At 34.3% G+C, this 57,671-nt stretch carries 55 protein-coding genes, 8 tRNA genes, 1 pseudogene, 1 riboswitch and 2 other annotated features (1 of these 67 running past the window's edge); of the genes and pseudogenes, 7 read left to right on the top strand and 57 right to left on the bottom strand.

Annotated features, from left to right (window positions below):
- The 8 genes from DER71_RS04865 to DER71_RS04830 form a co-directional block, all read right to left on the bottom strand.
- Nucleotides 1-164, bottom strand: the start of a protein-coding gene (locus DER71_RS04865; protein WP_114457259.1) for a BglG family transcription antiterminator. The gene continues 2,059 nt to the left of window position 1, outside the view; only the first 164 of its 2,223 coding nucleotides appear in the window; the start codon lies at nt 162-164; its stop codon lies beyond the left edge, outside the window.
- Nucleotides 165-166: 2 nt separating this feature from the next.
- Nucleotides 167-1,444 carry a PTS ascorbate transporter subunit IIC gene (locus DER71_RS04860; protein WP_233486947.1) on the bottom strand — a complete coding sequence of 426 codons (1,278 nt, stop codon included), beginning with the start codon at nt 1,442-1,444 and terminating at the stop codon, nt 167-169.
- Nucleotides 1,445-1,458: 14 nt separating this feature from the next.
- Complete coding sequence (locus DER71_RS04855; protein WP_114474366.1) at nt 1,459-1,728, bottom strand: PTS sugar transporter subunit IIB; 270 nt, start codon at nt 1,726-1,728, stop codon at nt 1,459-1,461.
- A 94-nt stretch (nt 1,729-1,822) separates the two neighbouring features.
- The gene (locus DER71_RS04850) at nt 1,823-2,278 is read right to left on the bottom strand and encodes a PTS sugar transporter subunit IIA (RefSeq protein ID WP_114474365.1); all 456 of its coding nucleotides are present in this window, start codon (nt 2,276-2,278) and stop codon (nt 1,823-1,825) included.
- A gap of 439 nt (nt 2,279-2,717) precedes the next feature.
- On the bottom strand, nt 2,718-3,482 hold the full coding sequence (locus DER71_RS04845; protein ID WP_114474364.1) for an A24 family peptidase: 765 nt from the start codon (nt 3,480-3,482) through the stop codon (nt 2,718-2,720).
- A gap of 207 nt (nt 3,483-3,689) precedes the next feature.
- The gene (locus tag DER71_RS04840) at nt 3,690-4,583 is read right to left on the bottom strand and encodes a shikimate dehydrogenase (protein ID WP_114474363.1); all 894 of its coding nucleotides are present in this window, start codon (nt 4,581-4,583) and stop codon (nt 3,690-3,692) included.
- Between the two features lie 79 nt (nt 4,584-4,662).
- The gene (locus DER71_RS04835) at nt 4,663-5,358 is read right to left on the bottom strand and encodes a Crp/Fnr family transcriptional regulator (protein WP_114457255.1); all 696 of its coding nucleotides are present in this window, start codon (nt 5,356-5,358) and stop codon (nt 4,663-4,665) included.
- A gap of 455 nt (nt 5,359-5,813) precedes the next feature.
- Nucleotides 5,814-6,254 carry a Fur family transcriptional regulator gene (locus DER71_RS04830; RefSeq protein ID WP_114457254.1) on the bottom strand — a complete coding sequence of 147 codons (441 nt, stop codon included), beginning with the start codon at nt 6,252-6,254 and terminating at the stop codon, nt 5,814-5,816.
- Between the two features lie 201 nt (nt 6,255-6,455).
- Between DER71_RS04830 and DER71_RS04825 the strand changes: the two genes are divergently transcribed.
- A complete protein-coding gene (locus DER71_RS04825; protein ID WP_114457253.1) occupies nt 6,456-6,719 on the top strand; it encodes an AbrB/MazE/SpoVT family DNA-binding domain-containing protein in 264 nt (87 codons plus the stop codon).
- A gap of 71 nt (nt 6,720-6,790) precedes the next feature.
- Here DER71_RS04825 and DER71_RS04820 read toward each other — a convergent pair whose 3' ends face one another.
- From DER71_RS04820 to tyrS, 10 genes are all read right to left on the bottom strand, one after another.
- The gene (locus DER71_RS04820; protein WP_233487373.1) at nt 6,791-7,483 is read right to left on the bottom strand and encodes a cell wall hydrolase; all 693 of its coding nucleotides are present in this window, start codon (nt 7,481-7,483) and stop codon (nt 6,791-6,793) included.
- 171 nt (nt 7,484-7,654) lie between these two features.
- Nucleotides 7,655-7,873, bottom strand: a complete 219-nt coding sequence (locus tag DER71_RS04815; RefSeq protein WP_114457252.1) for a DUF4911 domain-containing protein — start codon at nt 7,871-7,873, stop codon at nt 7,655-7,657.
- A complete protein-coding gene (locus DER71_RS04810; RefSeq protein ID WP_114457251.1) occupies nt 7,874-9,106 on the bottom strand; it encodes a U32 family peptidase in 1,233 nt (410 codons plus the stop codon). It lies immediately after the preceding gene.
- A complete protein-coding gene (locus tag DER71_RS04805) occupies nt 9,093-9,743 on the bottom strand; it encodes an O-methyltransferase (RefSeq protein ID WP_114457250.1) in 651 nt (216 codons plus the stop codon). Before DER71_RS04805 ends, DER71_RS04810 begins: the two co-directional genes overlap by 14 nt.
- A gap of 90 nt (nt 9,744-9,833) precedes the next feature.
- The gene (gene mltG, locus DER71_RS04800; protein ID WP_114457249.1) at nt 9,834-10,856 is read right to left on the bottom strand and encodes an endolytic transglycosylase MltG; all 1,023 of its coding nucleotides are present in this window, start codon (nt 10,854-10,856) and stop codon (nt 9,834-9,836) included.
- A 107-nt stretch (nt 10,857-10,963) separates the two neighbouring features.
- A complete protein-coding gene (locus tag DER71_RS04795) occupies nt 10,964-11,230 on the bottom strand; it encodes a DUF1292 domain-containing protein (protein WP_114457248.1) in 267 nt (88 codons plus the stop codon).
- Nucleotides 11,231-11,284: 54 nt separating this feature from the next.
- On the bottom strand, nt 11,285-11,722 hold the full coding sequence (gene ruvX / locus DER71_RS04790) for a Holliday junction resolvase RuvX (protein WP_114457247.1): 438 nt from the start codon (nt 11,720-11,722) through the stop codon (nt 11,285-11,287).
- Between the two features lie 329 nt (nt 11,723-12,051).
- The gene (locus DER71_RS04785) at nt 12,052-12,315 is read right to left on the bottom strand and encodes an IreB family regulatory phosphoprotein (RefSeq protein ID WP_369834879.1); all 264 of its coding nucleotides are present in this window, start codon (nt 12,313-12,315) and stop codon (nt 12,052-12,054) included.
- A 69-nt stretch (nt 12,316-12,384) separates the two neighbouring features.
- Entirely contained in the window at nt 12,385-15,018 is a 2,634-nt protein-coding gene (gene alaS, locus DER71_RS04780; RefSeq protein WP_114457246.1) for an alanine--tRNA ligase, read from the bottom strand.
- A 316-nt stretch (nt 15,019-15,334) separates the two neighbouring features.
- The gene (gene tyrS / locus DER71_RS04775; RefSeq protein WP_114457331.1) at nt 15,335-16,555 is read right to left on the bottom strand and encodes a tyrosine--tRNA ligase; all 1,221 of its coding nucleotides are present in this window, start codon (nt 16,553-16,555) and stop codon (nt 15,335-15,337) included.
- Nucleotides 16,556-16,704: 149 nt separating this feature from the next.
- On the opposite strand from tyrS, the gene DER71_RS04770 reads away from it, so the two are divergent.
- Entirely contained in the window at nt 16,705-19,113 is a 2,409-nt protein-coding gene (locus DER71_RS04770; protein WP_114457245.1) for a penicillin-binding protein 1A, read from the top strand.
- 150 nt (nt 19,114-19,263) lie between these two features.
- Here the strand turns inward: DER71_RS04770 and DER71_RS04765 are convergent, their stop codons facing one another.
- From DER71_RS04765 to DER71_RS04655, 23 genes are all read right to left on the bottom strand, one after another.
- Nucleotides 19,264-21,645: an endonuclease MutS2 gene (locus DER71_RS04765; protein ID WP_114457244.1), complete on the bottom strand. Its 2,382-nt coding sequence runs from the start codon at nt 21,643-21,645 to the stop codon at nt 19,264-19,266.
- Between the two features lie 2 nt (nt 21,646-21,647).
- Nucleotides 21,648-23,387, bottom strand: coding sequence for a DNA polymerase/3'-5' exonuclease PolX (gene polX, locus DER71_RS04760; protein ID WP_114457243.1), 1,740 nt, complete (start codon nt 23,385-23,387; stop codon nt 21,648-21,650).
- Between the two features lie 120 nt (nt 23,388-23,507).
- Nucleotides 23,508-23,999 (bottom strand): CvpA family protein, encoded by a 492-nt coding sequence (locus tag DER71_RS04755; protein ID WP_114457242.1) that lies wholly within the window; start codon nt 23,997-23,999, stop codon nt 23,508-23,510.
- Nucleotides 24,000-24,356 (bottom strand): cell division protein ZapA, encoded by a 357-nt coding sequence (locus DER71_RS04750; protein WP_114457241.1) that lies wholly within the window; start codon nt 24,354-24,356, stop codon nt 24,000-24,002.
- Between the two features lie 77 nt (nt 24,357-24,433).
- A complete protein-coding gene (gene pheT / locus DER71_RS04745) occupies nt 24,434-26,851 on the bottom strand; it encodes a phenylalanine--tRNA ligase subunit beta (RefSeq protein ID WP_114457240.1) in 2,418 nt (805 codons plus the stop codon).
- Nucleotides 26,852-26,885: 34 nt separating this feature from the next.
- The gene (gene pheS, locus DER71_RS04740) at nt 26,886-27,911 is read right to left on the bottom strand and encodes a phenylalanine--tRNA ligase subunit alpha (protein ID WP_114457239.1); all 1,026 of its coding nucleotides are present in this window, start codon (nt 27,909-27,911) and stop codon (nt 26,886-26,888) included.
- A 173-nt stretch (nt 27,912-28,084) separates the two neighbouring features.
- Nucleotides 28,085-28,325, bottom strand: a binding site (T-box leader).
- Between the two features lie 72 nt (nt 28,326-28,397).
- The gene (locus DER71_RS04735) at nt 28,398-28,499 is read right to left on the bottom strand and encodes a YqzL family protein (RefSeq protein ID WP_114457238.1); all 102 of its coding nucleotides are present in this window, start codon (nt 28,497-28,499) and stop codon (nt 28,398-28,400) included.
- 89 nt (nt 28,500-28,588) lie between these two features.
- The gene (locus DER71_RS04730) at nt 28,589-29,389 is read right to left on the bottom strand and encodes an RNA methyltransferase (RefSeq protein ID WP_114457237.1); all 801 of its coding nucleotides are present in this window, start codon (nt 29,387-29,389) and stop codon (nt 28,589-28,591) included.
- Nucleotides 29,390-29,394: 5 nt separating this feature from the next.
- Nucleotides 29,395-29,754, bottom strand: coding sequence for a 50S ribosomal protein L20 (rplT, locus tag DER71_RS04725; protein WP_114457236.1), 360 nt, complete (start codon nt 29,752-29,754; stop codon nt 29,395-29,397).
- Between the two features lie 38 nt (nt 29,755-29,792).
- A complete protein-coding gene (rpmI, locus tag DER71_RS04720) occupies nt 29,793-29,990 on the bottom strand; it encodes a 50S ribosomal protein L35 (RefSeq protein WP_114457235.1) in 198 nt (65 codons plus the stop codon).
- Nucleotides 29,991-30,039: 49 nt separating this feature from the next.
- Nucleotides 30,040-30,606 (bottom strand): translation initiation factor IF-3, encoded by a 567-nt coding sequence (gene infC, locus DER71_RS04715; RefSeq protein ID WP_114457234.1) that lies wholly within the window; start codon nt 30,604-30,606, stop codon nt 30,040-30,042.
- Nucleotides 30,607-30,846: 240 nt separating this feature from the next.
- On the bottom strand, nt 30,847-32,757 hold the full coding sequence (gene thrS, locus DER71_RS04710; protein WP_114474362.1) for a threonine--tRNA ligase: 1,911 nt from the start codon (nt 32,755-32,757) through the stop codon (nt 30,847-30,849).
- Nucleotides 32,758-32,998: 241 nt separating this feature from the next.
- Nucleotides 32,999-33,208 (bottom strand) — a binding site (T-box leader).
- 392 nt (nt 33,209-33,600) lie between these two features.
- On the bottom strand, nt 33,601-33,834 hold the full coding sequence (locus DER71_RS04705; RefSeq protein WP_114457232.1) for a type II toxin-antitoxin system MqsA family antitoxin: 234 nt from the start codon (nt 33,832-33,834) through the stop codon (nt 33,601-33,603).
- A gap of 6 nt (nt 33,835-33,840) precedes the next feature.
- Entirely contained in the window at nt 33,841-34,158 is a 318-nt protein-coding gene (locus DER71_RS04700; RefSeq protein ID WP_114457231.1) for a DUF4258 domain-containing protein, read from the bottom strand.
- Nucleotides 34,159-34,420: 262 nt separating this feature from the next.
- Complete coding sequence (locus tag DER71_RS04695) at nt 34,421-34,876, bottom strand: hypothetical protein (RefSeq protein WP_114457230.1); 456 nt, start codon at nt 34,874-34,876, stop codon at nt 34,421-34,423.
- A gap of 682 nt (nt 34,877-35,558) precedes the next feature.
- Nucleotides 35,559-35,635 (bottom strand) — tRNA-Val (locus DER71_RS04690).
- Between the two features lie 36 nt (nt 35,636-35,671).
- Nucleotides 35,672-35,760: transfer RNA gene (locus DER71_RS04685), tRNA-Leu, on the bottom strand.
- Between the two features lie 30 nt (nt 35,761-35,790).
- Nucleotides 35,791-35,865: transfer RNA gene (locus DER71_RS04680), tRNA-Cys, on the bottom strand.
- Between the two features lie 12 nt (nt 35,866-35,877).
- Nucleotides 35,878-35,952: transfer RNA gene (locus DER71_RS04675), tRNA-Gly, on the bottom strand.
- Between the two features lie 8 nt (nt 35,953-35,960).
- Nucleotides 35,961-36,036: transfer RNA gene (locus DER71_RS04670), tRNA-Phe, on the bottom strand.
- A gap of 4 nt (nt 36,037-36,040) precedes the next feature.
- A tRNA-Asp gene (locus tag DER71_RS04665) sits at nt 36,041-36,117 on the bottom strand.
- A 3-nt stretch (nt 36,118-36,120) separates the two neighbouring features.
- Nucleotides 36,121-36,196, bottom strand: a tRNA-Val gene (locus DER71_RS04660).
- A 170-nt stretch (nt 36,197-36,366) separates the two neighbouring features.
- Complete coding sequence (locus DER71_RS04655; RefSeq protein WP_114457229.1) at nt 36,367-37,197, bottom strand: LCP family protein; 831 nt, start codon at nt 37,195-37,197, stop codon at nt 36,367-36,369.
- 140 nt (nt 37,198-37,337) lie between these two features.
- On the opposite strand from DER71_RS04655, the gene DER71_RS04650 reads away from it, so the two are divergent.
- Nucleotides 37,338-37,424 (top strand) — tRNA-Leu (locus DER71_RS04650).
- Nucleotides 37,425-37,936: 512 nt separating this feature from the next.
- Here DER71_RS04650 and DER71_RS04645 read toward each other — a convergent pair.
- The 5 genes from DER71_RS04645 to DER71_RS04625 form a co-directional block, all read right to left on the bottom strand.
- A complete protein-coding gene (locus DER71_RS04645) occupies nt 37,937-38,119 on the bottom strand; it encodes a hypothetical protein (RefSeq protein WP_114457228.1) in 183 nt (60 codons plus the stop codon).
- Nucleotides 38,120-38,214: 95 nt separating this feature from the next.
- Nucleotides 38,215-39,045 carry an energy-coupling factor ABC transporter ATP-binding protein gene (locus tag DER71_RS04640; protein WP_158531695.1) on the bottom strand — a complete coding sequence of 277 codons (831 nt, stop codon included), beginning with the start codon at nt 39,043-39,045 and terminating at the stop codon, nt 38,215-38,217.
- A 2-nt stretch (nt 39,046-39,047) separates the two neighbouring features.
- A complete protein-coding gene (locus tag DER71_RS04635; RefSeq protein ID WP_158531694.1) occupies nt 39,048-39,710 on the bottom strand; it encodes an energy-coupling factor transporter transmembrane protein EcfT in 663 nt (220 codons plus the stop codon).
- Nucleotides 39,711-39,755: 45 nt separating this feature from the next.
- A complete protein-coding gene (locus DER71_RS04630) occupies nt 39,756-40,034 on the bottom strand; it encodes a PDGLE domain-containing protein (protein WP_114457225.1) in 279 nt (92 codons plus the stop codon).
- Entirely contained in the window at nt 40,027-40,674 is a 648-nt protein-coding gene (locus DER71_RS04625; protein ID WP_114457224.1) for an energy-coupling factor ABC transporter permease, read from the bottom strand. Before DER71_RS04625 ends, DER71_RS04630 begins: the two co-directional genes overlap by 8 nt.
- Before the next feature lie 468 nt (nt 40,675-41,142).
- Between DER71_RS04625 and DER71_RS04620 the strand changes: the two genes are divergently transcribed.
- The gene (locus DER71_RS04620) at nt 41,143-41,697 is read left to right on the top strand and encodes a hypothetical protein (RefSeq protein ID WP_114457223.1); all 555 of its coding nucleotides are present in this window, start codon (nt 41,143-41,145) and stop codon (nt 41,695-41,697) included.
- A gap of 498 nt (nt 41,698-42,195) precedes the next feature.
- Here DER71_RS04620 and DER71_RS04615 read toward each other — a convergent pair whose 3' ends face one another.
- Both DER71_RS04615 and DER71_RS04610 read right to left on the bottom strand, forming a co-directional pair.
- A complete protein-coding gene (locus DER71_RS04615) occupies nt 42,196-43,611 on the bottom strand; it encodes an MATE family efflux transporter (RefSeq protein ID WP_114457222.1) in 1,416 nt (471 codons plus the stop codon).
- Nucleotides 43,598-44,086, bottom strand: a complete 489-nt coding sequence (locus DER71_RS04610; RefSeq protein ID WP_233486945.1) for a MarR family winged helix-turn-helix transcriptional regulator — start codon at nt 44,084-44,086, stop codon at nt 43,598-43,600. The genes DER71_RS04615 and DER71_RS04610 overlap by 14 nt, the downstream gene beginning before the upstream one ends.
- A 399-nt stretch (nt 44,087-44,485) precedes the next feature.
- Between DER71_RS04610 and DER71_RS04605 the strand changes: the two genes are divergently transcribed.
- On the top strand, nt 44,486-44,686 hold the full coding sequence (locus DER71_RS04605; protein ID WP_199505536.1) for a cold-shock protein: 201 nt from the start codon (nt 44,486-44,488) through the stop codon (nt 44,684-44,686).
- Nucleotides 44,687-44,783: 97 nt separating this feature from the next.
- The gene (locus DER71_RS04600) at nt 44,784-46,364 is read left to right on the top strand and encodes a DEAD/DEAH box helicase (RefSeq protein WP_114457220.1); all 1,581 of its coding nucleotides are present in this window, start codon (nt 44,784-44,786) and stop codon (nt 46,362-46,364) included.
- A gap of 283 nt (nt 46,365-46,647) precedes the next feature.
- On the opposite strand, the gene DER71_RS04595 is transcribed toward DER71_RS04600, so the two are convergent.
- From DER71_RS04595 to DER71_RS04565, 7 genes are all read right to left on the bottom strand, one after another.
- On the bottom strand, nt 46,648-48,846 hold the full coding sequence (locus DER71_RS04595) for a glycosyltransferase (RefSeq protein WP_114457219.1): 2,199 nt from the start codon (nt 48,844-48,846) through the stop codon (nt 46,648-46,650).
- Nucleotides 48,839-49,891, bottom strand: a complete 1,053-nt coding sequence (locus DER71_RS04590; protein WP_114457218.1) for a lysylphosphatidylglycerol synthase transmembrane domain-containing protein — start codon at nt 49,889-49,891, stop codon at nt 48,839-48,841. The genes DER71_RS04595 and DER71_RS04590 overlap by 8 nt, the downstream gene beginning before the upstream one ends.
- A 78-nt stretch (nt 49,892-49,969) precedes the next feature.
- Entirely contained in the window at nt 49,970-50,434 is a 465-nt protein-coding gene (gene ribE / locus DER71_RS04585) for a 6,7-dimethyl-8-ribityllumazine synthase (protein WP_114457217.1), read from the bottom strand.
- Entirely contained in the window at nt 50,434-51,642 is a 1,209-nt protein-coding gene (locus DER71_RS04580) for a bifunctional 3,4-dihydroxy-2-butanone-4-phosphate synthase/GTP cyclohydrolase II (protein WP_114457216.1), read from the bottom strand. Before DER71_RS04580 ends, ribE (DER71_RS04585) begins: the two co-directional genes overlap by 1 nt.
- A 186-nt stretch (nt 51,643-51,828) precedes the next feature.
- Nucleotides 51,829-52,497, bottom strand: a complete 669-nt coding sequence (gene ribE / locus DER71_RS04575) for a riboflavin synthase (protein ID WP_233486944.1) — start codon at nt 52,495-52,497, stop codon at nt 51,829-51,831.
- 139 nt (nt 52,498-52,636) lie between these two features.
- Complete coding sequence (gene ribD / locus DER71_RS04570; RefSeq protein WP_114457214.1) at nt 52,637-53,743, bottom strand: bifunctional diaminohydroxyphosphoribosylaminopyrimidine deaminase/5-amino-6-(5-phosphoribosylamino)uracil reductase RibD; 1,107 nt, start codon at nt 53,741-53,743, stop codon at nt 52,637-52,639.
- 140 nt (nt 53,744-53,883) lie between these two features.
- Nucleotides 53,884-53,998, bottom strand: a riboswitch (FMN riboswitch).
- A gap of 251 nt (nt 53,999-54,249) precedes the next feature.
- Nucleotides 54,250-55,128, bottom strand: coding sequence for a selenium metabolism-associated LysR family transcriptional regulator (locus DER71_RS04565; RefSeq protein WP_114457213.1), 879 nt, complete (start codon nt 55,126-55,128; stop codon nt 54,250-54,252).
- Nucleotides 55,129-55,313: 185 nt separating this feature from the next.
- Here DER71_RS04565 and DER71_RS04560 point away from each other — a divergent pair, with 185 nt between their 5' ends.
- Nucleotides 55,314-55,814, top strand: a complete 501-nt coding sequence (locus DER71_RS04560) for a YkgJ family cysteine cluster protein (protein ID WP_114457212.1) — start codon at nt 55,314-55,316, stop codon at nt 55,812-55,814.
- Here DER71_RS04560 and DER71_RS04555 read toward each other — a convergent pair.
- Both DER71_RS04555 and DER71_RS04550 read right to left on the bottom strand, forming a co-directional pair.
- The gene (locus DER71_RS04555) at nt 55,775-56,572 is read right to left on the bottom strand and encodes an alpha/beta hydrolase family protein (protein WP_114457211.1); all 798 of its coding nucleotides are present in this window, start codon (nt 56,570-56,572) and stop codon (nt 55,775-55,777) included. The genes DER71_RS04560 and DER71_RS04555 overlap by 40 nt on opposite strands.
- 6 nt (nt 56,573-56,578) lie before the next feature.
- A pseudogene (locus DER71_RS04550) lies at nt 56,579-57,550 on the bottom strand (ribose-phosphate pyrophosphokinase); the annotation flags it as partial.
- Between the last annotated feature and the right edge of the window lie 121 nt (nt 57,551-57,671).

Raw genomic sequence — 57,671 nt, 5'->3', positions numbered from 1 at the left:
AGCTTTAATTCATATTTTTGAATCAAATCTTCAATCTCATTCAGGTCATAGCGAATTGTTCTGCTGCTTACTTTTAAAATTTCAGAAAGAGCCTGTATCGATACAGGCTCTTTCTGATCAACTAGGTATTTGTATAACTCAAATAATCTGGTACTTTTTTTCATGTTTAAGCGAACAGCTTCGCTAGATAACCAATTATTATACCAACAACTCCGAAGTCGGCATCACCAAAGGTTGTATTTGCAAAACCAAGTGATCCTAAGACCGGTAATAAGAGCGCTGGTAAAAATGAGATTAAGACACCATTAACAAAGGCACCGAGCATTGCTCCCTTTTTACCACCTGTGGAATTACCAAATACTCCCGCAGTTGCTCCGGTAAAGAAGTGGGGAACCATGCCGGGAATAATTAAGGCCAGACCTAGAGGTCCAAGGAAGAACATGCTGACAAGCCCACCTAAAAAGCTGAATAAGAAACCAATGATTACCGCATTTGGTGCATAGGTAAAGGTTATCGGGCAGTCCAGTGCAGGCTTTGCATCGGGAACTAACTTTTCACCAATACCCTGGAAGGCAGGAACAATCTCACCAATGATCATTCTTACACCAGTTAAGATAATATGAACACCTGCTGCAAAAGTAATACCCTGCATCAGTGCAAACATAAAGATACTCTGTCCACCCGAATACTGAGAATAAATGTCACGACCAGCAATTAAAGAAACTATAAAGAAAATAATGATCATAGTCAGCATAGTAGAAAGAACTGATTCTTTTAAGAAGTTCAAATATTTAGGAACTTTAATATCTTCAGTGCTGTCTTCTGGATCTCCAACTAGCCTACCAACAAGACCTGCTGCAACATAGCCAGTTGTTCCAAAATGTCCAAGTGCAACATCAGTACCACCGGTAATTTTTTTCATAAATGGTTCTGCTAGAGCCGGGAAAAGCACCATTACAAAACCTAAAATTACAGCTCCAGAGGCTATTAAAGGTACTCCAGTTAATCCTGCTGTACTTAAAACTGCTGATAATAAGGCTGCCATAAAGAAAATATGGTGGCCGGTAAGAAATACATATTTTAATGGAGTAAACCTTGCAAAAAGCAAATTAGCTATAAAACCAAAAGCCATAATCAAAGCAGTTTCAGTACCAAGTGTCTGCTGTGCCAGAGCCACTATTGCCTCATTTGTAGGGATAACCCCTTGAATATTGAAAGCATCTTGAATCATTGGTCCTAAATTATTAAGACTGCCTATCAATACATTGGCACCGGCTCCTAAGATTACAAAACCTAAGATACTCTTTAAAGTTCCTGACATGATCTTAGAAAATGGTTTTTTCAATAAGGTCAGTCCTAAAAATGCCATTAAACCAACTAAAGTTGCCGGTTGATTTAAAACTTCATAAACTAAAAAATTAATAAAAGACATTAAAAAACCCATAAACTACTCCCTCCTTAAAGTTTTTTGTATGCTGCCAGAACTTTTTCCTTAATCTCTTTTTTATCTGTCATATTTTTAACACTAATTACTTCTGCTGGATGCTCAATTTTTTCTCCAATTTCTTCACTGGCAAAAATATAATCTGCCTGTTCCCCCATTATAGAAGATAAATCCTTAACTTCAACTGAACCTTCAATACCTTCCTGCTCCATAATTTTTTCTATATTCATTTTTAAAACCAGGCTGCTTCCCAGGCCCATTCCACATACTGCTAATATTTTCATACATTTTTCCTCCTATTTTAGTTTAGTACTGTAAAATCTTTTTGAACATTTTTCTGTCTAAACGTTGTTTTATAACAGCAATCTATCTTTAAAATTACTGCCTTGCCAGAATACCTTCAATATAGTTTAAGATTTCTTCTGCACTTTCCTTTTCTGCAATATTGTCCACTGCAGATTCTTCCATTAAAACCACTGATAATTCCGAAATTGTTTTGACATGTTTTTCATTATCCACTGTGCCAAAAGCAAAGGCAATTTTTACAGGATCATTATTTTTATTTCCAAATTCTACCGGCTCAGCCAGAGTAATTAAGCTGAGACAGTTTTCTTTAACTCCATCTTCCGGTCTGGCATGTAAAAGAGCAATTCCCTTTCCAATAACTACATAGGGTCCATTATCAATTATTGACTGCTTCATTGCTTTTATATATCTCTCTTCAATTTGATCAGCTTCTAACAAAAGTTTCCCAGTTTCATCAACCACTTCTTCCCAATCATCTGCTTTTATATTTACTGCAATATTTTTCTTTTTCAAAAGGTCTAAAATCAAATCTTTTCACCTCCGAAATTGATTGCTTTTCTTAACTTCTATCTCTATTATACGCACATGATTCCTTAAATAGCAATTGTTAATAAACTACTTTTTTTCTGCCTATTGTGGCAAAAGACTTTATTTATTCAAAAAAGCACTTAAAAACTGATTAATTTCAAGTTCTAAGTGCTTTTTTAATCTTCGAGTATTAATTTGATTTAAGTTTTTTAAAAATATAGACTTTAAGTGCTTTTATTCTCGAATTTTCAATATTTTTTTTAAAAAATAAATTCCCAGTTTTAGCCGTTTCTTAAGAAAAGCATATATTTAAGCATCAGGTGGTATCAACATGTTTTTAATTTTTAAAATGCTAATAGTTATCATAATTGTCATGTTTATAGGTAATCCACTACTATTTACTTGTGTTTTATGATAACAATCATATTTTTTTTTGACATTATCCAGTAATCAGCCAGAAAAATAAGGACAAATACCAGTCGAATAATACATCACCAAAAAATATAATAATTACAGTTCCAATACAGATAAATGGACCAAAAGGAATTCTGCTCTTCCTGTCCAGCACTCCAAATCCCATTAGAGTTAAACCAATAACAGATCCTAAAAGAGAACCAACAAAAATTCCAGCTAACGTCATTTCAAATCCTAAAAAAGAACCAAGCATTGCAGCTAACTTAACATCCCCCATTCCCATGCCACCTTTAAAGATAAAAGCAATCAGTAAAAGCAATAAAGAAGGAATAAAGATGCCAAGTAAAGAATCAAAAATACTAATATAATTAAATATAATTGCGGATAAAAAACCAATTACAATACCAGGATAAGTAATATAATTTGGAATAATCATATATTTATAATCTATATAAGAAATAACAATAAGTGCAGAAATCAGTAAAAGCATAATAAATAATTCAACAGAAATACCAAATTTTAGATAAGTAAATGAAAAGAAAAAACCAGTCAGCAATTCAACAAAAGGATACTGAAAAGATATTTTGCTGCCACAGTAGCGGCATTTACCTCCTGCTGCCAAATAACTTAGTACTGGTATTAGATCAAATGTTTTTAATTTAGTTTTACATTGGGGGCAGTGAGATGGTGGTTTTATAATTGATTGACCTTCAGGTAATCTATAAATAACAACATTTAAGAAGCTGCCAACTATTAGTCCAAATATGAAAATGTATATTGCTGTAGACATCAACTCACCTACTCATCCGAAAATCATGTTTCAGAAATTACTGGAATTAAAACTAAATTCCTGGTGGATGAGTCTCCATTTAAAATAAATGGAGATTGTCACACCAAATAAAGAAAAGCGAAAAAAATTTGCATATTATGGTTTTATTACTATATTTTTAAAATTTTTATGGTAAAATAATATCACAAAAATAGATAAAAATCAATATCAATCATCATCTTTCGCCATTTTTTTTATTTCCTCTTCCGCAATTTTGTGCCAGTCTTTTTTGTCCGGCATTTTCTGTATCCAGAGTTTAAAGGCTGCTTCTGCCTGATATATAAGTGTCGGCAGGCCATTTGCAGTTTGAGCACCTATTTCTTCCGCTTTTTTGAGAAGTGGTGTTTTAAGCGGATTATAAACCATATCAAAAATAAACTGATTTTCATTTAAGTAATCAGTATTGATTACTATTTTCTTTTCGCTTACATTATCATACATTCCCACCGGTGTAGTATCAATTATCAAATCAGCGTTTTTTATCAGTTCAGCATACTTTTCCTCATCAAGGCTCGCTGATTCGTATATTATATCAGTTTTTCTGTTTTCAAAAATATTTACAAGTTCTTCCGCTCTGCTGGCAGTTCTGTTTATAACTGCTACTTCAGCTAAATTTAACTGTTCTAAGGCAACAAGTACAGCCCTTGCCGCTCCACCGGCTCCTATAACAGCTGCTTTTCTTCCTTTAACAGGGAAGCCAGCTTCCTCTATCTGTCTCTGTATGCCAATAACATCTGTATTATAACCTGTTAGTCTGCCTCTTCTGTTTAAAACAGTATTAACTGCTCCAGCATCACGGGCCAGAGAAGAAAGTCCATCTAAATGATCCATAATATCCTCTTTATAAGGAATGGTAACATTCCAGCCGCTGAAATTTAAGGTCCTCAGTGCAGACACATATTTTCCCAGGCTACCTTTTTCCACCTCAAGCATAAGATAAACAGCATTATAATCAAGCTTTCTAAAACCATTATTATGGAAAACTGCTGAAATTGAATGACTCAGTTTTTCGCCAATCAGTCCATATAATTCGGTTTCCGTGTCAGGTATAAAAGTATTCATTTTTTGCCTCCTTTAAACAGTAAAACACGTTGGTGATCTTCCAACGTGTCTTCTGTAATTTCTATGTACTATCATCAAACTAAAACAATGTCTGTAGCTTATCCCCCAATTTTTCGTGATCTGTTATAATTATTTTTCTCTTTACTATCTTAATTATTCCATCATCTATAAATCTATTTATCAGTTTTGTAACAGTTACTCTGGAAGAACCTATCAAATTGGCCAGTTCCTGGTGAGTAAGCACCAGATCAATTACTGTTCCCTGATCTACTTCCCGGCCAAAATCATCGGAAAGCCTTGCCAGCAGACTAGCTAATCGCCCGGCTGCATCCTGAAATACAAGCTCTCTCACCTGACTTGTAAGAAGTCTTGTTTTTTTAGAAAGAGCCTCAATAATTTTAATTGCTAAACTCGGCCTTTCCAGAATAATATTTTCCATATCTTTCCATGGAATAATCAGCAGTCTGGCATCATCTAACGTCTCTGCTGTCAGAGGATGAGGATCTTCATCAAACAATGATATTTCACCAAAAATATCTCCTTCCTGCAAAATGGTAAGAACTTTTTCTTTCCCTTCTTCAGAAAGCATAGTAAGCTTAACTTTACCATTTATCAGCATATAGAGTTTCTTGACACTGTCATTTTCAAAAAAAATAACTTCACCTTTTTTATATATTTTGGCATAAGATTTTTCGCATATCAATCGCAGCTCTTCAGGATCAAGTCTTGCAAAAACAGTAAGTTCTTTTAAACATTTTTCTGTGTTTTCTTCCATATTCAACCTACCTCTCTGAACTTCTTAAAACTATAATATAAAATATTTTCTTTACTATTTATTATTATATTCTCCAAATACCAATAAAAACCTTTTAAAATTTTTAAAGTTAAACTTTTTAAATATCAAGACTAAATAAATATCAGGCTTTCCTCATTTTTATATTACTCTGCAGAAAAGGAAGATTCAGGAATATTAAATTTTTTAGATATATCTAAAATTTAGTTCATGGCAATATATGATTGAACTGCGAAAAGTCAATTTTGGTCATTTTAACAATTTGACACTCTTGTCATAATAGGGATTGTGAAATTCAAAAATTGCTGATTAAGACTTTTCGCAGTGTAGCCATATATTCTTTTTGCAATTCTAAAGATAACTTGACAGAATTTCAGAAAATAAGTAGTTTATTTGTATCATCAGTATAAAAGTACCAGTTCTTATATGTTTAACAGCTATTTTTTAGATATGCACTCTTTACATAAACCATAAAATCTCAATTTATGTTCTGTTATCCTAAAATTATATTTTATTTCCAGTTTTTTTTCAAAATATTCAAGATCCTGATCATTGAATTCTATCAGTTTACCGCATTTTTTGCATATTAAATGATGGTGATGTTGGGTTTCTAAAAAACTCAGCTCATATTGTCTGGAACCTTCACCAAAATCGAGCATATGTACAATCCCCAGATTTTGGAAAAGCTCTAAAGTTCTATAGATAGTAGCCATACCAATATCCGGATAATTTTCTTTTACAGCTGAAAAGAGTTCTTCTGCAGTAAAATGCCAGTTTTTTCTTGAAATTATAGTTCCCAGTATAATTTCTCTCTGCTTGGTCAATTTATAATTGTTTTCCATCAAAATATTTTTAAACTTTGATTTTAATTTTTCCATATTATACCCCTTTTTGCTGTCATACAACTATTTTATCATATCTTTTTACAATTTTTAATTTTTTTTTATAGTTTAACCATTATAATTATCCAAAAATTACTTGAAAAAATAACTTTTTACTATTGACTACTTTTCTAATAAATAGTATAATGTAATAAATAAGAATAATTTGTCGAAAATTGTTAAGAAAGGAGAATTAACATGAAATCCACTGGTATTGTCCGCAAAATTGACGATCTGGGTAGAATGGTAATTCCAATTGAACTCAGGAAAACTATGAATATCAATAAAAAAGATCCTATGGAGATATTTGTTGATGAAGAGAAGATTATTCTTAAGAAGTATGAACCGGCCTGTATTTTTTGTGGAAGTGCAGATGACACAATAGAATTTAAAGGAAGAACAATCTGCGGTGAATGCATGGAAAAAATGCAGGATCTTAAGAAAAAATCGGAAAAAGAATAATGCTTAACAAAAAATGTAAATAATGTTCGCAAAAAAATAGCACCTGCAATGGTGCTATTTTCTTTATTTAATTAGCGGAGAAAAACATGTTCTCCTATTCTTTTTACATAATTTCTTCTGGAAATCCAGCCTACATTTGTTGCAACTTTCGGATTATAAAAATACAGTGACCCCAAAGATGGATCATAACCTATTAGAGCTGCTCTTGCTGCAGCAACCTCTTCTTTCCCTGGATAATAGTTTGCCTGACCATCCATTAAACTGCTAAATTGACCTTTCTGCAGTATAACTTCTCTTATTGTATCTGGAAACAGGCTGCTTTTTACCCTGTTCATTATAACTGCACCAACTGCAACCTTACCCAAAAAATCTTCCCCTCTGGCCTCTCCATGAATAACACGGGCCAGCAGTATAACATCATCTCTAGAAATAGAATTGCGGTCAAATAGTTCCTGCCTTGGGAGACTGTTAAAACAGCTTTCCCTAAATATTCCATCTGCTTTTATATTATTGGCCTCCTGAAATTTCCGTACTGCAGCCACAGTCTTTCCTCCATAAACTCCATCAATATGACCCTGATAAAAATTAAGCTTTTTTAATTTTTTCTGTAAAATAGCTACATCTGTTCCTTCATCACCTGGACGAAGAATCCTGCTGCCAAACTCATCAATATAGGCAGCTTCTACCTTATCCGGATTTATCAGTGTAATCATAAAAAGGAGCATGATAACCGAGATATAAACTTTCCATTTACTCAGCACCATAATATCCCTCCTTAGCTAAAACCTAAAAACTTATCAATAATTATTATCAAAAATCTAACTATATTAATAATAAACAAAAAAAGCTCAAAAGTCAAATTTTATTTAATTATACAATTTTACTTAAAGGAATTTCTCCATTTTAAAATTACGCTGTTAAATATAAGATACAGATCAGTAAATTTTCTCTATTTTAAACTTTTTTCCCAAATCTTCCATTATATCTCTTACTTCTTTTTCTGTACTTTCTGTTACCATTATCCATATTTCCCCCGGGTTATCTTGATCAACCTTTACAGTTCCCAGACCTTCATATGATTTTATTACCATATCTATAAATACTATTTCCTCTTTTGGAACCCGGTATTTTATCTTTTTTGTATCAATTTCCATCTAAGTCCTGCTCCTTTCTCTTCTCAGCAGAGAACCTGCTTTAATTTCCTTTTCATATGGAATTTTTATCAATTCTTTCGGATGGGGAGCTGTTTCTACCTCTTTACCATCTGAATTGATTATATAGTCAACTTCAAGCTCCAGTCCATATTCTCCTGGAGCAATAATTTCCAGCTTATCACCAGTGAATATCTTATTTCTAACCTCAACCAGTACTTCACCATCTTTCGGAAAATAATCTTTTACAACTCCCATAAAATCATATGTTCTCATGTAGGAAGAGCTTTCATATCTCTGGCCTTCTTCTCCTGGCTTTCCATAATAAAATCCAGTTGTATAATCTCTGTGGCTTATCTTCCTCAGCTCTGAAAAAAGTTCAGGCTCATATTCATAACCATCCGGATCTTCACAATAGCTATCTATTGCTTTTCTGTAAGTATTGACCACTCCAGCAAGATAATGTATACTCTTCATTCTGCCTTCGATTTTTAAACTCATAATACCTGACTCTATAATTTCGGGAATTTCTTTTATCAAACACAAATCCCGCGAATTCATTATAAAGGTACCTTTTTCTTTTTCTACTACAGGATAATATTCTCCAGGCCGCTTTTCTTCCACTAGATGATATTTCCATCGGCAGGAATGGGCACAATCACCGCGGTTGGCATCTCTACCCACAAAATAATTACTCAAAAGACAGCGTCCGGAATAAGATATACACATCGCTCCATGTATAAAAACTTCCAGATCCAGCTCCCCCCCTACTTTGGCTGCAATTTCTCTCATTTCTTTTCCAGAAAGTTCCCGGGCCAGAATTATCCTGTCAGCTCCAAGCTCTTTCCAGAACAGTGCAGAGCGCCAGTTAACATTATTTGCCTGTGTGCTGATATGAATCGACATCTCTGGCATTTTTTCCCGTACAAGTTTAAACACACCTGGATCAGAAATAATAAGGGCATCCAGATTCAGCTTTTTAAGGTCTTCAATATATTTAGGCAGCTTTTCCATATCATCATTGTGAGGAATCATATTAAGTGTTAAATATACCTTTTTGCCTCTGGAATGAGCAAATTCACTCCCTTCTTTCAGTTCTTCTATCGTAAAATTATCTGCTCCAGCTCTGAGACCAAAGTTAGCACCACCACAGTAGACAGCATCTGCACCAAAAAATAAAGCAGTTTTAAGTTTTTCCAGGTTACCTGCAGGGGCCAGCAGTTCAACTTTTTTCATTTTCTAATTTCCTCCTACTTAGAGCTATTCCATCACCTGCTTCAATTATAGTGGAATCCAGCTCCGGATGATTCATAATTATTTTTAAATATTTTCTTAAATTATTGACAATTGTTCTAATCTTATGTCTTACTTCATCATCTGTCAGGACTTCTGCTTTATAGAGCACATTATCTGATACAAGCAGACCACCAGGTTTTAGCAGCTCAAATATATAATCAAAAAGATAAAGATACTGCCCTTTAGCAGCATCCAGAAAAATAAAATTAAACTTTCGCCGCAGATACTGAAGAATATCCAGTGCATCACCAATTTTGACATCAACTTTATCTGTAAAACCATATTTCTTCAAAAATTTCCTGGCGGTTACTGCCCTCTGCTCATCAATCTCTATTGTGGTTATCCTGCTAGATGCAGGAGTATATTTTGCCATAAGAAGAGCAGAAAATCCATATGCTGTACCAATTTCAAGTATATGTTTGGGGTTTAAAATCTGCAGCTGAATTTTTAAAAAATCGGCTGCATCTCGATTAATGATAGGAATATAATCTTTTCTGCAGAGCTGTTCCAGCTCCGCAAACTCCGGCTCTATTGTCTGTTTTTTGGAAAATAAGCTGTTGAGCTCAGTTTTTATCATTTTAACTCCTCAACTTTGGTACCAGGTACTTATACCGCTTTTTGTACCGGGTACATGTGATTTTATTCATTTGTTCATTTGTACCAGGTACTAAAGCAGCTTTTTGTACCCGGTACCCTTTTTTTGCTTCTGCAGGTGTTCTTCATAACTATTTGTAAATACATGGCTTCCATCTTCTCTGGCAAAATAAAACAAAAAATCGCTTTCAGCAGGATATGCTGCAGCTTCTATGGCTGCAGCACCAGGACTGCTGATCGGTCCTGGTGGTAGTCCACTGTATTTATAGGTATTATAGGGTGAGTCAATCTCTAAATCACTGTACAGTATTCTTGCTTTCCTCTCTGTAAAGACATACTGTACAGAAGCATCTATCTGCAGCAGCATATCTCTTTCCATACGGTTATATATTACAGATGCTATAATTGGTTTTTCTTCATCCAGTTTTGCCTCTTCTTCGATTAAAGAAGCAATAATAAGCAGCTCATAATAATTATACGGACTTTTTTCAGCATATTTTTTCAGCTTCGGCAGTCTATATTTAAAGAATACATCCAGCAGTTCATCTATGATCTGTTTTTCTGTATAGCTTTTAGGGAAATAATAAGTTTCAGGTACTATCAGACCTTCAATAGGGTTAACAGTAATTTCCAGCTCTGATAAATATTCTATCTTATCACTTAAATCAAGATTAAGTATCACACTAACAAATTTACCATATTCATAAAGACCGCCGGAAGCAGAATTTATTCTGTCCAAAATTTCTACAGAAGTCAACCCTTCAGGAATAGTAACTTTAAACCTTTCCTCACTGCCGGAAATTATCTTAGAAAGTATATCCTGCATTGTATCAGCTGTGGAAAAGGAATAATAGCCTGCCTTTAAGTTTTGATCTTCCTGCATTAGCCTGAGCAGCACATAAAAAGCAAGAGAAGATTTAATAATTCCCTTTTCTTTCAGCTTTTCTCCAATAGCCATTCCACTCATTCCTGGTTTGATCTTAACCATATGCTTTTCTGGATTAGCACTATCAACCGGCTGAATAAGAGAATAAGATTTAACTGCAGCTGCTGTTATTAAGATAAATATAAGAAAAATGACGGCTGTTTTTTTCAAAATAAACTCCTTTTAAAATTAATTAAATTTATTTATAGGTTTGTCACCCCGCAGAGGAGGTGTTTGCAGGTAAGATCTTTTTGAATATAAAATCCTCTAAAATTAGATTAATCATTTTCTTCTTCGAATTTTTTTCTTACCTTAGCAAATTCATCTTCATCAGTAACCGGTTCTATATATTCTTTTCCATTTTCATTGACTATTTTGATCGGCAGAGCTTCGGTATTTTCATCTGCATCAGATTCTATAACTATTAAATATTTAACACCATCTATAACAAAATCACTTTCAATATAAAATCTGGATTCCCCCTTATCATCCTTAAGAACCAGCTCCTTACTATCCTTATCAACCCAGAACGTTGCATCACTCATAATTAACAGCTCCTCATATAAATATTTAGAGATATTTTAAATCTCAATTAAATTTTAATCCTTATTAAAGTTCAATAATTTATTAGAAAGTGAGTCAAGATAGGACTGAAGTATCAGTGCTGCAGCCAATTTATCGATCACTTTTTTTCTCTTCTGACGGCTCATATCAGCTTTAAGAAGTACATTTTCTGCCTGACTTGTGGTAAGTCTTTCATCCCAGCGTATAATGGGCAGATCCAGATTGTTTTCTAAAAATCGGATAAAAGCCTCAGTAATCTCAGCTCTTTTCCCACTTGATCCATCCATATTATATGGCATTCCAACCACTATTTTTTCTATTCCGTATTCATTTATATATTTATTTATTTCTTTAAGCACCTCCTGATGACCGTGCATATCTATCACAGTCAGCGGCTGAGCAGTCCAGCCCAGCTCATCACTCAAAGCAGCACCTATTCTCCTGTTGCCGTAATCCAGCCCTAATATTCTCAATATTTCTCCTCCATTAAAATAATTAATTGACTCAATATTATCTTCAATTACTTATTATATAATTATATCATTTTATAAGCAAGTAGTCTGCTTTTTAAAAAAAGTTTCCCTATTGTTAAATTCAGCTGCAAAAAAGGGAGAAACGGGAATATAATTGAGTTTCAGATAAATTTAAAATTTCAGTTATAACGAAATCCCCTTTTTTATAACTCTAAAATAATTTTAACAAAACTCCTTGTATACCTTAAGCTGACCCTTTTAATATTTCCCATTTTACACAAAAATACGCCTACTTCAGCTGTAGAAATAGGCGCATCAAAATATATTTTTTAATCTCTATCGAGATATTTTCTCAAAAGTTCCTCAATTATCTTATCTCTGTCTATAGTTCTTATCATCATCCTTGCATCTTTATAACTGGTTATATAAGCAGGATCACCGGAAAGAAGATAACCTACAACCTGATTAATAGAATTATAACCCTTTTCCTCAAGTGCCTTACAGACTTTTTTTAGTACAAATCCAGCTTCACTAAGTTCTTCTTTTTCAATTTTAAAACGCATCGTTTTATCATTAATGTCTTCTCGGGCCACCTTGATCACATCCTGTCTATTTTTTAGTCTTAAATATATAATTCTCCAGGAAGAGGTTAAATCCTGTTTTTATTTCATATTTTTCACTAATTCCTCGGCAGCAGCAAGTGCTTCAGTCAGTTTTTCCGGGTTTTTCCCACCTGCCTGGGCCATATCTGGACGGCCACCTCCTCCACCACCTACTATTTTGGCAATTTCCCCAATTAGTTTGCCGGCATGATAACCTTCTTTAACCAGATCATCTGTCACAGAAGCAACAAAAATAACTTTGTTTTTATCTCTGCTTCCCAGCACAATTATTCCCGAATCCATTTTTTCTTTCAGCTGATCAGAAATATTTCTCAATCCCTGGTTATCCATGGCTTCTATTTCCTCTGCCAGCAGTTTTACACCATCAGCATCTTTAACTCTGGAAATAAGGTCATCTTTTTTAAAACTGGCAAGCCTTTTTTTGAGAGAATCTATTTCTTTTTCCATCTCTTTTTCCTTAATCTGAAGCTGTTTAATCCTGTTTAAAAGATTAGATCTGTCTGTTTTTAGCTCAGCAGCAGCACTGTCGAGCAGATTAAGCTGATAATTGAAGTAATCAAGGGCATAATCTCCTGTGACAGCTTCAATTCTCCTTACCCCTGCAGCAATACCACTTTCACTGGTGATCTTAAATGGACCGATATCACCGGTTCTATCAACATGGGTTCCTCCACATAATTCCATACTAAAATCACCCATAGAAACAACTCTCACTTCTTCTCCATATTTTTCTCCAAATAAAGCTGTAGCTCCCATTTCTTTTGCTTCATCAAGCTCTTTAATATCGGTTTCCACTGCATAATTTTCCATAACAGCCTGATTTACCTCTGCTTCTATTTTTCTCAGCTCTTCAGCTGAAACTGCAGAAAAATGGGTAAAATCAAAACGCAGTCTTTCTGGTGCTACAAGAGAACCTGATTGATTTACATGGTCTCCAAGTACATCTTTTAAAGCTTTATGAAGCAGATGGGTTGCTGAGTGGTTACGTGCTGCTGCCATTCTTTTATCTTTATAAACAACTGCTTCAACTTTATCTCCAGTACTTACCTCACCTGCATTTACAAAGATTCTGTGTACAGTAAGCCCTGCCCGCTGATAGGTATCAAGAACTTCAGCTTCAAAATTATCATTTTTAACCGCACCTTTATCACCGATCTGTCCACCACTTTCAGCATAAAATGGTGTTTTATTAAGTATCAGTTCACCTTCCTGACCCTCACTTAACTTTTCTTTTATATCATTATCTTTAACAAGTCCAAGTATTTCTGTTTTTTCGGAAAGAGATTTATAGCCGGTAAATTCAACCTCTGTTATTTTATCCTTAAATTCAGCATAAATTTTTTCCATTTCTCCACTGCTGAAAGAAGTTTCTTCCCGGGCTTCTCTGGCTCTTCTTCGCTGTTCTTCCATTTTTTCGTTGAATTTCTCTTCATCCAGGGCCAGCCCCTGTTCATTAAGCAGATCCCTGGTTATATCAAGCGGAAATCCATAAGTATCATAAAGACGGAATGCATCTTCACCGGAAAGTATATCTTCACCTTCCTCTTTAAGTTCTGCCACCATAGTTTCCAGAATTTCAAGTCCCTGTTCCAGTGTCTGCAGGAAACTATTTTCTTCTGATTTAATAACATTTTTTATATGCTCTATTCTATCAGCTACATTAGGAGAAATCCCCTTTACAACTTCTGCAGCTGTATCAGCAAGTTTATATAAAAACGGCTCTTCAAAGCCGAGCTTTCTTCCATAGCGGGATGCTCTCCTAATAAGTCTTCTAATAACATACCCGCGGCCTTCATTAGAAGGTAGTGCTCCATCTGCCACTGCAACAGACACCGAGCGGCTGTGGTCGGCAATAACTCTGTAGGCGGTCATAACTTCTTCATTTTCTTTATATGGTATGCCTGTTTTTTCAACAGCAGCATCGATAATCGGTTTTATGAGATCTGTTTCAAAATTAGAATCAGTATCCTGTAGAATAGAAGCTACTCTTTCCAGCCCCATTCCTGTATCAATGTTTTTGCTGGGCAGGTTTAAATATTCTCCATCTTCTGTAAAATTATACTGTGTAAATACAAGATTCCAGATTTCTAGAAATCTATCACCTTCACCACCAATTACATCTTCTTCGGAATTACCGTATTCTTCTCCTCTATCATAATGTATCTCAGAGCAGGGACCACATGGACCGGTGCCAATCTGCCAGAAATTATCTTTTTTACCCATTCTGACTATCTTTTCTTTTGGAATACCTATTTTATCATGCCAGATATTAAATGCTTCGTCATCATCTTTATAAATGGTAATCCAGAGTTTCTCTTCTTCCAGATTTAAGACTTCTGTCACAAATTCCCAGGCCCACTCTACAGCCTCTTCTTTAAAATAATCGCCAAAAGAAAAGTTTCCAAGCATCTCAAAAAATGTATGGTGTCTGGCCGTCTTACCTACATGTTCTATATCATTTGTACGGATACACTTCTGACTTGTAGCAATACGGGTATGTGGTGGTTCAAGACTGCCGTCAAAATATGGTTTAAATGGAGCCATCCCGGCATTGATCCAGAGCAGACTCGGATCATTTTTGGGAACTAAAGGAGCACTGTCCAGTATAAGGTGGTCTTTGCTTTCAAAAAAATCCAGATATGCTTTCCGTATTTCATCTCCACTTTTTATCATCTATTTACCTTCCCTTCTGCATATATCTGCGGTTTTATCGATAAACTTAATTATCATATACGTCCTATCAGTTTGTGAAATTATTAATCATTTTTCTATGATTTTATTAATCAACCAACTTTTTATTATTATATTCTTATTTAAAAACAATTTCAACTTTAACTTAAAAAGAAGTTTCTCCTTTTTTATATTAAACTGAAAAAAAGAAGTTACAGAAATATTTAAATTTACAGCCAATACAACTTAACAAAACCCTCTTTTCTGCAGCTTGAAAATAAAATTTAGGCAAATCCTAAAATTCTCAGCTGCTGCAAAATTAAACTAATCTAATTTTAGCAAAGCGCCTTTTCCCAATCTGTATAATCATACCATCTTTTACTTTAATATTAAGATTTATCTTTTCATATTTTTTGTCATCAATGGTAACAGCACCCTGTTTGATCATCCTTCTTGCCTGACTGTTGCTGTCCACCAAGCCGGTAGCAGCCACCAGTTTTACTATCCAGAGTTCTCCATCTTCCAGATCAGAGCTGTCTATTTCTATCACCGGAATATCTTCAGGCAAATTCCCTTTAGAAAAAACATTTTCAAATTCAGCTGCTGCATTTTCTGCTGCATCTTTATCATGATATTCTTTTACTATCATGTAAGCCAGTTCTTTTTTGAAACTCATTGGATTAAAATTATCCTGATTTAATTTTTCTTTTATCTCTGCCAGCTTTTCTGAAGATACATCTGTTAGCAGTTCAAAATAACGTAAAATTAGATCATCCGGAATAGACATGATCTTTCCATACATATCAGATGGTTTATCATAAATACCGATATAGTTGCCCAGACTTTTGCTCATCTTATTTACTCCATCTAGTCCTTCAAGTAAAGGCATCATAATAACAACCTGCGGTTTCTGACCGTATTCTTTTTGCAGATTTCTGCCCACCAGAAGATTAAACCGCTGATCTGTACCCCCAAGTTCAACATCTGCATTAATTGCAACAGAATCATAACCCTGCATCAGCGGATAGAAAAATTCATGAATTCCAATCGGCTTTTCCTGCTGATAGCGTTTAGAAAAATCATCTCTTTCTAACATCCGGGCCACCGTATACTTAGAAGAAAGTTCAAGCACATCTGCAAAATTAAGTTCACCCAGCCAGTCTCCATTAAACACAAGCTTTGTCTTATCTCTATCTAAAACTTTCGAAAACTGTTCCTTGTATGTACGGGCATTTTCTACCACTTCTTCTCGTGTAAGCTGTTTTCTTGTTTCCGATTTACCACTTGGATCTCCAATCATTCCGGTAAAATCACCGATAATTAAATATACTTCATGTCCCAAATCCTGGAACTGCTTTAACTTTCTCAGCACAACTGTATGGCCGAGATGAATATCCGGGGCGGTCGGGTCCAGCCCCAATTTAACTTTCAGCGGTCTTTCCTCTTTTTCTGCTTCGATAAGTTTTTCTTTCAGTTCTTCTTCTGAAATAAGGTCACTTACACCTCTTTTTAATATTTCCACCTGCTTATTAATATCCATAAATAACACCTGTCCAGCCTCAAGGCTGACAGGCACTTCACCTCCTGTATCCTTGTCATATAATTATAACAGATAGTTTAACTGCTAACAAGGGCTACCATAAACAGCTGTTTTATGTTATAATATTTATTTGACAGGAGGCTTGATTAATGAAGAAACGAACCAAAGGAATCTTACTTATTACTATTATAATGATTTTTGCCCTGGGAGCAGGTGCTTTTTTGGGTGCTGTAACCTGGATTATTAAGGATACTCCTGATATTTCAAATTATAAGGGGTCCAGTGAAGCCACCCTAATCTACACTGCAGATGGTGAGCTTCTGACAAAATTGTTTAAAGAAAACAGAGTCTATGTTCCTCTAGAAAGAATTCCCCAGCACTTAAAAGATGCAATTATAGCAATTGAAGATACTAATTTTTATGTTCACCATGGAATTGATTTCTGGGGTATAGGTAGAGCAATGATTACAAATATTAAGGAGGGAAGGCTGGCCCAGGGAGCGAGTACAATAACTCAGCAGCTGGCCAGAAATGCACTTCTCAGCCACAAAAAGACAATTTACAGAAAAATTCAGGAAGCATATTTAGCTTTACAATTTGAAAGAATCTACACAAAACCAGAAATTCTAGAGATGTATTTAAATGAAATATTTTTGGGACACAGTGCATATGGAATTGAAACTGCTGCCCAGCAGTATTTTGGCAAACATGTCTGGGAGCTAAATCTTGCCGAATCAGCTTTAATTGCCGGACTGCCCAAGGCTCCAAATTATTACTCTCCTTTTAATAATCTTGAAGCAGCTAAAAGAAGGAGAAATACAGTTCTAACCCGGATGGAAGAACTCGGCTATATAACAGCACAGGAAGCTCAAAATGCTAAAAATCAGCCGATCAATGTTAAACAAAAAACCAAAAAAGAGCTGGAAAGAGCACATTATTTTATCCTCTATGTCAGAGATCAGCTAATAGATAAATTTGGTGCTTCTATGGTCTACAGCGGCGGACTTAAAGTTTATACTACCATAGATATAGATCTGCAGAAAAAAGCAGAAGATGTAATAAATGCCAAGATAAAAAATGGCTATCTTCCTTCAATCAAAAGATCCAATTCGAAAAATGTACAGCCACAGATGTCTCTGATAACACTTGATGTAAAATCAGGAGCAATAAGGGCCATGATAGGTGGGCGGGGAACAGATCAGTTCAACAGAGCTCATCAGGCTTTAAGACAGCCGGGATCTACCTTTAAACCATTTGTCTATGCTGCAGCAATTAAAAATGGTTATTCACTGGCTACTGTGGTCAATGATATGCCCATGCTGGCATCAGACAGCGGCAAAACCGGCTATAATTTAAATATCTGGCCGCGCAATTATGGAGATAAATATTATGGGCTGGTTAACTTAAATACTGCCCTGACCAACTCTTTGAATTCAGCGACAGTCAAATTGATAAAAAATATAGGTGTCAAAGAAACGATCGATCTGACCGAAAAAATGGGAATAACAACCTTTGAAAAAGAAGATTATTATGATGAACACTACTCTCTTGCACTCGGTGGTCTGCACAGAGGTGTAAAACCTATAGAAATGGCAAGTGCTTATGGTGTCTTTGCTAACAGAGGAGTATATATTAAACCATATGCAATAAGCAGAGTACTTGACAAAAGAGATAATGTAATTTTTGAAGCTAAACCGGAAAAAAGAATAGTTATGACAGAAGAAGAAAGTTATCTTATGACTTCAATGCTGAAAAGTGTAATTCAGAATGGAACAGGCTGGAGAGCAGGAATGGACCGCCCTGTTGCAGGGAAAACAGGAACAACAAATGATTATACCGATGCCTGGTTTGTAGGCTATACACCTCAAATTGTAACTGCTGTCTGGATAGGTGAAGACAATGTAAGATCTATGGAATATGATGACAAAGATGCAGATGGCAATTATATATATCCAGAAAACAACAGTTTTCTCACGATTTCCAGTGCAGAAGCTGCACAAATATGGGGGGAATACATGCGGAAAGCTGTAAAAAATATGCCTGTACTTGATTTTACAAAACCAAGTACTATAACTGATGTTCCTATAGATCCAATGACAGGACTTAAACCAAATGATTATTCTCCACGGATTGAGGAAATGCCGTTTAGACAGGAAAATATTCCACAAAAAGAAGAAACACTACATACACCAGTAGAATCAGTAAAAATAGATAAAGAAAGTGGCCTACTTGCCACCAGCAATTGTCCTAAAGATCAGGTTGTAAAAAAGTATTATCTCAGCAAATCTGGAATAAAGATTGGTCCGGGAACATTTTACTTCAGAGAAAATGCACCAAACAAAGATCCAAAAGATAGAGTGAAGGGAAGTTATATAGTTGAAACCGGAGAACCAGTACAGCTTTTTGATCATGAATACGGAATACCAAAAAAAGACAGAAACGGGGAGGTTCGTTATCAAACCAAACCCACCCGTAAGTGTAATCTTCATCCCGAAAAATCAAGCTCAAGCAGCGTGATTTTAAAAGATATATTCGATATTTTCAAAAGTGATGATTAAATAAAATTCCAGCAGCTATTTAAAATTAAACGTTTAAATTACAATTAAATATTATCGATAAATTTAACTACTGTTTAGTTGAATTACTGTGATCAGACTTAAATATTTTTTTATTAAATTAAAGTAATGAATGATTGAATAAATTAGATTTTAATTAATTCTGGCAATTGTAACCCCTGTGCCTCCTTCTTCCTGACGTCCAAGTCGGAAGTCTGAGATATGGGGGTTTTTTTCTAATACAGCTCCTACAGCATCTCTGAGTGCCCCTGTACCTTTACCGTGGACTATCTCTACCTCTTTAATTCCTGCCAAAAAAACATCATCCAGGTATTTATCCAGCTTTCGTTGAGCTTCCTCATATCTGTCTCCCCTTAGATCAATTTTTGGAGAAACATGCTGTGATTTCTGCACCCGATAGTTTTTAATCATCTCTTCTTTGTGGTCTTCAGGTATTTCAGCCTTAACAAGATCTAAAATATCAGCAGTTATTTTAATTATTCCAGCCTGGACAACAGCTTCATTTTTCTTTTTATCCAAAGAAATAATTTCTCCTTTTCTGCCCAGACTGCGGATTCTTACCTGATCACCAATTTCAAATTCTTCTTCAGAAATTTTTTTATCAGCCTGATCATTACTTTTAGTTTCTTCTAAAACACTTTTCAGATTCTTTAATTCTTTATTTGCTTCAGTCTGTGCTCTATCAACTTCAGAACGCTGTACATAATCCTTATCTTTTAACTCAGATATAATTCTATGTGCTTCTTTTTTAGTTTCCCTTAAAATTTCTTCTGCTTTATTTTTAGCAGCTTCTATTTCTTTATTATGCCTATCTTTCTGATCTGATATCAATTTTTCGTATTTTTCCTTAAGTTCTTTTTCTCTGTTCCTGTATTCTTCCATTTCCTGCCTCAGCTTCTGATATCTATTTCTTTCAGAATTGAGTTCCTTTATTATTTCTTCAACTTTAATTTCATCTTCACTCAGCAGTGAACGAGCCCTATCTATAATTTCCAGTGGTATGCCCAGTTTTAAAGCTATCTCAAAAGCATTACTGCCGCCAGGCACTCCCATTATCAGCCTGTAGGTAGGTTTTAATGTCTCTATATCAAATTCAACAGAAGCATTTTCCACATTTTCAGCAGAATATGCATAGCTTTTTAGCTGGCTGTAATGAGTTGTGGCCACAGTAACCGCATTTTTCTCCTGCAGTTTTTCTAGTATAGCAATACCCAGTGCTGCTCCTTCTTCTGGATCAGTGCCGACACCAAGTTCATCCATCAAAACAAGAGTTCTGTTTCCGGCAGAGTGCAGAAATTCCTTTATTTTATTCATATGAGAAGAAAATGTACTCAGATTCTGTTCAATGCTCTGTTCATCACCTATATCCGCAAAAATTTCTACAAATACAGGTAGGGTGGAATTTGCTTCAGCAGGTATGTGTAAACCTGTCTGTGCCATAAGAGTCAGCAGACCAATAGTTTTTAATGCAACAGTTTTACCACCTGTATTAGGTCCTGTAATAACAAGGGTGGATATCTTATCACCTACCTGTACATCTATTGGGACAGGGTCATTTTTAAGCAGTGGATGTTTGGCCTGTTTTAAATCAATCAGAGCTTTTTCGTTCATCACCGGCTGACTGCATTCAAAATCAAGGCTGAATCGAGCAGAAGCTGAAATAACATCCAGGTGAGAAATTATAATAAGATTGTTCTTTATAACTTCCGACTGTGCAGCTATTAGAGCTGTTAGTTTCTGCAAAATTCTGTGCACTTCTGCTTCTTCTTTTGCTTTTACCTCTCTCAACTCATTGTTCATTTTAACAACTGCTATAGGTTCCATAAATACTGTCATACCACTGGCAGACTGTCCGTGTACTATACCATCAAAATTACTGCGCTGTTCCTGTTTTACAGGGACAACATAGCGGTTTTCGCGTCTTGTTACAAGGCTCTCCTGCAGCATATCCTCATATCTGCTGCTTTTTATAATTGATTCCAGTTTATCTCTAATTCCATTTTCTATAGAATCAATTTTGTCTCTGAATGATTTCAGAGCACTGCTGGCATTATCATCAACTTCTCCATAATCATTTATACATCTATCTATCTCCCTCTCCAGCTGTGGAATAGTTCTGAGTGGTTCTATAAAATCATAGATTATCCCATATTCTTTTTCTATCAGCCGGGGATCCAGTTCTGATTCAATATTTGAAAAATGTTTTTTCATTTCCGAAAATCCCCGCAAAGTTGATCTAACATCAACAATTTGAGAGGTCGAAAGGGTAACACCTTTAACTGATTTTTTAATTTCATCTCTGATATCTCTGGTTCCACTAAACGGAAGATTCCCATATTCAGAAATCAATCCCTTAACAGCGGTAATTTCCCGCTGTTTTTTTTCTATATATGAACGGTTGGAAACAGGCTCCAGCTTTTTAATTATTTCTTTTCCTATATTTGTAGCAGACCTGTCTGCAATCATATCAATTATTTTTCTATATTCAAGTACCTTAAGTGTGTGTTTTTTCAACTTTAGTCCTCCCTGAGAAATTTCATTAATTTATCCAGGTCAAATGTATTTATGACATCATCTTTTTCCAGCCAGCCTCTCCTGGCTACTGAAACACCATATTTAATATCATTAAATTCCCGATAATGGTGTGCATCTGTGTTAATTGTTAGTAAAGCACCTGCTTCTTTTGCCCGTCTGGACCACTTATCATCCAGATCCAGCCTGTGAGGAGAAGAATTGATCTCCAGAGCAGTGTTGGACTCTAATGCAGCCTCAATGACCTGATTCATGTCAACTTTGTAGGCCGCTCTGCCGCCTAAAATTCTCCCTCGTGGATGGGCAAGAATATTTACTTCTGTATTTTTGACAGCTTTAATTATTCTGGCAGTCATTTCCTCTTCAGTCATAGCAAAACTGCTGTGAACAGATGCAATTACAAGATCCAGCTCTGATAAAATTTCATCTTCAAAATCAAGACTTCCATCAGGCATAATATCAACTTCAATACCCTTTAAGATTCGGAAACCATCCATTTTTTTATTGACTTCATCTATTTCCTGCAGCTGTTTTTTTAGTCTTTCTACAGACATACCATTGGCAACTTTGAGAGATTTAGAATGATCCGTAATGGCAATATAGCTGTATCCTCTTTTTCGGGCAGCTTCTCCCATCTCTTCAATGGTAAATGCACCATCACTATAGCGTGAGTGCATGTGCAGATCTCCTTTTATGTCACTTACTTCAATACTGACAGGCAGCCTGTCTTCTGCAGCAGCTTCTATCTCTCCACTGTCTTCTCTTAACTCAGGAATAATATATTTTAATCCGAGATGTACAAAAATATCCTCTTCACTTTTTATATCAATCCTAGAATCATCATTTTTTATAAGTCCGTATTCGTTCAGCTTAAGGTTGTGATCTTTAGCAAGCTGCCTCATCCTTACATTATGAGCTTGAGAACCGGTAAAGTAGTGAAGTGCAGACGGAAATTCTTCACTGCTGACAAGTCTAAAATCTACCTGCAGTCCATCACAGGTTATGATACTTACTTTTTTATCACCTGCTCCAATAATTTCATCTGTCAGCTCAAGTTCTGTTATTTTTTTACTCAAGCTTTCTTTATCTTCTGCAGCACAGGCAACTAGAATATCTATATCTCCAATCATTTCTTTTCTTCTTCTGGTGCTGCCGCATACTTCTATATTTTTAATAATACCTTCTTCAACACTGTTTTTTAAAGCATTTATCAGTTTATCTGCTTCTTCCACTGCCTGACTGATTATTATCCTGTCTACATACTTTTTATAATTTTGCAGTCCTTTGAGCAGTTTTTGTTCAGACTTAGGGCCAAAACCTTTCAGTTCCCTAACTTTATTATTTTCCAGTGCCTCTCTTAATTCAGCTACACTTTTTAAACCCAGCTCATAATACAGCTGATGAGCCCGTTTTGGTCCGAGATTGGGAATCTTAGTCATTTCCAGCACTCCTGACGGCAGTTCTCTTTTTAGCTCCTCCATCTCCTGAGAAAATCCATTTTCAAAAATTTCTTTAATTGTTCCGGCAATCCCTTTTCCTATTCCTTTTATATCCTCAAGGCTGTCTTCTTTTATCAGCTCACTTAAATTTGCTTCCAGAGACTGAATTTTGCGGGCAGCATTATTATATGCTCTAATTTTAAATTCATTTTCTCCATTAATTGCCAGGAGATCTCCAAACTCCGCAAGCAGTTTAGAAACCTCTTTATTTGTTAATTTTTCCATATCACTACCTCCAAACTTAACTCCCCCAAAATTAGATTCAACCTATTTCTGGGGTGAAAATTCACATCTGTTTAGCGATAAAACAATCAGCACAATACTAAAAAGGCCATGAAGTGATTATCATGGCCGAAAAATATCTCCTATTTTTTCCTGTATAATTGGTGTCATTTCCAGGATTCTTCCTGCTAAAAACGAAGAATCGACTGCATTTAAAACTCTCTGATAGGGGATCTGAGCCATAATAAGCACCAGCAGGTAGACGATTATACCACCTTTAAAAACACCAAAAAAAAGTCCGGCCGCCCTATCAACCGGCTGCAGAAATACAGCATCAACCATTCTCTTTAAGACTATACCAAGTACATGAATTACAATATTTACCACAACAAAAATGACAGCAAAACTAATAAACTGAATCAGTGAGGTAGATAAATCTAGATATGGCTCCAGATAGGACTGAAAGTATTCGTACTGTCTGACTGCTGCTATTAAAGCAATAATCAAACCCAGTATGGTGCTTGTCTGATCTATAAATCCCCGACGCAGACCATTATAACCAAAAAACAGAAATACTACCAGTATAATGATATCTAAGAAATTAATAGTATCCAATTACTCTACCTCCTCTAGTAGAGTCATCAATTCTTTGTTTTCCTGCCTCAGTTTTTTTAACTCATCATGAAGGCTCTGATTAGCTTCACGCAGCCTTTCTTTTTCCCGAGAAAGGTCAATACAGTCACTGCGCAGCTTAAAATACTCATCAGCCAGGTTGATCATAGTGAGATTTGCCAGCCTTCTGTATGGAAGTTCAGGATAGGTATTCCTAATATCTCTGCTTACTTTTTCTACATATTCGGCCAGCTTTTTTATATAATTTTCGTCAAATTCTCCTATTACTGTAAAAGTATCGCCAAGTATTTTAACTTTTATTTTATTTTTATTCTGTTGAAAATTTTTTTCTGCTGTCATAAGCAACATCTCCAAGTATTATATTCTACTTTATAATACTATTTCATTACAAATGGCTAAAATCCTGCATTTATAATTTAATTTCCCCGTATTTCTGCAGAAAATTTATCTGATATATAATTGATAATCTTTTTGAACTGTTTATTTACCTCATCATCTCTTAAAGTTTTCTCTTCAGATTGGAATTTTAATTTAAAAGCAATGCTTTTATGACCTTCTTTAATCTGATTACCATGGTATAGATCAAATATATCCAGGTCTTTAAGAATTTCTCCACCCTTTTCTTTAATAGCATTTAATATTTCAGCAACTTCTATATCATCTTTAACAACAACGGCCAGATCACGAAAAACAGAAGGATATTTGGGCAGTTTTTTATAATGATAATTTACTTTCGGTGTAGCTTTATATAAGCTGTCAAAATCAATTTCAAAAACTGTTGTTCCGGCTGGAAGATCACTTTTTTCGGCAATTTCTGGATGTATTTCTCCAATAAAGCCCAAAAGTTCTCTGCCGCTGTATATTTCAGCGGTTCGGCCCGGATGCAGATATTCTCTGCTGTCATCAGAAACAAATCTATAATTTTTGAGCTGTATTTTATCAAAGAGAATCTCAAGTATTCCTTTTAAATGGTAGAATTCCGGAGCATTTTCCTGCCAGATATTTTCCTCTATACCAAAAATACCTCCACCCAAAAGCTGCTTTTCTTTAGGTCGGCTGCTGTTTCCATTATAATAGAAGGCAGTACCAATTTCAAAAACTCCCATCTGAGATGTCTGCCTTCTTGCATTTGCAGCAAGTGTATTAATTATACCAACCAGTATAGTTGTCCTCATAATAGCAAAAGCCTCACTTAAAGGATTTTTAATGCTGACAAATTTACCAAATTGTGAATCACTGTTCAGCTTTAAATCTGAATAATTTTTTTTGTCCTGAAGGCTGTAGGTGATTATTTCATCCAGTCCTCCGGCTTTAAGAATCCTTTCTACTCTTTTTTTGAACTTTTGTTTTACTGTTCTCCGGCCGAGCTGTTTACTGATAGGCGTTGTAGAGGGGATATTATTGTACCCGTACACTCTTGCAATCTCTTCCACAAGATCTGCCGGCTGACTTACATCTGTTCTAAAAGACGGTACTTTTACATTAATTATACCTTCTTTAACTTTAACAGGAAAATCTAATTTTTCCAGCATTCCTGCAATTTTAGCAGTCTCAAGTTCTAGTCCCAACAGCTGATTAACTCTTTTTGTTTCCAGTTCCAGTTCTGCAGACTCATATTTAAGTGGATACTGATCTATTACACCCGGTACAATTGTACCGTCTGCATATTTTTCCAGCAGCTGACAGGCTCTATTATTTGCTTCAACTGCTTTCTCAATATCCACCCCTCTTTCAAAGCGGTGTGATGATTCACTGTGTAGGCCCAATTTTTTTGCAGTTTTTCTGATGCTGATTGGATTAAAATAAGCAGACTCAATAAGTACATTGTTAGTTTTTTCTGTTACTTCACTCTCATAGCCGCCCATTACTCCTGCTACAGCAAGAGGACCATCTTCATCTGTAATTACCAGCATCTCATCATCCAGAACTCTTGTTTTTTCATCAAGTGTTAGTATTTCTTCTTCTGATTCGGCTCTGCGTACAATTATTTTGCTGTTTTTAATTTTATCAAAGTCAAATGCATGCAGTGGCTGATTATATTCCATCAGTACATAATTGGTAATATCAACCACATTGTTAATTGATCTTATTCCGGCAGCTTTAAGTTTACGCTTCATCCAGAGTGGTGATGCTTTAATTTTTACATCCTTTACCAGCCGCCCTGTATATCTCGGACAGAGATCAGGATCTTCTATTATAATTTCTGCCTGCTGATTGATATTTTTTTCTTCTTTTGATTCTGTAAATTTTATCTCCGGAAGATTTAGTTCACCACCTGTAAAAAGAGATTTTATTTCTCTTGCTATACCAATCATGCCCAGACAGCGAGCATAATTTGGAGTCAAGTCCAGTTTTAAAATATAGTCATCGAGCTTCAGATGATCAATTATACTGCCTCCAAGAGGAGCATTATCTGATAAAATCATTATACCATCTGCGCGCTCTTCTGCCAGGCCCAGTTCATCAATTGAACAGATCATACCTTCTGATATAACTCCACGCAGATCTGATTTTTCTATCCTCATTCCATTAGGAAGCACCGTCCCGGCCTCAGCTACAGGTACCATCTTACCTTCTTCCACATTTGGAGCACCTGTAACAACTGTCATCACCTTACCCTGTTTGTTTAACATTACCCGGCAGATAACCAGTTTATCTGCATTAGGGTGCTCTTCAATTTTTTCTATTTTTCCGATAATTATATCTTCCAGACCTTCCCCCAGATATTCCATACCTTCAACTTCCAGTCCGGCCATGGTTAACTTTTCAGTTAATTCGTCCGGTGTATAATTAAAATCCACATATTCTTTTAACCATTTATATGAAATCTGCAAATCAGATCATCCTTTCTTATTATATATTAATTTTTTAAAATTGATGCAGAAACCTTTTATCATTTTCGTATAATACACGTATATCATCTATACCATATTTCAACAGTGCCAGCCTGTCTAGACCAACCCCAAAAGCAAAACCACTGTAGTAATCTGCATCATAACCTGACATCTCCAGCACATTTGGATGGACCATTCCTGAACCCATTATCTCCAGCCAGCCGGTGTGAGAGCAGAGTGGACAACCTTCTCCTTCACAAACAATACAGGAAACATCTACCTCTGCACTCGGTTCTGTAAAGGGAAAATAGCTGGGGCGGAAACGCACGTCGCGGTCAGCTCCAAATAAAGCTTCTACTATAAGTTCTATGGTTCCCTTCAGATCACTAAAAGAAATATCTCTATCAATGACCAGTCCTTCAGCCTGATGAAATATAGGAGAATGAGAAGCATCAAGTTCATCTGAACGATAGACTCGACCAGGTGCGATTATCCTTACAGGTGGTTCCTGTGCCTCCATCGTCCGCACCTGAACAGGTGAAGTATGTGTTCTAAGCAGATAATTATCATTTATATAGAGTGTATCCTGAAGATCTCTTGCCGGATGGTGTTCCGGAATATTGAGTGCTTCAAAATTATAATACTCACTCTCTATTTCCGGTCCTTCTGCAATACTAAATCCAAGACCAATAAAAATTTCCTCCAGTTCTTCTGTTATTAAAGAAAGAGGATGTGTTGTTCCTGCTTTTATCTCTTTTCCCGGCAGTGTGACATCTATTTTTTCTTTTTTAAATCTCTCTGCTGCAGCTTTTTTTTCCAGTTTTTCCTTATGTTCACTCAGCCATTTTTCTATCTTCTGTTTAAGTTTGTTGGCATTTTTACCTACAGCAGGACGCTGCTCAGCATCAATTTTACCCATCTGATTAAAAATTGACTGTACAGCTCCTTTTTTGCCCAGATATTTAATACGCATTTCTTCCAGCATATCCAGGTTTTTAATTTCTTTTAATTCTTCTTCTGCTTTTTTTTCGATTTCTTTAAGATCTTTTAATAGATCCAAACCAAACACCTCCATAAAATATTAAAATTTTGTCAGTAAGAACCAAATGTCCTTCGGACTTCTTTATTACAGTAAGATAAAATTTTGTTGATGTCGGAAATTATGAATCCATAAATTTTATCCATAATAAACCATCTAGTATAATTTCCTAAACATTAAAAAAATCCCGCCCAAAAAGGGACGAGATTACCGTGTTACCACCCTGATTATCCCACCAATATGATGGGATCACTTTACTTTGTTAACGAAAACTATGTCTTCATGGCGTCAGTTTCCGGACCAGCCTACTCAATTGTTCAGCCTTCAGCTCTAGAGTGAATTTCAGTATTAGTTTCAGTACAGCTGTTTTCAGTCACTGACAGCTGTTCCCTATTAAAGAAACAAAATAATTACTCTCTCCTTCAGCGCTGTTAATATATTTTGATGTAAAAAAATCTGCTGAATTCATTTCTGAATTCAGATAAAATTTGCCTTGGAAATCTAATTTTAAGCTCTACTAAAAACAAAAAACTGTTTATAGGCCAGATAAGCATCAACAGAACCGGTATTCTCAAAAATTTTCCAGAATAATTTTGCGTTTAAACCCACAAAAATCACTCCCTTTCAGGAATTGCTAAAGCTTTATATAATTATATCATAACCGGTGCATTATTGACAAGTAGCTGATCTGTCAATTTTCAGATTATATAATCTTTTTTTGCAATTTCATAGCACAATATTGCTGCTGCAACTGCTGCATTTAATGATTCAATATCGGCAGCAAGTGGAATTTTCACCTCTGCAGAAGCAAGTTCTAGATAATTTTTATCAAGTCCGTTTGCTTCATTACCTATTAACACAATTACCTTATCTTTATAGCTGTGCTGAAAGTAATATTCTTCTGCATTCACATCTGCAGCAATAATTTCAAATTCATCTGACTTAGATTTTAAAATATCAATTATCCTTTTTCTGTCAACCTTCTGCCAGATAGGGAGAGAAAAAATAGCCCCCATTGTAGCACGCAAAACTTTCTGATTATATATATCTACTGAACCTTTAGCTGCAATTATGCCGTCAAAACCTGAAGCTGCTGCTGTCCTAATAATTGTTCCCATATTACCGGGATCCTGTATTCTATCAAGCAGAAGTATTCTTTTCACCTTTTTTAAAAAAGTACTTTTGTCAAATTCTGTTTCTTTAACTACTGCCATTATTCCCTGTGGGTTAACAGTATCAGCACTTTGATTAAATATATCTTCATCAACTACATTCAGAACTGCTTTTTTTTGAAGTATATCCAGCAGATTTTTATTTTCTTTCTGCCGAAAAAAAGCAGGAGTAACAAATATTTCTTCAAAATCTGCTCCTCCTGCTGCAGCCTCAATAAGTCTTTTACCTTCCAGAACAAAGCATCCTTCTTTTCTCCTGGCTCTGCTCCGGTAAAGCTTATTTAAATATTTAATTTTACTGTTGTTGGGGCTGCTTATTCTATTCATAATAACTACATATCCAATCCATTTTTTGCAACAGAAACCAGTTCACTGAATGCATTTTCGTCATTAACTGCCAGATCTGCAAGCATTTTTCTGTCAATTTCTACATCTGCCTGTTTTAATCCATTGATAAAACGGCTGTAGGAAAGACCTTCTTTTCTTGCAGCTGCATTTATTCTGGTAATCCATAGTCTTCTAAAATTACGTTTTTTGTTTCTTCTATCTCTATATGCATAATGAAGTGACTTCATTACTGCCTGATTTGCAGGACGATAAAGCTTACTTCTGGAACCAAAATATCCCTTTGCAAGCTTGAGCACCTTTTTTCTGCGGTTTCTTGCTTTATTACCTCTTTTTATTCGCGGCATCTTTAACACTCCCTCCAGATTATATCTATATTATATATTTATTTATATGGTAGTAATCTTTTATATCTTTTTTGATATGTTTTATCTATTAGAGTAGCTTTGCGGAGCTTCCGCTTTCTACTTCCAGATTTTTTGGTTAAAATATGACTGTGGAAACCTTTGTGGCGCTTTAATTTACCGTTTGCAGTTGTCTTAACTCTCTTAGCAATACCTTTGTGAGTTTTAAGCTTTGGCATTATTTAACCTCCCTTTTCCAATTAAAATAATGGCTGTATTTGTTTATTTCTACTGTTTTTCACTTTTAGGAGTCAGGAACATCATCATATTCCTGCCTTCCATTTTAGGCTTGCTTTCTACCTGCCCAATATCTTCTGTTTCTTCAATGAGGCGGTCCATCAGATCATAGCCAAGCTCCTTATGCATCATTTCTCTACCCCTAAATCTAATTCTCACCTTAACTTTATCCTTATTATTTAGAAATCTTCGGGCCTGCTTTAATTTAACATTAAAGTCATGGTCCTCGATTTTTACACCCATTTGAACTTCTTTTACATTCATTACATTCTGATTTTTCTTAGCTTCTTTTTCTTTCTTAGCCTGTTCATACTTATATTTTCCGTAATCCATAATTCTACATACAGGTGGATTTGCCTGTGGAGCAACTTCAACCAGATCAAGTCCTCTTTCTGCAGAAATATCAAGTGCTTCATTTATAGACTTAATACCAATCTGTTCACCTTCTTGATCGATCAAACGTACTTTCTTTGCCCTGATTTGATTGTTTACCTTTAAATCATTAACGATATTTACGCACCTCCTAAGTATTTGGAAAAAACTGTGTAAATAAAAAATACGGGTGTTTTAAAACACCCGCTGTAAATAGTCAGTAAAATAACATTTTAAATTAAATCTTCTGTCCAAATTTAAAATGTCTTTCAAAACAGGAGATAGTTATTCCACATGGAATAAAATCCGCTGTCTGCTGCCTATTAACCATAATTAACTGGTGAGAAACAGGTGTTTCCTCTTTATTTTCCTATAAAAGTATACCACAGTTATACAGAGTTTGTCAATTTTTTTGAGGTATTTAATTTATCCAGCTTTTTCTTCAATTTCTTTCAGCAGCCTCTTTTTAAATTCAGCTACACTGCTCTCACCTAAATCTCCTTCTCTTCTATCTCTTACAGATACAGTTTCATTTTCCTCTTCTCTTCCACCAACAATCAGCATATACGGAACCTGCTGTAATTGAGCCTCTCTAATCTTATAACCAACCTTTTCGGAACGGCTGTCAACTTCAACTCTAACTTTTTCTTTAAACAGCTCTTCCTTAACTTTATATGCATAATTAACCTGATCATCAGAAACAGGAATAATTTGCACCTGAATCGGAGCAAGCCAGGTTGGAAATGCTCCCGCATAATGTTCTATTAGAATTCCTATAAATCTTTCCAGACTTCCGTAAAGAGCTCTGTGTATCATAACAGGTCTGTGTTCTTCACCATCCTGTCCAATATATGTCAGATCAAACCTTTCCGGCATCTGGAAATCAAGCTGAATTGTTCCACACTGCCAGGTTCTTCCCAGACAGTCCTCAAGATGAAAATCTATTTTAGGCCCATAAAATGCTCCATCACCTTCATTTACTTCATATTCCAGTCCCTTTTTTTCTACAGCTTTTCTGAGCGCATCTGTTGCTTTATCCCAGAGTTCCTCAGACCCCATAGCTTTTTCTGGCTTTGTACTCAGTTCAACACTATATTTAAATCCAAATGCACCGTAAAGAATATCTACCAGATCTATTACACCTATTAATTCATCTTCAATTTGTGAAGGCAGACAGTAGATATGTGCATCATCCTGGGTAAAGCTTCTAACTCTCATCAGACCATGCAGGACACCGGACATTTCATGTCTGTGTACAAGTCCCAGCTCTCCCATTCTAATCGGCAGGTCACGATAGCTGTGCATACTATTTTTGTAGACTAAAAGTCCGCCCGGACAATTCATAGGCTTAACAGCATGTGTTTCTCCATCTATCTCGGTAAAGTACATATTATCTTTATAGTGATCCCAGTGACCTGAACGCTTCCAGAGGGATTGATTTAATATAATTGGAGTACTAATTTCTTTGTAGCCAGCTTTACGGTGCTCTTCTTTCCAGAAATTTATTAATTCATTTCTGATGGCCATACCTTTTGGATGGAAAAATGGAAAACCTCTTCCTTCATCCTGCAGGCTGAACAGATCCATTTCTTTACCTATTTTTCTGTGATCTCTCTTTTTGGCTTCTTCAATTCTTTCTAAATATTTCTGCAGATCTTTTTCTGATGCAAAGGCTGTACCATAAATTCTCTGCAGCATTTTATTGTTTTCATCACCACGCCAGTAAGCTCCGGCTGTATTTAGAAGTTTAAATGCTTTAACATAACCTGTAGAAGGAAGATGTGGTCCACGGCAGAGATCCACAAAATCCCCCTGCTGATAGAGGCTTATCATTTCATCATCTAGACCTTCAATAAGCTCTATTTTGTATTCTTCTCCTCTTTTTTTCATCAGTTCAATAGCTTCTTCTCTCGGCAGAAGTTTGCGTTCAACCTCTATATCCTCATCAATAATTTTCCTCATTTCCTCTTCTATCTTATCTAAAGATTCCTGATTAAATGTTTCCTCTAAATCAAAATCATAATAAAAACCATCTTCTATTGAAGGTCCTATAGCAACTTTGACATCATCATAAAGACGCTTCACGGCCTGTGCCATTACATGAGAGGCAGTGTGTCTAATTATATCAAGACATTCTTCACTGTCAACTGTAATAATTGAAAGTTCCACATCATTTTCGATTTTATAATCTGCATCAACTTTCTTACCATCAACTACTCCAGCAACTGCATCACGACCCAGCCGACTACCAATAGAATAAGCCACATCTTTTACGGTAATTCCAGAATCATATTCCTTTACCGAACCATCTGGAAGAGTTACTTTTACTTTCTCCATTATAATTCCCTCCTTAAAATTTCTCCGTTACGTCAAATCTAATAGTCTAATATCAGTATCTTAATTTTGTTAGAACATTAATTTTAAAAAGTTTATTCAAAAGAACAAAATGTCTTTCGGATTCTTTATTACAGTAAGATAAAGTTTTGTTGATGCCGGAAATTATGAATCCATAAATTTTATCCAAAATAAACCATCTGGTGTGATTCCCTAGACATTAAAAAATCCGTCCATCTCAATAAATAGAGACGACGGGTCGCGGTTCCACTCTAGTTGCCAGATCAACTGACCACTTTCAAATTTTTAACGAGTTATCCGAGCAGGAATACTTAATTCCTCCTGCCTACTCCAGGGTGGTTTTCAGTTAAGATAAATTCTATGTGCTTTCAGCCAAAGGCACAATTCTCTTTTAGAATTAGCAAAACTTACTCTTCCCTCTCAGCGTATTTAATAATATAAATTTTTTATAATTATATTATTTTATTTAGTAAATGTCAAGTGAAATTACTAAAAACCAGCAATAAAGAGTAAAAATTAATTGCAGAATTATATAAGCTAAAATCTTTAATCTTTTATTTCTATTTATGGGTTTTTATTACAATTAGTATTTCTCTTTTTTTGCTGTTAATTTGTTAAAACTATTTATTTTATTGTTGTTTTGTGGCAAACTCATATCAGAATCTCCTTTTTGGTTTTGGTATGGTTTTTTATCCTAAAAACATTTTACCACAAACCTTAAGGGAGATTCTATTTTTTTATTCAAAAAAATTTGAACTAGATTTACTGTTTAAAGGCTATCATAACGGGATTCGGTATTTTACTTGCGAATTCAAGTTAAATTTGTTAAGCAACTAAATCAAAATAATTAATAATTATCACTTCAGCAGCATTTTCTCTATAATTATCAATAATCTTTTCAATTTCTAAAGCAACTTTATGCTCTAAATAATATTCACCACATTGCTTACAAACTTTAGCAGGAACATTTTTAATAATAATAATAAAATTATCAAGATCCACAATATGATTTACATTTCCTTTTTCTAAATCACCTTTGCACATCAAGCATTTTTCCATATCGCTTCACCTCCGATTCTTAAAATCATCTTTCCAAATTTCTTCATCAGGATAATAAGTAGTAATCATCCATAAATTATCATTTCCTACAGCACAAACTATATGAATTGGGTTTTTCTCTTTATTATAGCCTAAAATAAGACAACTGGGATAAGGATAATCATCAGGATAATTTTCAATAATTTCTCCATTAATTTCTCCATTCTTTATTGAAAACATAATATCATTAATTTTTATTCTTCTTTTCTGCATTTTCTTTAAAATATGTTGACTCCAGTTGATCTTTTCAGATTCTAATAATTGAATTATTCTGTTCAAATCCATTTATATCAAACTCCAATTTGGAAATTTAATTCTTATATACATTATACCATCAGCAACCAATTTTATAAAGAAACCTTGTGTAAGATCAGAAATTTCGCAAATGATTTTTAAAAAATAAAAAAAGAGAATATATTACTTTAAACATTATTTTTCACCTTAAAACAACTTAAATAAGATACAGTACCCCCTTTCCCCCATTGGAATGGAAGGCTTTTAGCGTATTTGTTTTTCAGTTCTAATACCAGCTGTACAAATTCAGATATTATCCTGAAGAAGCTCCTGGATAATATAGCGGTTCATTTAAAAGGATAAGTCCCTTGTAAAATCTTCTTAAAAATGTCTTTTTAGTTCCTTTTTTGAAATCAAAAGTTCTTAAGTTTCTGTAGATATATAAATGAAATAAATTGTATGTTCTCATTTTTTCATAATATTTTGTTGATTTAACATCTTTATGCTCATATTTATGAGCATCCTTACCCAGCCTCTCACTTTCCATACTAAAAACATTACTGCCATCAATTGCAACTACTTTTAAACCATCTATTGTGTTTGCATTTAAAGATTTATTATATCTGGCTTTTTGGATAGTGTCTACTGCTATCTGTCTTAGATCATCCAGATCAGCATGTTTTAAGGCATAGGATATTGTATCTGCAGATGGCAGGTTTGTATTCTCAAAAAACTTATCAAAATCACCATCTTTAATTGCATCTTCCATAGTTTTAAAATTGTGTAATCCAGACATTAAAGAAAAAAGATTAACTAAAATTACAGTTGGTAGTTTAACTGAAGGATGAACTCTTTTATCTTTAATCTTCTCTAATTTTTGAATTAAATCGTAAACTCTGTTACAATATTTATAATATTCTTTATTTTGACACCACTGCTAAGAATACTGTCTGAACGGTATTTTCTTTATTTTTTAAAAATTCTTTGCGGAATCTTTGACTAAAAACGTCGTATTTTATTTTTGAACAGCAGTTACCAGCGGTCAGGTTCAAATTACCACGAATAAAAATACTTACTGAATTTCAAATTTGATGAACGGTTTGCATATATGATTAAATATTACTTCTATATATTGAAAGAATTCTTTTTGCTAATCTCTAAAATCTTAATTAAAATAATAGTTATGCTAAAATTTTATTTAAGATTAAGGCAAGACATTTTAATAAGCTCATATAACATTATTGTAATAATATTATAAATTTGGACTACATTATCTATTTGCCAAAACATCAGGCTACTAAAAAATTATATTATTAAATAAACAATTTAATAATAAATAATATAAAAGAAAATTCTGTAGATTATAGCATATCTAATAAACAAAAAAATCCACAGCATAGGACTTAACTAAAATCCTCTGCTCTGGATTAAATACAAAGCTCTTATTTAAATGGTGTGGATAAGTGGATTCGAACCACTGACTTCTACGATGTCAACGTAGCGCTCTGACCAGCTGAGCTATATCCACACGACAAGAAACTTGTCGTGTTTCATTTTAAAAAGGTGGTGCCGGGGGTCGGGCTCGAACCGACACGGGTAAAAATACCCACCGGATTTTAAGTCCGATGCGTCTGCCAATTCCGCCACCCCGGCAGATTAAACAGGCAATTTTTATTTCTTTTTTGGAGGCGGCAGACGGATTTGAACCGCCGAATAAAGGATTTGCAGTCCTCTGCCTTACCACTTGGCTATGCCGCCATAATGACCAAATGGAGCGGGAAACGAGATTTGAACTCGCGACCCTCACGTTGGCAACGTGATGCTCTACCACTGAGCTATTCCCGCAAAAAACATGGTGGTGAGAGACAGAATCGAACTGTCGACACGTGGATTTTCAATCCACTGCTCTACCGACTGAGCTATCTCACCAAAATGGCGGAGGAGACGGGATTTGAACCCGCGATCTCCGGCTTGACAGGCCGGCGCGTTAAACCGCTACGCTACACCTCCGAATGGTGGGCGAAACAGGGCTCGAACCTGTGACCCCCTGCTTGTAAGGCAGGTGCTCTCCCAGCTGAGCTATTCGCCCTTTTTCAGCTGCTTAATTAGCAGCCCTTTGTTGTGTCAGCAATAACTAGTATACACAATGATGCAGTCTAAGTCAAAAAAGGAAAAATGCCTTAAGAAAGAATAAAACTCTATTATATTAAAAATACTACAAAATACTTTGAAATTCAAGTCCAAATAATAAATTTTTATTTATTCTCCAGGTAAGTTAAAAATCATTTCCAGATCCTTATTTTTCTTCATATAATTATATATATCAGCCACAAGTGCTGGTCCCATATCTGTATCAACTGATTGATATGTATTTACTATCGCAGTATAAAAATCTTTTATATTAAAAAATAAATCACCATCTAATACCTTGGCAATTACCGCATCTATGACTTTCTTTTGCCTCATAAGTCTATCCCCATTATTACTGTCATAGTTATACCATCTTACATAATTCAAAGCTTCTTTACCAGATAACAAATTATTTCCTTTTTTTAAATTAAGTCCCAAATCTGGAATTCGGAGGGATTCTTCTAAATTAATTTTTATTCCACCCAGTTCATCAATTACTTTTTCGAAAGCTTTATAATCAATATAAACATGGTAATCTATTTTTTCTCCTCTAATTTCTTCTACAATATCGCCAAAATTATCACCATAATTTTGGCTTAATTTTTTGCCATTATATTTTATACTGCTTTTTAAAGGTTCAATAATTAATTTATTTTCTGACGGCCTCAAGCTTACAATCATAATAGAATCAGCTTCAACTGTACCTCTGGCAACACTTTCTTCATCATCCAGACCTACAAACAAAATATTTAAATTCTGTTCAAAATTTGAATCATTTAAACCTACCAGTTCTGGAAGATCTCCAGTCTTCAGATAATATCCAGCTGTTCCAGCAAATAATAAAAGAAGCGCTAATAAAATTACCCAGACCCATCTGTTTTTTGAATTTTTATTATTCGTTGCTTTATTACCATTATCTGCTTCCGTATTTTTTTTAGTTTCATTATTTAACTCAGCCACTCTAAAATACCTCCTCAGCCTTCGCTAAATTAAATATTCGCGATAATAATAACAAATTCCTGCATAAATAAATATTTTGTACTAATTTCTTAAAAATTATTGACAAAAATTGATTATATGGTATAATTTATAAATGTGACGCCGAGGTGGCGGAACTGGCAGACGCGCAGCGTTGAGGGCGCTGTGGGCTTTTGCCTGTGCGGGTTCGAGTCCCGCCCTCGGCACCATCTTTATTTAATAAATTAATTTACCCCCAAGTTTTCCCTGGTAATACAGGTTTCTTGGGGGTTTTTTGATTTATATATTTTTAGCTGAATTTATTCAATAAAATTAATTGTCAAGGATAAACTAACAGGAGTTTCCCCAAAATTTATTTTCAAGCTGCAAAAAGAGGGCTTTAGTCATCAACGAAATTTTTAGATTTATCTAAAACTCAATTCGGGTGTGAAATAGGGCACACTAATCAATGAGTCCTCCTGACTCATGATTAGCTCACTCCATCCTGTAGTTCAACCCTATTTCTTCCTTCATTTCGTTAAGATTCATTGACTAAAAATTTCAATATTCCTGCATCTCCCCTTTTTGCAGCAGTATATAAAAAATGGGGAAAGTCCAGTAAACTAATATTTTCAGTAACCTGCATCATTCAAGTTCCAATAAGCATCAGTTTTAATTAAATACTTATTTTCAGATACAACTTCAAAATTTATTTTAAAATCATCAGTATATATCAATATATTCAACTGCTTTCTATCAGCTTCATTTTCAACTGCAGTATCTGCCCTTCATTTATAAGAGCTCTAATTACTTCTTGACTATCATTATATACAATCTCAAAATTTATAATATCTCTAACTTTGTCTGTTTTATTTTTATCGATTACCTTTTTACTGATGAAGCTGTTACAAAATAACTTTCTCAAATATAATCAATTATCTCCATAAAATAATTGAATTTAGAAGAATTTTACATGGTAAACGAGAATATAAATTTTTATTATTCAATCTCTCTACCAGCTCATTTTAGTCTAATAGTATTCTTTAAATAATCTCTGCTTTCCTTAATCGTTACCGGCAAATCATTTTTTGCTGCAAATCCTTTAAATATTTTACTGCTGTTTGTTAAGCTATTTCCCAGATTTTCGACACCGGAACGAAAGAAATTTTTATTTTCTCTGACTGTTAATTCTCCAGTTTTATTGAGCAGTAAAAATTTTTCTCCCCATTCAGCAGCAAAATTGAGATCATGGGTAGCTATAATAATTGATTTACCATTAGCTGAAATTTGATTTAAGACATTTATAAAAAGCTGCTGGGTAGGAGGATCCAAAAATGCTAGAGGTTCATCAAATAAAATTAAATCAGGTTCTAAAATTAAAACTCCTGCTAAAGCCACTTTTCTTTTTTCTCCATAACTTAAGTTGTGTGGATTTCTCTCGAGAATATTTTTTATAGCAAGCAGTTCTATAACTCGATTAAATCGTTTTTTCTGTAAATATTCTGGAAAAGAAAATTGCTCTGGCCCAAACAATATATCATCTTGTACTGTAGAGGCAAAAATCTGGTCATCAGGATTTTGAAAGACATAAGAAATGGACTGTCTTAATTCATCCTCTTCATAGTAATTTAATAAATTATCTTTAAAATATATTTTTCCATTTTGAGGTTCATTAATTTTTAAAATATTGTGCATTAAAGTTGTTTTACCGGCACCATTAGGACCAAGTAATACAACTTTTTTATTTGGTAAAATTTCAAAAGATATATTTTTTAAAACATTTTTTTTACTTTCAGGATAACTGAAATTAAGATTTTCAACCTTCAAAATTGTTTTAAACGATTTTACCATTATTACCATCCTCTATCTAATAAAATGATCAAAGCTGAAATAAACAGCGTCAGAAATATTGGCTGCCAGCTGATAATTAATTTTTGTTTACTTTTTACAAAAGTTGCACTTTTTAGTCCTCTGAGCTGCATCGCTTTGTAAATGCGGTCACTTCTTTTTAGAGACCTATCTAAACTGCTGCCTATAATCTGAGCTAAAATTATATATTCCTTAATATTAAAAAATTTATTTTTGATTTCGGCTCCCCTCAATTTTCTAGCTCTTATTAATCTATTGATTTCTTCTTTTATAACTCTAAAATATCTTAGAATAAAAAAAATCGTTAAAATTATCAAATTTGGAAAATGCAGTTGGGCAAGCCCATCTTTTAAATCCTGCTCTGCAAAATCTTTAAAGATTAATACATTCCATAAGATTATATTTATTAATCTAGATACTAAAACCCAGTTTTTCTCACTTTGAAGCCAAACAAGTAAAGAAGCGGTTATTAAAAATGGTAAAAAAACTAAAAACAACTTCTTTAATTTTCCCAATAAATTCAGGTATATATCTACAAATAGAAAAAAAATGAACATAACTAAATGTAAAGAAATAGATTTTACAATTAAAATTGTAATAATACCGATTAAATAAACTATTAATTTACCTCCTGCTGTATTCTTCAAAATACGTTCTCCTTACCTATTATATTTAGTCATATTTAAAATTGATTAATTTTTAGATAGTATTTTCCCTATTTTTAATAATAATAAATATAGGATAATAGCTCCCAATAAACCGGCAGCTCCTCTACTTAATAGTTCATTATTGATTGGAAGTGAATAATCTTCAAAAATAGAAAAACTGTCCTGGGCTTTATTTATAAAATTTTTAGTCTCAGCCACTTTTTCCAGTCCATCCGGCAAAGAAGAACTTAAAATAGGATTTAAAAATGCCAAAAAAGCAATAAATGCTATTATGAGATAAATATATTTATTTACTTTAAGCATCCTTAACTCCTTCCTTTTGATATGCCAATTCAAATTGTGTTGAAACTGTTTTTTTGAGATAGGAAAGTACAAGCATTGTAATTATACCTTCCATTAAACCAATAATTGTGTGCCAGCCAACCATAGCTGCCAATATGAAGTTTAAATTAACTATATTAGAAAAAGATAATTCCAATGCTGTAAACACTGCTGAAATAACTGTCGCAGATAAACCAGTTATAACAATTCTTAATTTATCAGAAAAGTTAATCTTAGTTAAAAAGTTATAAATAAAATAACCAGCCCATACTTGAATTAAAGCCATATTTAAAACATTTGCTCCCAGAGCCAGAATCCCTCCATCCATAAAAAAAACAGACTGAATAACCAAAATTGAAGTTATAATTAAACTTGCTGACCAGGGACCTAAAACCAACATAGCCAGTACACCACCCATAAGATGCCCGGAAGTTCCAAATCCAATTGGAATATTAATCATTTGTGCTGCAAAAATAAAGGCTCCCAAAATTCCTAAAATAGGGATATTTTTTTCAGAAAAATTATTTTTTAATTTATTTATTCCATAACTTAAAGCTGCACCAGATAAAAGATATGTAGTTACACAGGTTTTTAAATCTAAAAAACCGTCAGGTATATGCATAAATTATCTTACCTCCTTTTTAGTAACACGAATTTTTTTTTCGTGTTATATATTATTTTTCCCTAAATCTTTTAAAAATCCTTCTTTAATTACAAATTGTTTTTATAAAAACAGAAAAAATGCCTTTCGGCACTATCTTAATTTAATAAGATAATTTATGCCCCAAGCTTTTCCTGTAATTCAGGTTTTTTGAATGATAAAAGGATATTTAATTGTTATTATTTATATTAAAAAATTTATTTAGCTTTTTGAAATAAAATCTTATTTTTATTTTCAGTATAATGAGATATCCTAAAAAAATAAAGTGAAATAAATAAATTGATAGAGGTTTTCCAAATTTATTTTTAAAATTAAAAAATGGGGAAAGTCCTTTTGTAAAATTGATATTGACATTTTAATTTTATATCTGTATAATATAATTAATGTGTGAGAAATATAACAATATATATTAAGAGGAGGAGATTTATCATGAAGAAAACCTTAGTCTTTTTAATGGTAGCATTTTTAATCTTGGGATTAGCTAGTTCAGCTATGGCTAAAAACTCAAATCTGGTGATTGTTGGTGATGGTGAAAACGCTGCTGAATTTTCAACAGACAGAACTACTTCTGATTATGTAAAAGAATTAATTACACTTGTTGATGCTGATAAAGCAGGCGACATTATTTATCCTGATGAAAATGAATACCGCTATCTTTTTGTTCCACTTTACAAAGATGGAGAACTTTTAGGTTATGGTACATGGGTTAATACAGTTATTTATCAGCACCCTGAAGACTTTATTGCAGTAGTTGCTCCGGATGCCAGCATCTTAAAGTGGAAACCACTTGATGCAAATGATCATCATCCAGAAATGAGAAAAGAAGAGTATATAAGCAGATATTATGGTATGACACTTGATTCTACTTTTAATCCTGAAACTGATGTAATTTCAGGTTCTACAATTTCATGTAATACTTTCTATTTTGAAATGAGAAATATTTTATTAACAGCTGCTGAACTTGGCCCTTTAGCTGGAGAATAAAGCAATAACATATATATTTAAAATCACCTCCTGGATTAATTTCTAGGGGGTTTTTCTTATTTCAGTCTACTTTTGAGCTGAAATTTGAGCTGAAATATGTGTTTTTAATATGTGATTTTTATAATTTTCTTTTAAATTTAAACTTTTGAGTTTTTTGTACTCACAAAAATAAACAAATATAAAAGGGATTTCTCCTTTTAAATAATTTAAAATTTGGTTATAAAACTTTTTAAGATAGTATTTATGATCATAAAATCGAGATAGAAGCCGTTTATACCTATTACCTCTGCCCTATTATTATAAACATAATCGAAAATTTAAAAAGTATATTATGTTCTAACAAAAAACTAATAGGTTTAATAACAAAACAAATTTAAGAAAGATGTATCATGCGCTTTGCAGAATTACTAATAAATTAAAGCATATTTTCAATTGAAAATATGCTTTAATTCTTTATTCGGTTCAATCATCTCTGGTAAAAGCTTTATCATACCTTTGCTATTCAATGGCTTTTTCTTTCCAACCACCTTTTTTAAACCAGATAACAGCAATAATTGAAGTGATAAAGTTGGAGAAAAACATTCCCCACCAGATACCATTTGTTCCCCATCCTAAATTTATGCTAAGATAATGAGCCAATGGCAGACGTATTCCCCAGAGAGCAATTATTGCCAGAACCATTGCAATAACAGTATTACCTGCCCCTCTAAAAGAACCACCAAGAATAAATCTAATTCCAAGAAAACCAAATGAAAAACCGACAATCCGTAAAAATGATGTTCCTATTTTAATCACTTCAGGATTTGAATTAAATATAGAAATCACTGCTTTTGGAAATAAATTAAATAAAAAGGCCAGCAGTGTTAATAAGAACAATATAATTCCTGTACTAACCCAGGCACTTTTTTCAGCCCTGTCAGATTGTTCTGCTCCTAAATTCTGTCCAACCATTGTTGTAGTTGCAGTTGCAAAACCTCTAGTAGGAAGCATAACTACCGACAAAATACGAGAACCTATCCCATATGCTGCAACTGCTATTGTGCCAAATTGAGAAACTATACTCATTAAAAGTGTCATACCCAGAGCCACAATAGACTGTTCTCCCGCAGAAGGTAAACCCAAAATTAAGATCTTTTTAATTTCCTTAAAATCTGGCTTAAGTGAGTCCAAGGAAAGAACTAAACCTTTTTTACCTGTAAATAAAATATAGATACCAATAACTCCAGCAACTGCTCTGGAAAAAACTGTAGCAATAGCCGCTCCTCTAACACCTAAATTTGGAATAAATCCGACTCCAAAAATTAGAAATGGATCCAAAATTATATTCAATATTGCAGAAAAAATAACCATTTTCATTGGTGTTTTGGTATCACCATAACCTCTAAGCAGAGCAGAAAATATAAAAAATGAAAACATAAATGGCAGTCCTGCAAAAATAATTGTTAGGTATGAAGATGCATCAGGTAATATCCCGGCGGGAGCCCCCATCAAATGCAAAATATTCTTGTTGAATAAAACTCCAATTGCAGCCAAAACAAGCGAAAGAGTCATTACAAAAACAAAAATCTGGCCTGTAATTTTATTAGCCATTTTCTGGTTATCAGACCCCATATACTGAGCTACCAGCGTAGTACCAGCGACAGTAATACCTCCACCTATGGATATCATAAGAAAAACAAGAGGAAAACCAACAGAAAGTGCTGCAACTGAGTCAGCTCCCAGCTTTCCCAACCAGAATGTATCAGCAAGATTATATACAACCTGCATAGTATTACCAATCATAACCGGCCAGGCCAGTTTAAAAAGAGTACTGGCTATTGGACCATTTATTATATGCTCTCTATTTCCCAATTTTGGGCTATTTATTATTTCTTCGTCCTCAAAATCTAGAGTTTCGTTATCAGCTATACTCATCCATATCATCTCCTTTTTTCAACAAACTTTCAAGATTATTACAAACAGAACTAATAGATTCAATTACTTTATCCTGTTCTTGCAAATCCAGATCATTTAAAGCCTTCTCCAGAAAGCTTTGACGTACATAGAGCATTTTACAGAGAAGTTTATCTCCACTCTCTGTTAATTCCAGCAATACTACTCTTCTGTCTTCAGGACTCCTATAGCGTTTTACAAATTTTTCATCAACTAATTTATCCACTATAACAGTAAGAGTACTATTTGCCATATACATTTTTTCATGTAAAAAACTCATGTTAACCGGCTGGTTTTTCTTTATGTTCCAGAGAACCATAAAACGCGGCATTGTTAATCCGTTCTTCTTTAAATTTCTTTTAGTAAACTGCACTAAATATTTATGAATATCCCGGACGAGTTTATCAATATCCCTGGTTTCTTTGTTTAAATTCATTATTTTTTGATTTGAATCCATCAAAAATCACTCCTCATAGTTATTATCATTAATATTTCGTGACTATAAATATTATAAAACAAAAATATACTAATTGTCAAATTGTTACGCCAAAATATTATCCTATATTATTTATAAGCCCCACTTAAATTCGATACATAGTTTAGACATTTTTTCTAGTTTTCGTAGTATTTATGACTTTTATAATTTAAATTGGAATGCATTCTCATCTATTGTAATAAGCTTCAATATAATGAAAATTATCCTGTTCTGCTTGACTTCTATTTTTATACTTTCCTGTAAAAGGTAGAATGAAAATTGTATTTGACATTGTCTCTAACCTGGGTTATACTAAATAGGCTGGACATTAAAAATATATGTAGACTTGTCCAGAGACAACTAGGAGGAATTTATTTAATGATTTATAGTGGTAAAGTAAAATGGTTTAATGACCAAAAGGGTTTTGGTTTTATTGAGAGAGAATCTGGCGATGATGTATTTGTTCACTTCTCTGCTATCAATAGTGATGGTTTTAAGAGTTTAGAAGAAGGTCAGGAAGTAGAATTTGAAGTAGTAGAAGGTGACCGAGGTCCACAGGCTGAGAATGTTGTTGCAGTATAAGATTATTTAAATCTTTTATATATAGCAGCTGTTCCCTGACTATATTTCTTTAGTCGGGGATTTTTATTTGTAATAAAAAAAGGAAGTGAAAATAGATTTGCAAAAAATTAAATTTGAAGAATTAAATGTATCAAAAGATATATTAAAAGCAGTAAATGACATGGGATTTGAAGAAACAACACCGATTCAGACAAACTCTATTCCCAAAATTTTAGACGGTAAAGATATTATTGGGCAGGCACAGACAGGTACAGGGAAAACAGCAGCTTTTGGTATTCCTCTTCTGGATGAAGTTGATACAAATAACAAAAATCCACAGGCGATTATACTCTGCCCAACAAGAGAACTTGCAATTCAGGTTGCAGAAGAACTAAAAAGACTGGCAAAATATAAGAGAAATCTTCATACCCTGCCGGTTTATGGAGGGCAGTCAATTAAAAGACAGATTAAAGCACTCAAAAAAGGTGTTCAGGTAGTTATAGGAACTCCAGGCAGAGTAATGGATCATATCCGCCGCGGTACTTTAAAGCTTTCCAGCATAGATTATGTTGTTTTAGATGAAGCAGATGTAATGCTGGATATGGGATTTGTAGACGATATTGAGACAATACTGAAAGATATTCCAGAAAACAGACAGACACTCTTCTTTTCTGCTACAATTCCAAGAGCTATTAGGAACCTCAGCAAAAGATATCAAAAAAACTCAGAATTTGTTAAAGTAGCACATGAGAGGCTGACAGTTCCAGGAATTGAACAGAATTATTATGATGTAAGAAGAGGTAACAAATTAAAAGTACTAACAAGACTGCTGGATTATCACACTCCCAATCTTTCTATAGTATTCTGTAATACCAGAAAAATGGTCGATGAGCTGAATATTCAGCTGCAGGCCAGAGGATATTTATCCGATTCCATCCACGGTGGTTTAAATCAGAACCAGCGCGACAGAGTCATGGAAAAATTTCGCACCGGTATTATAGAAATCTTAGTTGCCACAGATGTTGCAGCAAGAGGTATAGATGTTGATGATGTAGAAGCAGTATTTAATTATGATGTTCCTCAGGATACAGATTATTATGTACACAGAATAGGCAGAACCGGGAGAGCTGGGAAAACCGGCCAGGCATTTACATTTATAGTTGGCAAAGATATTTACAAGTTGAGAGATATTCAAAAATATACAAAAACCAAGGTAAAACGCCAGCCGATTCCTACTGTGGATGATGTAGAAGAAGCAAAATTTGAGCAGTTTATAGATGAATTATCTGATTATATGGCAAAAGAACGTCTGGGAAGATATATAAAAATAATCGAAGATCTGCTTGATGATGATTATACTGCTATAGAAATTGCAGCAGCACTGATGAAAAAATCACTGGATACAGAGGATGAGGATGTAGTTGAAATAAAAGATTTTGGTGATACAGGTGCAGAGCCAGGCATGGTACGATTATTTGTTAATGTTGGCAAAAAAGATAGAGTATCTCCCCGCCACATAGTTGGAGCAATTGCTGGAGAAACCGGACTATCAGGCAGCCTCATTGGAGCTATCGATGTTTTCGAAAACTTCACCTTTGTAGAAGTACCAAAAGAAAGCGGCCAGGATGTTCTGCAGATAATGAAGGATAATTATATAAAAGGCAAAAAAATCAATATAGAACCTGCAAAGCCCAGATAATTCGGTATAAAATTAATTTGAAATACTAAGAATTAGTAAAAATAGGACCGGACAGATATCCTGGTATTATATAATGTTGATAGATAAGAAAAAAACTTTATATTGATATAATAGTAAAATCCCCTTCTGGTGGAAGATGAAAAATATGTCCTCCTTAAAAGGGGATTTTTTAGCTATTTATTTAAAATTTTAATTTGATATAAAGTGAGATGAATTTTTGTGGGAGAGGTCACTGCAGATTAAATAACTTCATTATATTTTCATCAGTGTTGAACAGACCAGATTATTTAAGAAGCTTTTTATAAACCTTTTCCGCTTCTTTTCCCATATTCATAATAGAATATTTCTGTGCCATCTTTAGGGCGTTTTCTGATGTTTTCGCTAATAATTCATCATCTTTCATTAACTTAATAACTTTTTCGGCCCAGCTCTTTACATCCTCTTCTGTTTTATAACCGTTATATCCATTTTTAATTACATCATCTGTTCCACTTGATCTAACTGCAACCACAGGCGTTTTACCTGCCATGGCTTCCAGCAGAACCATACCCTGAGTTTCACTGGTTGAAGCAAATACAAATAAATCTGAAGCCAGATAATATCTGCTTATTTCCTCAAAATCGATGCTGCCCAGCAGTTCAACATTATTTTCTAAGTTGTTTTCCTTAATATAATCCTGAAGATTATCTCGTTCCGGTCCATCTCCCAGCACAATTAGTTTAAAATTTAAATCAGAATTTTTCTTAACATACTTAATTCCATCCAGCAGAAAATATAGATTTTTTTCTTTAGAAAGACGGGCAACAGTAATGAGCAGTATCTCTTCATCTGCCAGCTTACTGCGCAGCTTGGAAATTGAACCTTCATCTATGCTGTAATTATCAAAATCCACTCCTGTCGGTATAACTTTAATAAATCGTTTAACACCAATAGCCCTCAGATATTCTTGTGTAGAATCTGTAGGGGCAAATACAGCATTGGCCCTGTTAGAAAAATGTCTGATCATAAGATGGGCAAACCTATTTGCAAAAAGCCTGCGCAAAAATAGAAATCCAGGTATATAGTGAGCATATTTTTCCAGCCTTGTATGATAGGTGAAAACTACCGGCACATTATATTTGTGTCCTAAGGACATTCCTTTTGAGCCAAGCCAGAAAGGGTGATGACAGTGAACAATATCAAAATCATTTTTATAAAATTCATTTTCTATCTTTCTGGAAAAAATATTAGTTATAGGAATATCCATTCCATCCTGTTTATAATAATATAGTAAGCTGCAGCGTATAATATTTTCTTTCTCTCTGTCATAATCCGGATATTGAGGCGCAAATATCTTAACCTCATGTCCAAGATTGCGCAGAGATCTGGACAGCCTTTCTATAGAAATAGGGACACCACCTATTACCGGAAAATAATTGTTGGTGAACATAGCAATTTTTAGTTTTCTGTCCTCATCTACCTCTTCCGAATAGGAAAAGTTGCGGTAATAGTCAATTTCTCTTGTCATTTCTCTATAAATTATATAACCTACCATAAAAATTATCAGTGCGGCAATTATAATATTAATATAGTTTGTGTAAATAAAAGATTGAACCGCAACCCAGATATTGACAGCTATTTTTGCAATTATCCCGGGATTGTTTTCAAGTTTTTTTACCTCGATATCAACACCAGCCTGGTCAACCTCAACTTCTATATAATGATAAAAGCTGCTGTCATTTTCTAATATCAGTTCTCCTCCTGCACCACCGGTTATAATATAGCTGACACCATTGATATTCTTTCTGGAAAAAACATCAGCATTTGACGAAAAAACTGCATCCACATTATATTCTGAAAATAATGACTGGTAAAACTCTCGTTTAGAATCAGGTTCAATAAACTTTTCTTTATCATCAAGCAGTGATTCGGTCTCCACTTTAAAAGGAGCTTTATTCATTATTACAAAAATATTTTCAAAAGAAACAGCTGTTTTAAGCTCATCTTCCAGCCATGACTGCTGCCAGTTGTCCGGAGTATGACCGGTTGTATCCAGAAAAATAAAATAGGAATCAGCAGCAGCAAAAGAAAAATAAAATGGGCCAAAATACTTATAAAAGTTCTTAAATCCTTCATCTCCAATTTCTTTTTGCCCAACTCCAGTCACAAATGGTATATTCATTTTCTGCAGTGTGCGGTAAAAAACCCTGTATTTACCTTCATTACCATCCCGCACATTATTACCAGTGGAGATTATAAAATCTGCTGAATTGGATTTCAAAACCGGTAGTATTCTTTTATCAAAAATACTGATAGAGTTTTCTATATTTCCCACAACAGCAAAAGAAAACTTTTTATCTTTTATATTTTCTTTAATCTGGTTTATATTCTGCAAATTAACAGCATTAAAATTTTCAATTGTCATTGGTGCATAGATACTGTGTGTAAATAAAATTAGTAAAATAAAAACTGTAATTAAAAATACGACTTTTTTGCTATTCATTGCTGTCCTCTCCTCTGGTCATTAAAAATAAAAATACCAGTATACCTATAAATATTCCTACATATTTTGTTAAAAATCGCCAGGCAAACAGTAGTGGGAAAATATCCTGTTTTGATACAAAACTGCTAAAAAAGAAAGAATAACCACCTTCTGCCACACCTGCTGCACCAGGAGTAGGAGCAAAGTACATAAAAAATACAACAACAAGCTGCAGAAAAATAACAGACAAATAATTTATCTGATATCCCATTCCAATTAAAAGCAGTACAGAAAAGGAAAACTCAGCCAGCAAAAATAAAATTGTAAAAAGCACAGAAAGAAAGATATGTACTTTATTCCCCTTCAAAAAAAAACTCAATCTTTCTCCAAACAGATTAATATTTTCCAGCATATATCTCAGCCCTGAATCATATTTATCGGCAGAAATAATATTTTTTTCTTTAAGAAAATTGAGGGCTCTATATACAACTTTTTTAAGAAATCTGTTTTTAAAAATAATTATATAAAAAACCAAAAAATAAAGAATTATAAAGATAAATAAATACACAAAAATGGGTATGCCACTAAAAGATGCCAAAAGTTTCTGGTTGTTTAGAAGTATAGGTGGAGCTGCTGTAAAAATAATTGTAGTAGCCAGGGCAGTCCGGATAGTAGTTGCTGCTGTAGCACTGCCTAAAGGAATTCCTTTGCGGTGAAGAAAATATACCTGAGCCACCCCACCACCGGTAGCAAGAGGTGTAATATTGGAAACAAACAAATTTATAAATACAAGCTTTAAAATATGAAGGAATTCAATTTCTATCTGCAGTGTTTTTAATATAAAAAATAGGCGCAGCCCATCCAGTACAAAATAAAGCATCAGCAGTACAAATAATGAACTTATTACTGGAAGAGGAAATTCTAAAAAGATCTTGAATTCAGATTCTTTTCCAAGCAGATTATAAATATAATACAGTGTCAGTGCAGATATAATTAAAAAAAGTACAAAATAAAACATATATTTTCTTAAACTTATTTTTTTTCCCTGGTTGTTTTTATTTTCCATAACTGCCTCCACCCTGGCTGAGAGATAATTGTTTAAAATAATTATAATATAACTGAGCTTAAAAGTAAATTTCAGCTTTTATAATTCATTAAAAAGATTTACCATCTCAATCAGTGATACAGCTGCATCAAAGCCCTTATTACCTGACTTTGTACCGGCCCGAGAAATGGCCTGCTCAATTGTATCTGTTGTTAAAACCCCAAATATAACCGGTTTTCCTGCATCCAGTCCCACCTTTGCAACTCCTTTTGCCACTTCAGAAGAAATATAATCAAAGTGTGGTGTTTCACCTCTAATAACTGCACCAAGAGCTATAACTCCATCATATTTGCTGCCTGAAGCCATTTTTTGAGCAGTTAATGGAATTTCAAAAGACCCAGGCACCCAGGCAATCTCTATATTATCATCCTCAACCCCGTGTCTTTTAAGTCCATCAAGAGCCCCATCCAAAAGTTTACTGGATATAAATTCATTAAAACGCCCTACTACTATACCAACTTTAATACCTTTACCTGTCAGCTTTCCTTCATAAATTTTTGTCATTATTCTTTTCCTCCTTTATTAAAATTTAAAATATGACCCATTTTTTCTTTTTTTACCTTAAGATAAAATTCATTTTCTTCATTTGGATCTACTTCCAGTGGAATTCTATCTGTAACTTTAAGTCCATAACCTTCCAAACCAATAATCTTTTTGGGATTATTGGTCAGCAGTCTGATAGAGCTGAGGCCAAGATCAGCCAGTATTTGAGCACCAATACCATAATCTCTGAGATCAGGGTCAAAACCGAGTGCTACATTTGCTTCAACTGTATCCATCCCTTTATCCTGAAGTGCATATGCCTTTATCTTATTAACCAGCCCAATACCACGTCCTTCCTGCCTCATATAAAGAAAAACTCCGCTTTTTTCTTTATTGATAATTGATAGGGCTGCAGCCAGCTGCTCTCCACAGTCACATCGCAGTGAACCAAATGTATCACCTGTAAGACATTCAGAATGAACTCTAACAAGAACATTCTCTTTATTTTGGACATCACCTTTAACTAATGCAATATGCTCTCTGCTGTCAATTTCACTCCTGTAAATCTTTATATCAAATTCTCCATATTTTGTTGGCAGTACAGCTTCAGCCGCTTTTTTTATCAGTTTATCTTTTCTTTTTCTGTATTTAATAAGATCTTTTATAGTGACTATTTTTAAATCATATTTTTCCGCAAATTTTTCTAAATACGGCATTCGTGCCATCTGACCATCTTCTTTAATAATCTCACAAATTACACCGGCCGGATAAAGACCTGCCATTTTTGCCAGATCCACAGCAGCTTCTGTATGTCCGGCCCTCCTTAAAACCCCACCTCTTTTTGCAATAAGAGGGAATACATGCCCAGGCCTATTAAAATCAGTCTTTTTAGCCTCTTCATCAATAAGCCTGCTGATAGTCAAAGCCCTTTCTTCAGCAGAAATCCCAGTTGTAGTATCTTTGTGATCAACAGAAACTGTAAATGCTGTTCTATGTGGATCAGTATTCTTACTAACCATAAGGGGAAGATCCAGCTCTTTTAATCTCTCTTCCTGCATTGGTGTACAGACAAGACCTCTACCTTCCTTTATCATAAAATTAATATTTTCTGTTGTTACTTTTTCAGCTGCCATAAAAAGGTCACCTTCGTTTTCTCGATCTTCATCATCAACAACAATAATCATCTTCCCACTTCTAATATCCTGTAAAGCTTCTTCAATTTTATTCATAATAGCTCCTTTCTGATTTATATAATTAAGAAAAAATAATTGATGAATTTGAAATGATATAACAAGGAGTTTACTCAAAATTATTTTTAGAATTACAAAAAAGATTCCGTCATAAATGAAATTTTTTATATTTTACTTGAAAATACAGCCTAATTAAACCACTAATCAACCAAAACTATTAATACTCTAATAAAAACCATTTTTCTTTAAAAAGTCAGCTGTTATACTACTATTATTACTGCCGCTTTTAACCTGATTCCTATCTTTTCCCAGCAATTTTAGAACATATTTCCCCAAAATATCAGCTTCAATATTAATCCTGTCTCCCCGCTTTATATATTTAAAATTGGTTGAACTCCATGTTTCCGGTATCAGAGATATTGTTAATATATTTTCTTTAATATCCATAACTGTCAGACTTACTCCATTTAAAGCTGCAGAACCTTTTTTTACTATATACTGAGTTAAATTATCACTGCAGACCAGCTGAAGCAGGTGAGCATTTTTTTCTCTTTTGATATCTCTCAAAACTGCAGTACCGTCAACATGTCCTGTAACAAAATGGCCGCCCACAAAATCATTCATTCTAAGTGACTGCTCCAGGTTAATTATAGAAGAACTTTTTAGATCAGATAGATTGGTAGAATTTAAAGTTTCCGGCATTACATCTGCCGTAAAAGAGCTGCTGTCGAAATCTACGACAGTAAGGCAGACTCCATTAACGGCAATACTGTCTCCTTTTTTAATATCTATCAGCACTTTATCTGCTGATATTTTCAGCTGATATTTAGTAGCACCCTCAATTCTGTTCTGCAGCTTTCCTGTTTCCTGAACAATTCCTGTAAACACAACCATCACCTCACTTTTTTATCTATTAAGTTAAAGTTAAACTATCTATACTCGTTAAAATACTTTATTAATTATCTGTCTTAATATTATCTATTACCAAATTCAGCCGAAAAAGTCTCGCTCTTTTTAAAATGTGGATAGGGAATCAAATTTCTTCCGCAATTAAAAAAATATTATCATCCAGCATTTTCTGTTCAATTATATGAAGTTCTTTTGCATCTTTCATCAGCTCCGGGCCAGCCCCCGAAAAAGCAGCAGTCCCATCACTTCCGAGCAGAAGTTTAGGAGCAATAAAATAATAATATTTATCTACCAGTCCTGCCTTTGCAAAAGAATAACTTACCCTGGCCCCTCCTTCTACAAGCAGACTGGATATTTTTCGTTTATGCAGTTTTTTTAACAGTTTTTTAACAGGTATATTCCCTTCTCTATTAAGTTCTACTTCCATCATCTCTACATTTTCTTTTTGAGATAATATGTTTTTTTTATCTCTATCAGCCTCTCTACCACATACTATCAGTGTTCCAGCGTCAGATTCCTGATTTAATATCTTTAGATCAGCAGAAATTCTCAGTTTAGAATCCAAAACAATTCGCAGGGAGTCTCTGCCGGGACTATCTTCCAGTCTTGTGGTGAGAGATGGATTATCCTTTAGAACTGTACCAATACCAACCAGTACAGCATCAACCTTATGGCGGAGTTTATGTCCTTCAAGTCTTGCTTTTTTGTTTGTTATCCATTTAGAATCGCCACTTCTGGCTGCAGTAAATCCATCCAGAGTCTGGGCTTTTTTGAGATATACATAGGGCAGATCAGAAGTAATATATTTTAAAAAAATTTCATTTAATTTTTCAGCCTCCTTTTTTAGAAGACCAACTTCAACTTCTATACCAGCTTCTTTGAGCATTTCAATACCTCCTCCAGCAACTTCAGGATTGGGATCTTCCAGCGCTATAACGGCCCTTCTTATATCGGAATCTATAATTTTTAGAGCACATGGTGGTGTTTTCCCATAATGGCTGCAGGGTTCTAATGTTACATATATAGTCCCTCCTGCTGCTTTTTCGCCAGCTGCATTGAGAGCATAAACCTCTGCATGTGGACCTCCATAATATTTATGATACCCCTCTCCAACTATAATTCCATTATTCACAACAACTGCACCAACAACAGGATTGGGGCTGGTAAAACCCTCACCTTTTACAGCTAACTCCAGTGCCCTCTGCATATATTTTCTATCCTCTTTTTCCATTAACACACCTCCAATTAAAAAATCCTTCCATTTCTGGAAGGGTATGAAGTCATCACTGCCGAAAAACACCTTAAATATCATCTCTGCAGATTAAATTTATAATGCAGATGCAGAACAAATTTAGGTAATTTCTCATCAGAAACACCTAACTCCCTTCCAGACTGTACTGTCGGTACTGGAATTACACCAGATCAACCCCAAAGGCTTGTGGACTTTACCACCGGTAGGGAATTTCACCCATCCTCGTTAGTTAATATTCAATTTTTCTGAATTTATTCTATCAGTTCTGTATCTATTTGTAAAGGTTTATTGTAAAAAAAACATCCTGCTATACTTTTTCAACAGCAGTAGCTTTACCGCTGGCTTACTTTTTATTTTTAGGCACAGCAGTTTTTTCATCAGATATAAATGTTCTGCCATATCCGGTAAAAATAGTAAATAATAATACTGCCAGCATTACCCACGGATAAACACGGATAAAATTGAAGTGTATTTAATTTTTATATTTAAAGACAGTCGATAAATCGCTTAATTATAGAATCATTCTCTCTGCTCTTAAAAAAAGCAAGATAAAATTTTCTGCCGCTCTGCATATCAGCAACATCTTTTTCTACAACAGGTCTGCAGCCTGCTGCTTTGGAAGATGCCAGCTGTGAAACAAAAGATATACCCAGTCCTGCCTGAACTGCAGATAAAACAGATTCAGTACTGCCCAGCTGACCGACTATATTGAAGTCATTTAAATTTAATGATAATCTTTTAAATCCAGCCTCCATTGCTTTTCTCGTACCTGATCCTTTTTCCCTTATAATCATTTTTTCGTTCTGCAGATCTTTTAGAGAAATATTATCCTTAAAGACCAGCTCATGATCAGCAGGAAGAATCAGCTTCAGCCTGTCATCAGCTGCCTCAAGAATTTTAAACTTACTATTTTCCGGCCTATATCCAACCACAGCAAGGTCAACTTTGTTTTCCTCCAGCATTTCTATGGATTTAGCGCTGTCACTTACAGCAACTTCTACCATTAGATCGGGAATATAATTTAAAAGACAGGATAAAATATCGGGGATCATATATTCAGATGGAATTGTACTGGAAGCTATATGCAGCTCTTTAACTTCTTTCCCCCTGTTCATCTCAACCTTCTGCAGTAGATCATCCCAGGTCTGTAAAATCTTTTTTCCCTCACTGTAAATGATCTTTCCAACAGGAGTCAGCTTTAACTCTCCCTGTTCTTTCTCCACCAGCTTATCTTTAAATTTTTCTTCAAGAGATTTAATCTGCATACTGACTGCAGGCTGAGTTAAATTCAACTTCTCTGCTGTGAGCGAATAGCTGCCTAAATCTATTAAGTTAACAAATATTTTTAACGTATTTAGCTTCATAGTATTCACCTGTATTTCTAAGTTTTTTATTTACTGCTAATATTAACATGACATAATTTTAACTCTCTGTTATTAAATACTACACACGTTGAGCTTAATATGGTATACTAAAAGTAAATTTATCAGATAATAATTTTAACTAACCATAAATTTAAAAACATACTAAAGACTGGAGCCTGATCAATATGAATTTTGAATATGATATTAAAAAAATTTTAAGACTTGCAGAAGAAAAAGAATCAGAGAATAGAGAATTTTTAATCTTTCTCCAAAATTATGACCACAAAAAAGTAGATAAAATAGTCCACAGACTGGGTAAAAAATATCTCCGAGAATACGACTGCCTAAAATGCGGAAACTGCTGCCACAGCCTCATTCCCAGTCTGTCCCATGCAAAAATACTTGCAATTTCTCATGAATTTAATATAAGTGTAGAGAAGTTCAAAAAAAAATATATCGAAAAAGAAATACCGGGAGGTTATGTCCTCAAAGGTGACAGCTGTCCCTTTATGCAGGAAGATAATAAATGTACCATATATCAAATCAGGCCTGAAGCATGCAGTTCATTTCCTCACCTGTACAAAGATAATATTAACCATAGACTGATAGAACTTTTAGATAACAGTTTGATATGTCCAATTGTATATTATGTACTGGAAGAACTTAAAGAAGAACTTCTGAACTGATAAAACCAGCGGAAAACATCCTGAATTTTTTTATCCCAGTATTCCCACTCATGACCGGCTTTTTCTTCTTCAAAAGTCAGATCCACACCTTTTTCTTCACAGATTTTTTTGAATGTTAAATTATCCTGATAAAGAAAATCTTCTGTACCACAGCACAAATAAAGCCGGGGTAATTTTTCTACATCCTGAACTTCAGATAAAAGGTAAAGCAGATCATTACTGCTGCCTTTCAATTTTTCTAGAACACCAAAAATCCTCCTGAATTCTGCCATTCTTTTTTCATCATCAGAAAAATCCATTATTCTTCTTGCCAGATCAACAGCACCTGAAAGGCTGGCTGCAGCTGCAAATTTATCCGGCAGTCTCAAAGCAAGTTTAACTGCTCCATATCCCCCCATAGAAAGGCCAGCCACATAATTATCTTCTTTTTTATCTGAAATAGGAAAATAATTTTCTGCTATTTTCGGAAGTTCTTCACTAACATATGTCCAGTAATTATATCCATTTTTCATATCTGTATAAAAACTTCTCTGAACATCAGGCATTACAAGTGCATAACCCCATTTTTGAACATATCTTTCCACTGAAGTATATCTCTGCCATCCTGTATGATTATCAGACAACCCATGCAGGAGATATATAACCGGAATCTTTCCGTTTTTATCTTTAAAATCTTCAATATCATCTGGCAGTATTACATTTATCTGTGTAGATACCTTAAGCACTTCTGAAAAAAAATCACACTGTATGTATGCCAATTTAGATCACCCTTTTTTCTGCAGAAATTTTTTTATCTTATCTGTTGCATCAAGCAGTGGACTGATGGAATCATCATAATTCACTTTATCGATCAATGTTGCAATCAGCTGTGACATATCTACTTCCTGAAACCAGTCTGCCTGTTTAAATTTTTCGGGAATATAAGTCAAATTGGTGGAAAACAACTTTTTGATAATTCCTTTTTTGTAGTATTCATCCATTTTATCTATCCCCTCAGTAAAAAGGGCAAAAGAAACAGCCACATAGATATTTTCTGCATCTTTTTGCTTCAACTCTCTGGCTATATCAAATACTGATTCTCCAGAAGCAATCATATCATCCACTATAAGAACATCTTTGCCTGCAACTTTTGAACCCATATATTCATGCTGTATAATTGGGTTTTTCCCATTAACAATTTTTTTGTAATCTCTTCTTTTATAGAAAAGGCCGACATCCAGTCCCAGAACACTTGCATAGTAGATAGCTCTATCCATTGCTCCTGTGTCCGGACTTATTACCAGCAGTTTGGACTTATCAACCTGCAGTTCATTTTGTGTTTCGACCATGGATTTTATAATCTGATATGTAGAATGCAGGCTTTCAAAACCGATCAGAGGAATAGCATTTTGTACTCTGGTTTCATGTGCATCAAAAGTAAAAATATTTTCTACACCCAGGTTTTCTAATTCCTGCAGAGCCATTGCACAGTCCAGTGATTCCCTGGAATTTCTCTTGTCCTGCCTTCCTTCATAAAGCATCGGCATAATTACAGAAATTCTACGTGCCTTACCTGCGATGGCAGAAATCATCCTTTTAATATCCTGAAAATGATCATCAGGGCTCATTCTATTTTCTGTACCGAACATATTATATTTGATGCTGTAATTACCCACATCGGCAATTATAAAAATATCCTTACCTCTGATTGTCTCATTTAAGATTCCTTTTGCTTCTCCATTGGAAAATCGTATGATTTGACCCTCCTCGGGGCAAGCCCACGAGGATTCCTGCTTCTTAGAAGTGGTAACCCACCATCTCCACAGGCTTAAAATCCTGTTAGCCCAACAGTATATCCTCTAACTTGCCTTTTGTATT

The organism is Halanaerobium sp. DL-01, from assembly GCF_003338615.1.
In the GTDB taxonomy this organism is placed as follows: Bacteria; Bacillota; Halanaerobiia; order Halanaerobiales; family Halanaerobiaceae; genus QPJE01.
Note: the sequence above shows the minus strand (reverse complement) of the source record. Positions and strands in the feature narration are given on the sequence as shown.

Coding starts and splice junctions, on each gene's coding strand:
- DER71_RS04860 (WP_233486947.1), bottom strand. CDS start 1,444: ATGGGTTTTTTAATGTCTTTTATTAATTTTTTAGTTTATGAAGTTTTA.
- DER71_RS04855 (WP_114474366.1), bottom strand. CDS start 1,728: ATGAAAATATTAGCAGTATGTGGAATGGGCCTGGGAAGCAGCCTGGTT.
- DER71_RS04845 (WP_114474364.1), bottom strand. CDS start 3,482: ATGTCTACAGCAATATACATTTTCATATTTGGACTAATAGTTGGCAGC.
- DER71_RS04840 (WP_114474363.1), bottom strand. CDS start 4,583: ATGAATACTTTTATACCTGACACGGAAACCGAATTATATGGACTGATT.
- DER71_RS04835 (WP_114457255.1), bottom strand. CDS start 5,358: ATGGAAGAAAACACAGAAAAATGTTTAAAAGAACTTACTGTTTTTGCA.
- DER71_RS04830 (WP_114457254.1), bottom strand. CDS start 6,254: ATGGAAAAATTAAAATCAAAGTTTAAAAATATTTTGATGGAAAACAAT.
- DER71_RS04825 (WP_114457253.1), top strand. CDS start 6,456: ATGAAATCCACTGGTATTGTCCGCAAAATTGACGATCTGGGTAGAATG.
- DER71_RS04820 (WP_233487373.1), bottom strand. CDS start 7,483: ATGGTGCTGAGTAAATGGAAAGTTTATATCTCGGTTATCATGCTCCTT.
- DER71_RS04815 (WP_114457252.1), bottom strand. CDS start 7,873: ATGGAAATTGATACAAAAAAGATAAAATACCGGGTTCCAAAAGAGGAA.
- DER71_RS04810 (WP_114457251.1), bottom strand. CDS start 9,106: ATGAAAAAAGTTGAACTGCTGGCCCCTGCAGGTAACCTGGAAAAACTT.
- DER71_RS04805 (WP_114457250.1), bottom strand. CDS start 9,743: ATGATAAAAACTGAGCTCAACAGCTTATTTTCCAAAAAACAGACAATA.
- DER71_RS04795 (WP_114457248.1), bottom strand. CDS start 11,230: ATGAGTGATGCAACGTTCTGGGTTGATAAGGATAGTAAGGAGCTGGTT.
- alaS (WP_114457246.1), bottom strand. CDS start 15,018: ATGATAAAAAGTGGAGATGAAATACGGAAAGCATATCTGGATTTTTTT.
- tyrS (WP_114457331.1), bottom strand. CDS start 16,555: ATGGATATTAATAAGCAGGTGGAAATATTAAAAAGAGGTGTAAGTGAC.
- DER71_RS04770 (WP_114457245.1), top strand. CDS start 16,705: ATGAAGAAACGAACCAAAGGAATCTTACTTATTACTATTATAATGATT.
- polX (WP_114457243.1), bottom strand. CDS start 23,387: ATGGAAAAATTAACAAATAAAGAGGTTTCTAAACTGCTTGCGGAGTTT.
- DER71_RS04750 (WP_114457241.1), bottom strand. CDS start 24,356: ATGACAGCAGAAAAAAATTTTCAACAGAATAAAAATAAAATAAAAGTT.
- DER71_RS04730 (WP_114457237.1), bottom strand. CDS start 29,389: ATGAATAGAATAAGCAGCCCCAACAACAGTAAAATTAAATATTTAAAT.
- rplT (WP_114457236.1), bottom strand. CDS start 29,754: ATGCCGCGAATAAAAAGAGGTAATAAAGCAAGAAACCGCAGAAAAAAG.
- rpmI (WP_114457235.1), bottom strand. CDS start 29,990: ATGCCAAAGCTTAAAACTCACAAAGGTATTGCTAAGAGAGTTAAGACA.
- thrS (WP_114474362.1), bottom strand. CDS start 32,757: ATGGAGAAAGTAAAAGTAACTCTTCCAGATGGTTCGGTAAAGGAATAT.
- DER71_RS04705 (WP_114457232.1), bottom strand. CDS start 33,834: ATGGAAAAATGCTTGATGTGCAAAGGTGATTTAGAAAAAGGAAATGTA.
- DER71_RS04700 (WP_114457231.1), bottom strand. CDS start 34,158: ATGGATTTGAACAGAATAATTCAATTATTAGAATCTGAAAAGATCAAC.
- DER71_RS04695 (WP_114457230.1), bottom strand. CDS start 34,876: ATGGAAGATGCAATTAAAGATGGTGATTTTGATAAGTTTTTTGAGAAT.
- DER71_RS04640 (WP_158531695.1), bottom strand. CDS start 39,045: ATGGTAAAATCGTTTAAAACAATTTTGAAGGTTGAAAATCTTAATTTC.
- DER71_RS04630 (WP_114457225.1), bottom strand. CDS start 40,034: ATGCTTAAAGTAAATAAATATATTTATCTCATAATAGCATTTATTGCT.
- DER71_RS04625 (WP_114457224.1), bottom strand. CDS start 40,674: ATGCATATACCTGACGGTTTTTTAGATTTAAAAACCTGTGTAACTACA.
- DER71_RS04620 (WP_114457223.1), top strand. CDS start 41,143: ATGAAGAAAACCTTAGTCTTTTTAATGGTAGCATTTTTAATCTTGGGA.
- DER71_RS04615 (WP_114457222.1), bottom strand. CDS start 43,611: ATGAGTATAGCTGATAACGAAACTCTAGATTTTGAGGACGAAGAAATA.
- DER71_RS04610 (WP_233486945.1), bottom strand. CDS start 44,086: ATGGATTCAAATCAAAAAATAATGAATTTAAACAAAGAAACCAGGGAT.
- DER71_RS04595 (WP_114457219.1), bottom strand. CDS start 48,846: ATGAATAGCAAAAAAGTCGTATTTTTAATTACAGTTTTTATTTTACTA.
- DER71_RS04590 (WP_114457218.1), bottom strand. CDS start 49,891: ATGGAAAATAAAAACAACCAGGGAAAAAAAATAAGTTTAAGAAAATAT.
- ribE (WP_114457217.1), bottom strand. CDS start 50,434: ATGACAAAAATTTATGAAGGAAAGCTGACAGGTAAAGGTATTAAAGTT.
- DER71_RS04580 (WP_114457216.1), bottom strand. CDS start 51,642: ATGAATAAAATTGAAGAAGCTTTACAGGATATTAGAAGTGGGAAGATG.
- ribE (WP_233486944.1), bottom strand. CDS start 52,497: ATGGTTGTGTTTACAGGAATTGTTCAGGAAACAGGAAAGCTGCAGAAC.
- ribD (WP_114457214.1), bottom strand. CDS start 53,743: ATGGAAAAAGAGGATAGAAAATATATGCAGAGGGCACTGGAGTTAGCT.
- DER71_RS04565 (WP_114457213.1), bottom strand. CDS start 55,128: ATGAAGCTAAATACGTTAAAAATATTTGTTAACTTAATAGATTTAGGC.
- DER71_RS04560 (WP_114457212.1), top strand. CDS start 55,314: ATGAATTTTGAATATGATATTAAAAAAATTTTAAGACTTGCAGAAGAA.